The organism is Klebsiella sp. 2019SCSN059 (genome assembly GCF_021739525.1).
Classification (GTDB): domain Bacteria; phylum Pseudomonadota; class Gammaproteobacteria; order Enterobacterales; family Enterobacteriaceae; genus Klebsiella; species Klebsiella quasipneumoniae.
This window is the reverse complement of the sequence record NZ_JAKKOM010000011.1, coordinates 1-57,236: the sequence shown is the minus strand read 5'-3', so window position 1 is coordinate 57,236 and position 57,236 is coordinate 1. Positions and strand designations below refer to the sequence as shown.

The following is a 57,236-nucleotide window of genomic DNA, read 5'->3' as shown; positions in this document are numbered from 1 at the left end:
GTCTTGGTGATTTTATAATCGCGTGTAAAGGCGGTCAGGTTAGCGACCATACCCGGCGCAATGCTGCCGAGCTGCTTGTCCACACCAATGGCGCGCGCGGGATAGAGCGTCGCCATCCGCAATACTTCGTCCAGCGCCACACCGCAATGCTCAACCAGATTACGCACCCCTTCAATCATGGTCAGGGAAGATCCGCTGAGGGTGCCGTTTTCATCTACGCACAGCCCGTTGCGGTAGTATATTGTTTTCCCGGCAAAAATGAACTGGTCAATATTCGCCCCCGCCGGCGCGGTGGCGTCGGTGACCAGGCACAGTTTGTCGCCTTTCAGGCGCTTGGCGTTGCGCACGTTGGCGTAATCGACGTGCATCCCGTCGACAATAATACCGCAGTAGACATCCGGCTCGTCAAAAATCGCCCCGGCCAGACCCGGTTCGCGGCCGGTAATGTACGGCATCGCATTATACAGGTGGGTGGCGAAGGTAATGCCCGCGCGGAAGCCCACTTTCGCCTCTTTCAGCGTGGCGTTGGAGTGGCCCGCGGAGACGACGATCCCGGCGGCGACCAGTTTGCGGATCACTTCCGGCTCGACGCGCTCAGGGGCGAGGGTCACTTTGGTGATCACATCGGCGTTGTCGCACAGGAAATCGACCAGCGCCGCGTCCGGTTTACGCACGTAGTCGGGATTGTGGGTGCCTTTCTTAACGATATTCAGCCACGGTCCTTCAAGATGCAGACCCAGCGCCTGGTTCGGGTGCTTTTGCAGGTATTCGCGCATCACGCGGACGCCTTGCTTCATCAGATCGTCGCTGGAGGTAATCAGCGTCGGCAGGAAGCTGGTGCAGCCTGAGCGTTCGTTGGCCTTCTGCATGATCTCCAGCGTTTCGACAGTGACCGCGTCAGGGCTGTCGTTAAACTGCACGCCGCCGCAGCCGTTGAGCTGGACGTCGATAAAACCGGGGGCGAGGATTGCGCCGTTGACTGAGCGCTGCTCGATGTCAGACGGCAAATCTGCCAGCGGACAAAGACGTTCGATAAGGCCATTAGCGATAACAACCGCATGGTCATCGAGAATTTCATGACCGGTATAAACCCGGCCCTGGGTTAATGCATACATTACGACCCCCGGTATATACGCCTCATCAGGCCCGGGAACGTTCATTTGCCGCCGGCCTGATGATGCATACAAAGAAAAAGATGGTCCCGCGCAAAGTCGCGGGACGCGACTACATTACAGACCTTTAATATTTTCAGCTTCTAATTCGTTGAAATATTTCAGCGTCTTCACTTTCAGCTCCATGGTGGACGGTTCGTCGCAGACGATCACCGCCTTCGGATGCAGCTGCAGACAGGTAATGGTCCACATGTGGTTGACGTTACCTTCAACTGCCGCCTGCAGCGCCAGCGCTTTCTGATGGCCCAGCACCAGAATCATGACTTCTTCTGCATCCAGCAGGGTGCCCACGCCGACGGTCAGCGCATATTTCGGCACCAGATCCACGTCGCCGTCAAAGAAGCGGGAGTTCGCCACACGGGTGTCATGGGTCAGGGTCTTAATACGGGTGCGGGACGCCAGAGAAGAGGCCGGTTCGTTGAACGCGATGTGGCCATCGTTGCCCACGCCGCCCATAAACAGGTGGATTTTACCGTAGGAACGAATTTTTTCTTCATAGCGACGGCATTCCGCATCGATGTCCGGCGCGTTACCATTCAGCAGGTTGATATTTTCTGCCGGAATATCAACGTGGTCAAAGAAATTACGGTGCATGAAGCTATGATAGCTTTCCGGATGCTCTTTTGGCAGGCCAACGTATTCATCCATGTTGAAGGTGACAACGTGTTTGAAGCTAACCTGGCCTGCTTTATGCATTTCAACCAGCGCCTTGTAGGCGGTGAGCGGGGTGCCGCCGGTCGGCAGACCCAGCACGAACGGACGGTCCGCGGTTGGTTTGAATGCATTAATGCGGTTCACGATATGGCGGGCAGCCCATTTACCGACCTGCTCAGCGGTTACCAGGGGGATCAGTCTCATTCTTCACCTCTATAGTTAAAAGTAGAATCTGGCGGATTGGCGCCAGCACTCTGAGGAGAGTATTGCAGCAACTGCGCCGACCGGGGTCAATCCGTGTTGATTTTTTGAATGATAAAATAAGTTTTCGATGTTAGCCAGTCTAAGGGAGGGGTGAATACGATATTTGGTGATAATTATCACAAAAAATACCCGTTTAATTTGCGATACGAATTAATTTTTCACACACTTTGCCGGTAAGTGATAAAACCGACCTTGTTACACAATAAAAAAGTGGCTTTGAAAATGAGCCTCATCGGGGTCTCATAGGGGGAATAAGATGAATATTTTAGGTTTCTTTCAGCGACTGGGTAGGGCGTTACAGCTCCCTATCGCAGTGCTGCCGGTCGCGGCATTGCTGCTGCGTTTCGGGCAACCAGACCTGTTGAATGTACCCTTCATCGCGCAAGCGGGTGGGGCTATCTTCGACAACCTGGCGCTGATCTTTGCTATCGGTGTGGCGTCAAGCTGGTCCAAGGATAACGCCGGTTCTGCGGCGCTGGCCGGGGCAGTAGGTTATTTCGTGATGACCAAAGCGATGGTCACCATCAATCCGGAAATCAACATGGGCGTACTGGCCGGTATCATTACCGGTCTGGTAGCAGGGGCGGTGTACAATCGCTGGGCCGGCATCAAGCTGCCGGACTTCCTGAGCTTCTTCGGCGGCAAACGCTTCGTACCGATCGCCACCGGCTTCTTCTGTTTGATCCTCGCGGCGCTCTTCGGCTACGTCTGGCCGCCGGTGCAGCACGCTATCCATGCGGGCGGCGAGTGGATCGTTTCCGCAGGGGCGCTGGGTTCCGGTATCTTCGGCTTTATCAACCGTCTGCTGATCCCGACCGGTCTGCATCAGGTGCTGAACACCATCGCCTGGTTCCAGATTGGTGAGTTCACGAACGCCGCAGGCGCCGTGTTCCACGGCGACATCAACCGCTTCTACGCCGGCGACGGCACCGCGGGGATGTTCATGTCCGGCTTCTTCCCGATCATGATGTTTGGTCTGCCGGGCGCGGCGCTGGCGATGTATCTGGCCGCTCCGAAAGCGCGTCGTCCGATGGTGGGCGGTATGCTGCTGTCCGTTGCCATCACCGCGTTCCTGACCGGGGTAACCGAGCCGCTGGAATTCCTGTTCATGTTCCTGGCTCCGCTGCTGTACCTCCTGCACGCGGTACTGACCGGTATCAGCCTGTTCATCGCAACGGCGCTGGGCATTCATGCGGGCTTCTCCTTCTCCGCAGGCGCTATTGACTACGTGCTGATGTACAGCCTGCCGGCCGCCAGCAAAAACGTCTGGATGCTGCTGGTGATGGGCGTGGTGTTCTTCTTCGTCTACTTCCTGCTGTTCAGCGCGGTGATCCGCATGTTCAACCTGAAAACGCCGGGTCGTGAAGACAAAGCCGCTGACGTGGTAACGGAAGAAGCGAACAGCAACACTGAAGAAGGCCTGACCCAGCTGGCGACCAGCTATATCGCCGCGGTGGGCGGAACGGACAACCTGAAAGCGATTGACGCCTGTATCACCCGTCTGCGCCTGACCGTGGGCGATTCGGCGAAAGTCAACGACGCCGCCTGTAAACGTCTCGGCGCGTCCGGGGTGGTGAAACTGAATAAGCAAACCATCCAGGTTATCGTCGGCGCGAAGGCAGAGTCTATCGGCGATGAGATGAAAAAAGTGGTGACCCGCGGCCCGGTAGCGGCAGCGGCAGCCGCGCCGGCTGGCAACGTCGCCACCGCAGCGCCCGCGGCTAAACCGCAGGCGGTAGCGAACGCGAAGACCGTTGAGTCGCTGGTTTCGCCGATTACCGGTGACGTGGTGGCCCTCGAACAGGTGCCGGACGAAGCCTTCGCCAGCAAAGCCGTCGGCGACGGTATCGCGGTGAAACCGACCAGCAACATCGTGGTGGCCCCGGCCGCCGGTACCGTGGTGAAAATTTTCAACACTAACCACGCGTTCTGCCTCGAAACCAACAACGGTGCGGAAATCGTTGTCCACATGGGTATCGACACCGTGGCGCTGGAAGGCAAGGGCTTCAAACGTCTGGTTGAAGAGGGCGCGGACGTGAAGGCGGGCGAGCCGATTCTGGAAATGGATCTGGACTTCCTCAACGCCAACGCGCGCTCGATGATTAGCCCGGTGGTCTGCAGCAACAGCGATGACTACAGCGCGCTGGTGATACTGGCGAGCGGTAAGGTCGTTGCCGGCCAGACGCCGCTGTATGAGATTAAAGGCAAGTAAGGCTCCTGAGTCGAGTTTATGCCTCAGCGGCGAAGGGAAACCTTCGCCGCTTTTTTTTGCAGCAATCGGCCCCATAATCCTCTTCTGATACCTATTTTACGTAACTAATAGTTGTCACTACGCCCTGCTTGTAAGATCATGTGCCGTTATACGTTGTTTACGCTTTGAGGAACCCGTGATGAGTGAGGCAGAAGCCCGCCCGACTAACTTTATCCGTCAGATCATTGATGAAGATCTGGCTACCGGTAAGCACACCACCGTTCACACCCGCTTCCCGCCGGAGCCGAACGGTTATCTGCACATTGGCCATGCGAAATCCATCTGCCTGAACTTCGGCATCGCCCAGGATTATCAGGGCCAATGCAACCTGCGTTTCGATGACACCAACCCGGTGAAAGAAGATATCGAATACGTGGAGTCGATTAAAAACGACGTGCAGTGGTTAGGTTTCCACTGGTCCGGGGACGTTTGCTACTCGTCTGACTACTTTGATCAGCTGCATCAGTATGCGGTTGAGCTGATCAACAAAGGCCTGGCCTATGTTGATGAACTCTCTCCTGATGAGATTCGTGAATATCGCGGCACCCTGAAAGCGCCGGGTAAGAACAGCCCGTATCGCGACCGCAGCGTGGAAGAAAATCTGGCGTTGTTCGAAAAAATGCGCAGCGGCGGCTTCGAAGAGGGCAAGGCCTGCCTGCGCGCGAAGATCGATATGGCGTCGCCGTTCATCGTGATGCGCGATCCGGTGCTGTACCGCATTAAATTCGCTGAGCATCATCAGACCGGCAACAAGTGGTGCATCTACCCGATGTACGACTTCACCCACTGCATCAGCGATGCGCTGGAAGGCATTACCCACTCGCTGTGTACCCTGGAGTTCCAGGACAACCGTCGTCTGTACGACTGGGTGCTGGACAACATCAGCATCCCGGTTCACCCGCGCCAGTACGAATTCTCGCGCCTGAATCTTGAATACACCGTGATGTCCAAGCGTAAGCTGAACCAGCTGGTGACCGAGAAGCACGTGGAAGGTTGGGACGATCCGCGTATGCCGACCATCTCCGGTCTGCGTCGTCGCGGCTACACCGCCGAATCCATCCGCGAATTCTGCAAGCGCATCGGCGTGACCAAGCAGGACAACACTATTGAGATGGCGTCGCTGGAGTCCTGCATTCGCGAAGATCTCAACGAAAACGCGCCGCGCGCGATGGCGGTGATCGATCCGGTGAAACTGGTTATCGAGAACTACCCGCAGGGCGAAAGCGAAATGGTGGCGATGCCGAACCATCCGAACAAGCCGGAGATGGGCAGCCGCGAAGTGCCGTTCAGCGCGGAAATCTGGATCGACCGCGCGGACTTCCGTGAAGAAGCCAACAAGCAGTACAAGCGTCTGGTGCTGGGCAAAGAAGTGCGTCTGCGCAATGCCTACGTCATCAAAGCGGAACGCGTGGAGAAAGATGCCGAAGGCAATATCACCACTATCTTCTGCACCTACGATGCCGACACCCTGAGCAAAGATCCGGCTGACGGCCGCAAGGTCAAAGGCGTGATCCACTGGGTGAGCGCGGCGCATGCGCTGCCGGTAGAGATCCGTCTCTACGATCGCCTGTTCAGCGTACCAAACCCGGGCGCAGCGGAGGATTTCCTCGCGGTGATCAATCCGCAATCGCTGGTGATCAAACAGGGTTACGCGGAGCCGAGCCTGGAGCAGGCGGAAGCCGGTAAAGCTTACCAGTTTGAGCGTGAAGGTTACTTCTGCCTCGACAGCCGCTATGCAACCGCAACCAGTCTGGTGTTTAACCGCACCGTCGGTCTGCGCGATACCTGGGCGAAAGCGGGCGAATAACCGTTTCCCTACCTTCAAAGCGCCGCACTCTGCGGCGCTTTTTTTGTTTCAGAATCAGCCAATTACTCTTTTTATTTTCGCGAAGCGAATTAATTCTGTTTCAAATCGGAAATAAATAACGCTTCTGATATTTCCGGTCTCATACAAAAAAACAATGTAATCGCTTTCAGGTTTTGCATTTTTCCCTGATTTTGCAATGACTTCCATGACAAAATCATCAGAGATAAGACTGTAACAAAACGACATAAATTATGTGCGCTTTGTCATAATCTTAAGCTTTGCCTCACGAAAAACATTGATAATTCGCGTCACGAAAAATAGTCTATCTACAGTGGTTTCGCGGCCTTTTTCACCGCCCCACATTTTGCAGTGTTATTTATTTTTTTTAGCGAATGACCCCCTGGTCTTCGCCTTTTAAAACGTCAAAGAGGATATGCACATGCGTACGTTTAGTGGCAAACGTAGTACGCTGGCGCTGGCTATTGCCGCCGTCACCGCGATGTCGGGCTGGGTTGTGATTCCGCAGGCCAGCGCAGCAGGCTTTATCGATGATTCTACTTTAACCGGCGGTATCTATTACTGGCAGCGTGAGCGTGACCGTAAAGATGTGACCGACGGCGACAAATACAAAACCAACCTTTCCCACTCCACCTGGAACGCCAACCTGGACTTCCAGTCCGGCTATGCCGCCGATATGTTTGGCCTTGATATTGCGGCGTTTACCGCGATTGAAATGGCGGAGAACGGCGACAGCGGCCACCCGAACGAAATCGCCTTCTCGTCGCGTAACAAAGCCTATGACGAAGACTACTCCGGCGATAAGAGCGGCATCAGCCTGTATAAAGCCGCTGCGAAATTTAAATACGGTCCGGCGTGGGCGCGCGCGGGCTACATCCAGCCAACCGGTCAGACCCTGCTGGCGCCGCACTGGAGCTTTATGCCGGGTACCTATCAGGGGGCGGAAGCCGGGGCCAACTTCGACTATGGCACCGCGGGCGCGTTAAGTTTCTCCTACATGTGGACGAACGAGTATAAAGCGCCATGGCATATCGAGATGGATGATTTCTACCAGAACGATAAGAAGACCAAAGTCGATTATCTCCACTCCGTCGGCGCCAAATATGATTTCAAAAACGACCTGGTGCTGGAGGCGGCATTTGGTCAGGCTCAGGGCTATATCGATCAGTACTTTGCTAAAGCCAGCTACAAGTTTGACGTCGCCGGCGCGCCATTGAGCACCAGCTACCAGTTCTACGGCACTCGCGATAAGGTCAGCAACGGCGGGGTCAACGACATCTATGACGGCACCGCATGGCTGCAGGCGTTAACCTTTGGCTATAAAGTGGCGGATGTGCTGGATCTGCGTCTGGAAGGGACCTGGGTGAAGGCCGATGGCCAGCAGGGCTACTTCCTGCAGCGTATGACCCCGACCTACGCCTCCTCCAACGGTCGTCTCGATATCTGGTGGGATAACCGTTCCGACTTCAACGCCAACGGCGAAAAAGCGGTCTTCTTCGGCGCGATGTATGACATGAAAAACTGGGATATGCCGGGCTGGGCGTTTGGCGCGTCTTATGTGTACGCCTGGGATGCGAAGCCGGGCAAAATGTCCTCCCCGGACGCCTACTATGACGCTGATTACCGTCTGAAAGAGTCGGCCTACAGCCTGGATGCGCTGTATACGGTGCAGGAAGGCCGGGCGAAGGGCACGCTGTTTAAACTGCACTTTACCCAGTACGACAACCATTCCGATATTCCGAGCTGGAGCGGCGGCTACGGCAACATCTTCCAGGATGAGCGCGACGTGAAGTTCATGGTTATCGCCCCGTTCACAATTTTCTGATGCCTGCGCGGCGGGCGTGAGCCTGCCGCACCTCTGGGAGAACGACAATGAAAAAAATGCTGCTTATTGCCATGATGGCATCGGCTCTGGTGGCCTGCACCACGTCGCCGGCACCGAAAGAAGACACCAAACTGAAAGATGCCTATAGCGCCTGTATTAATACGGCGGAAGGCAATCCGGACAAAATTGAAGCCTGCCAGAGCGTACTGAATGTCCTGAAAGAGGATAAACAGCACCAGCAGTTTGCTCACCAGGAGAGCGTCCGGGTACTGGATTATCAGCAGTGTATCCAGGCTACCCGTACCGGTAACGATCAGGCGGTGAAAGCGCGCTGCGACCAGATCTGGAAAGAGATCCGCAGCAATAACATCACCCATTAAGCCAGACGGCAGCGGCAAACGGGCGGAGTCTATCTCCGCCCGTTTGTTTTTTTAGCGCTGACTCTCCGCCGGCTGATAGCCGCGACTCAGGCGCACGAACAGCAGCGCGGTGGCGATGAACCCGCACAGCGCAGCGCACATCAGCCACCATCCCGGCGCGCTTTTATCGCCGGTAAGCTCGACCAGGGCAGTGGAGATAGCCGGCGTCAGGCCGCCGAAGATGGCGGTGGCGAGGCTGAAGGCCAGCGAAAAGCCCACGGTGCGGACATAAACCGGCATCACTTCGGTGAGCGCCGCCACCATCGCGCCGTTATACATGCCAAAGAAGAAGGAAAACCACAACAGGACCAGCGTCATACGGGTGAAATCCGGCGCGGCGGTGAGCCAGTGCATCACCGGCCAGGTGGTGAGCAGCGCCAGCACGGTAATCCCCATCAGCACCGGGCGACGACCGATCCGGTCAGAGATCGCGCCGCCAATCGGTAACCAGATAAAATTGGAGATGCCCACCAGCATGGTGACCAGCAGGCTGTCGCGGGCGCTGAGGTGCAGCACTGCTCTGCCGTAGGTTGGCGTATAGACGGTAATAAAGTAGAAAGTGGTGGTGGTCATCGCTACCAGCAGCGTCCCCGCGGTAATAATGCGCCAGTTTCTGGCGATGGTGGTCAGGATCTCTTTGGTATCCGGGCGATGTTTACGCTGCAGGAATTCCTCGGTCTCCTGCAGCGAGCGGCGCAGCACGAAAATCAGCGGAATGATCATACAGCCAATAAAAAAGGGGATGCGCCAGCCCCAGGCGGCAATCTCCTCATGTTCCAGCGTGGCGTTCAGCGCATAGCCGATCAGCGCCGCCATGATGATAGCCACCTGCTGGCTGGCGGACTGCCAGCTGGTATAGAAGCCTTTATTGCCCGGCGTAGCGATTTCAGAGAGATAGACCGACACTCCGCCAAGCTCGACGCCCGCCGAAAACCCCTGCAGCAGACGGCCCACTAACACGAGGATCGGCGCCAGCACGCCGATAGTCTGATAGCCAGGGACCAGGGCGATGAGTAGCGTCCCGCAGCCCATGATCGCCAGGGTGACCATCAGCCCTTTGCGGCGACCGATTCTGTCGATATAAGCGCCGAGCACCACCGCGCCGATAGGACGCATCAGGAAGCCCGAGCCAAATACCGCAAAGGTGAGCATCAGCGCCGCGAACTCGCTCTCCGCCGGAAAGAAGGTGCGGGCGATATAGGTGGCGTAAAAGCCAAACAGGAAGAAGTCGAACTGTTCGAGAAAATTCCCGCTGGTCACGCGGAGGATAGCGCCGACGGTGCCGGCGCGGGTGGGTTGTTGGGTCATAGGGGGTGCTCTCCATTGTCTTTATCTTGTTGTTATCGGGTGCAGAGGGGCAGGTCAGTCGCCGGCGACGCCCACCTGTTTTCCGCGACGTTTCTCAATCGCCCACTTGAGTAACGCCGCACAGCGATAAAATCCGTGGGCAAATTTTCCATACGGCAGGGTTAAGAACAGGGCCATCACCACCCCGAGGTGGATGGCGAGCAGGACGCCCATCCACGAAGTATCCCGCCCCGCCAGCAGCGCCAGGCCGGTGAAGCTGGTCAGCAGCAGCAGCAGAATAAATCCGCGATCCATCGGTTTCTGCCGCGCGTCGCCGTGCAGCGGCGAGCGGCGCAGGTTCAGCCACAGCAGGCCCGCCGGACCGACCAGCAGGCCGATGCCGCCGAGGGTGCCGAGCAGCACCGGCAGGCTGAAGAACGTGTAGGGGGCTTCCTGGCCGGCGATATAGTGATAGCCCGTGGCCACCACGGTGGCGGCGAAGCAGAGCATAAAGCCGTAGAAGGTGCAGTGGTGGAAACGGCGGCGCAGCAGGGTGAAGGCGTCATCGGCTTCGTTGCAGCCTTTCCCGTGGCCGCCGTCGAGATATTTCAGCGTCAGCGCATCATGAGATGCCTTCGCAATATCAATCGGTTGCGGCTGGCCCGGGGAGATCTCGCGCCAGAAGCGGATCACCCCGCTCATCAGTAAGCCAATCGCCAGCACAAAGACCGAACCAAACATCCACGCCAGCAGGTTATGGGGGAATATCTGGTAGAAGTCGCCCGCCAGCGGCGGATGGCGCAGCGAGCCTTTGAGCCCCATCGCCAGCAGCAGAAAGACAATCAGGCCGCCGACCAGCGCCAGCACGGTGGTCATGCCGGCCCGACGGTACAGGCTGCCAAAGGCGGCGGGCTGGGCGTAGTGTTGATAGGTCTCGAGCCGGACTTCGGCCATCGCCTTCGGCACGTTAATGGCGAACTCGTGCGGCGGCGCATACTGGCAGGCATGCAGGCAAGCGCCGCAGTTATGGCACAGGTTAGCCAGATAGTTGATATCCGCCTTGCCAAAGGCCAGGCGCTGGGTCATCGCCGGGAACACGGCGCAAAACCCTTCGCAGTAGCGGCAGGCGTTACACACCTGCATCACCCGTTCGACTTCCGCCTCCGGTTCGGTGATGATCTGCGCGTCAATGATCAGCTTTTCAAGCGACTTCATGGTGTTTCTCCTGCTGCGCCGCCCGGGCGGCTTGCTGGCCGGCGATGCGGCCGAAGGTGGTGCCTATCGACATCCCGACGCCGGCGGTGTAGCCCTTGCCCAGGACGTTGCCGGCCATCATTTCCCCGGCGACGAACAGATTACGACTGGGTTGACCGGCGAAATGGACGGCGGCGGTGTCGTCGACGTAGAGCCCGAGGTAGGTGAAGGTGATCCCCGGACGCAGGGCGTAGCCGTAGTAAGGCGGCGTATCGATGGGGCGCGCCCAGTGGGTTTTCGCCGGTGTGAGGCCAGAGGTCGCGCAGTTATCCAGGCGGGTGTGATCGAACTGGCCCGGCGCGCAGGCGGCATTATAGTCGGCGATGGTTTGCGCTAAGCGTTCGCCGTCCAGCCCCAGCTGGCGGGCCAGTTCCTCGATGGTATTGGCCTGAGCGCCGGGAAAGACGGGGGGCATAAAGTGGCCGATGGCTTTGCTGTCGATGATCGAGTAGCCGATCTGTCCAGGCTGGTGGGCGACCAGTCGGCCCCAGATGGCGTAGCGTTTAGGCCAGAAATCTTCCCCCTCATCATAAAAGCGCACGGCATCGCGGTTGACCACCACCCCCAGCGAAACGCAGTCGACGCGGGTGCAGATCCCGCCGTCATAGAGCGGCGCCCGGGCGTCAATAGCGACGCAGTGGGACTGGGACGGATCGCCGATGATATCGGCCCCGGCGTCGATCATAAACTTGAGCAGCACCCCCTGGTTGAAGCGCGTGCCGCGGATGAGAAAGTTATCGGCGGGCCATTCGCCGCGGTCATTTTGCCCCCAGGCCTCGCGCAGCCACTCGCGGTTGGATTCAAATCCGCCGGCGGCGAGGACGCAGCTTCTCGCGACAATCCGTTCCTCGCCCGCCAGCGCGGCGACAAATTCACCGTTGCGCAGTTCCAGAGCCTGCACCGGCGTGTTGTAGCGGATCTGCACCCCCATCCTCTCTGCGCTGCGGTAATAGGCATTGACCAGCGCTTTGCCGCCGCCCATAAAAAAGGCGTTGGTGCGGGCCACGTGCAGGGCGCCGGAGAGCGGCGGCTGAAAGTTAACCCCGTGCTGACGCATCCAGTCCCGGCACTGTGACGAGGTGCGGATCACCAGCCGGGCCAGCGCTTCGTTGGTGTTCCCTTCGGTGACGCGCAGCAGATCCTGCCAGTACTCCTCTTCCGGATAGCTGTCGACCAGCACGTCCTGCGGCGCATCGTGCATACAGCGCAGGTTACGCGTGTGCTGCGAATTGCCGCCTCGCCACTCCCGCGGCGCCGCCTCCAGCAGCAGCACCGAGGCGCCGGCTTCCCGGGCGGTTAAGGCGGCGCATAGCGCGGCATTGCCGCCGCCAATGACCAGTACATCCACCATTATCGGCTCCCTTACAATTTAATGGATTGTTAAATTTGTAATGGGAATGTAGGCGGTAACGGCGACGGGGCGCTATGGCGTAACGCTAAAGAGGGGTTTAGTTAACGTAAAGGGTGGCGCCTGGCCAGCGATCGGACTCCACCAGCTGGCGCATGACTTTGCTTAGTATTACCCGTGCCGCAAGGCCTGCCGGGGTGAGCTCATCATCCGACAGGCTGACCAGAAAGTTGGGGCGGCTGAGGACCGGATTAGCGATGCCGATCACCCTCAGCGCCTGATGGTCGAGATGGGAAATAGCGGCCCCGGGCTGCAGAGTGGCGCCCAGTCCGCTGCGCACGGCCTGCATCAGCAGGGCCAGACCGTCAATGTCCGCCACCACCTCAACGCTGAGGCTGTGCTGCTGGCAAACCGCCTCCAGCCTGCCGCGCAGGCCGTGGCCCTGGCTTGGCATAATCAGCGGCAGGGTGGTGAGCTGGTCAGGGGAAACAGGGTCATCCGGCAGCGAGGCCAACAGCGCATGGGTGCCAATCAGGAACAGGCGCTCTTCGAGCACCGGTCTGGCGCTCCAGCGCAGGATCTTCTCCTGCTGGAAGACGATGGCTAAATCCAGCTGGCGGGTGTTGATCATCCGCTCCAGATTCCCGGAGAGGCTTTCCACCAGGTGCAGGCGGACGTCGGGGTAGCTCTCGCGCATCGCGTTGATGAACGGTACGCCAAGAACGGAGGCGGTGCTGGGGGCCATGCCGACGCTGACGTGGCCCGACAGCCGCGCCTCGCGGGCGGCGAGGATGGCATCATCGGCATGACGCAGCGCCAGCTGCGCCTGTGAGTAGAAAGCGAGGCCCGCGCTGGTGGGCGTCACGCCGCGAGAGGTTCGCTGCAGGAGGCGAATGGCCAGCTCATTTTCCAGACGCGCGATCTGCTGGCTGAGCGCCGAGACGCCGATATTCAGATCGAGCGCGGCGCGGCCCATGCTGCCGGTTTCAACAATGCGCGTAAAATAGCGTAGCTGGCGAAGTTCCATATCAACTCTCCGGACAAAGCGGGGACTCGCGAGGGTCGCCGCCGGGACGTGAGCGGGAAGCGCGGCAGAAGCGCCCATAAAAAAGCCAACCGGCTGGTTGGCTTTTCAGAGCAGGCGAAGCAGGGAGTTACTTTTCCACTGCGTCGTGGGCGTGTTCGTCCTCGCGGCAATCACCTTCCGCACAGTGACCGTACAGATACAGACTGTGGTTGGTCAGGCGGATGCCGTGACGGGAAGCGATTTCACGCTGGCGCGCTTCGATAGAGTCATCACTGAATTCGATCACTTTGCCGCAGTCGAGGCAGATCAGGTGATCGTGGTGATGCTGCTGGGTCAGTTCGAAAACGGATTTACCGCCTTCAAAATTATGACGAGTCACGATACCGGCGTCATCAAACTGGTTGAGGACGCGGTAAACGGTCGCCAGACCAATCTCTTCGCCCATGTCGATCAGGCGTTTATATAAGTCTTCCGCACTGACATGATGGTTATCCGGTTCCTGCAGCACTTCAAGGATTTTCAGTCGAGGAAGTGTGACTTTCAGGCCAGCCTTCTTTAATGCGGTATTGTTGTCAGTCATGCGGAATCTGTCCTGTTGCTAAACGATCTACTTCCTTCAACGGAAGTCATACAGAAATTAACCCGACGTAATGCGTCTCATTATAGAACTGCCACTGGTAAATGAAAACTGCAAGCATCGGGCCTGGTTTGCTGTCAAAAACGAGGCACCAGCTACAAACTGCGTCACGTGCCTCGTAGAATCAGAGGACATTGTACAGATATGTGATTAAAAGTTAAAAACTTGTAGCTATTAGTTTGATTGCTTTTGTCTATTAATACGACGCAACTCAATGATTGCGCCGCTTAATTATCAGGCGTTTTTGATTTCTTCGAGGTGCAGCTCTTCAGCCACCTGCTTCACCCACTTCTCAACGCGCTCGTTGGTCAGTTCCGGCTGACGGTCTTCATCAATGGCGAGGCCGACGAAGTGGTCGTCATCCGCCAGGCCTTTGGAGGCCTCGAAGTGATAGCCGGCAGTCGGCCAGTGGCCAACGATGGTCGCGCCGCGCGGCTCAATGATGTCGCGGATGGTGCCCAGCGCATCGCAGAAGTACTCTGCGTAGTCTTCCTGGTCGCCGCAGCCGAACAGCGCCACCAGCTTGCCGTTAAAGTCGATCTCTTCCAGCGTCGGGAAGAAGTCGTCCCAGTCACACTGGGCTTCACCGTAGTACCAGGTCGGGATGCCGAGCAGCAGGATGTCGTGGGCTTCCAGATCTTCTTTGCTGCTTTTGGCAATGTCGTGAACATCAGCAACATCTTTACCAAGCTGCTTTTGAATCATTTTTGCAATATTTTCGGTGTTGCCGGTGTCGCTGCCAAAAAAGATGCCGATGATTGCCATGAGTAAAATAACCTCTTGAAACTTAAATGATGTGGTAGGGACGCGATGCCCACAGATAACGGCAATCATAGCAGAACAGGCAAGGACGCGGAAACAGCAATCACGCCCGACTGCACACTCTGCTACATGAATGCGGATTTTTCGCGGAAAGTTAGACTTTTCCCTGGCTGCGCAGGGCGGTTAATTGCGTCATCAGCATCTCTTCGATGAGATCGCTGCGGCTCATATTACGCGCTTCCGCCAGTTCGTTAAGCGCATCGACCGCGTCGGCGTTGAGCTTTAGCTCCACGCGCTTCAGCCCGCGCACTTTATCGCGTTTCAGCTGATTACGTTTGTTGATGCGCAGTTGTTCATCGCGCGACAGCGGATTGGTTTTTGGTCTTCCCGGGCGACGCTCGTTTGCGAACAAATCTAATGTCGTACGGTCCGTTTGTTCTTTTGCCATGATTCTGAGTGACTTCGGGGAAACAAGCTGCCGGGCTCTAGCCGGCGCAGATAGCGCGCCATCATACATCAGGCGAACGGCTGCGCCAACGACCGCGGGCATTCTGCGGCGCGGTCGGGCATATTTTAGCCAATCAGGCGCCAATGCTCGTGAGATAGCGGCGGATCGCGCGCAACACCGCTTCGGGTTTCTCGGCATGGACCCAGTGTCCGGCGCCGGCGATGACGTGGGCCCGGGCCTGCGGGAACTGGGCCAGCAGCGCGTCGCGGTAGGCGTCGGTCACGTAGGGTGAGTTGCCGCCGGGAATAAACTGCGTCGGGTGCGGCCAGGCCGGGATGGTTTCCCAGCCGACGATATGCGGGTACTGGTCCCACAGCACCGGGACGTTGAAGCGCCAGTCGCCGTCAACGAAAGATTTCAGCAAGAACTGAATCACCCCCTCTTCCTGCAGATGCTCGCGCATCACCTGCGCCGCCTGCTGGCGGGTGCTGGCGGCGGATTCGCTGACGGCGCGGATAGCGGCGAAGATCTCATCATGACGGCGAACATGATAATCCACCGGGGCGATATCGATCGCCACCAGACCGTTGATGCGCTCCGGCGCCAGGGCGGTCAGCGCCATCACCGCTTTGCCGCCCATCGAATGGCCGATAAAGGTGGCGCGCTCAATCTGGTGCGCGTCGAGCGTATCGAGCAGATCCTGCGCCATCGCGGGGTAGGTCATCTCTGGCGACCGCGGCGACAAACCGTGGTTGCGCATATCGACCTGCAGAATATCGTAGTCGGCGACCAGGTCACGGGCGAGGATGCCCAGGTTGTCCAGGCTGCCAAACAGACCGTGGACCAGCACGATCGGGGAGTGGTTGTGCGGATTCTGTGCAGATTGCGCTCGGCTATTTAATTTCATGGCAATGTTCTTTTTTTCGCTCCGTCGGGTTAGGGTATTATGTTGGACATTCTGCCATCCGGCTGCAAGACCCAGAAGTTTTCTGAGTTTTACCGCCATCCTGGTTTGACGCTATCCGCGGTTGGGATTTGTACTTATAATCCCAACGATTTGTATTCAGAAAAGATATCGCACTGGATTAAGATGAAAACAATTGAAGTTGATGATGAACTCTATCGCTATATTGCCAGCCACACTCTGCATATCGGCGAGAGCGCATCCGACATTTTACGGCGCATGCTGAAATTTTCCGCCGTTTCCCAACCGGCTACACAGGTCAGCAAAGCCGCGCCGGCGCTGGCGCCCGCGCCTGCCGTTGAGGTGAAACCCGCTAACCCGGCGAAAGATAAAGTCCGCGCCATGCGCGAGATGCTGTTATCTGATGAATACGCCGAGCAGAAGCGCGCGGTGAACCGTTTTATGCTGGTGTTGACGACCCTCTACTCCCTGGACAGTAAAGCATTTGCCGAGGCGACGGAGTCTCTGCATGGCCGCACGCGCGTCTACTTCGCGGAAGATGCGCGTACGCTGCTGAAAAGCGGTAATCAGACCAAACCGAAACAGGTTCCTGGTACACCGTGGTGGGTGATCACCAATACCAATACCGGCCGTAAATGCAGCATGATTGAGCACATCATGCAGTCGATGCAGTTCCCTGCGGAGCTGATTGAAAAGGTTTGCGGCACGATCTAGCTTTTTAACATTTGCACCAGAAGGATCAGGCAATGGCAATCGATAAACGTGCGGGGCAGCCTGCGCAACAGAGTGATTTGATTAACGTCGCCCAACTGACTGCTCAGTACTACGTGCTGAAGCCTGAAGTCGGTAATGCGGAGCATGCGGTCAAATTCGGCACCTCCGGCCATCGCGGCAGCGCGGCGCGTCACAACTTCAACGAACCGCATATCCTGGCCATCGCCCAGGCGATTGCGGAAGATCGTGCGAAGAACGGGATCACCGGTCCGTGCTATGTCGGTAAAGATACCCACGCCCTGTCCGAGCCGGCGTTTATTTCGGTGCTGGAAGTGTTAACCGCCAACGGCGTTGACGTGATCGTGCAGGAAAACAACGGCTTCACCCCGACGCCGGCGGTCTCCAACGCGATTCTGGTGCATAACAAAAAAGGCGGTCCGCTGGCGGACGGCATTGTGATCACCCCGTCACACAACCCGCCGGAAGATGGCGGTATCAAGTACAACCCGCCAAACGGCGGTCCGGCTGATACCAACGTCACCAAAGTGGTGGAAAACCGCGCCAACGAACTACTGGCCGCTGGCCTGCAGGGCGTGAAACGCCTTCCTCTGGACGCGGCGCTGGCTTCCGGCCACGTCAAAGAGCAGGATCTGGTGCAGCCGTTTATTGAAGGCCTGGCAGATATCGTCGACATGGCGGCGATCCAGAAAGCGGGCCTGACGCTGGGCGTCGATCCGCTGGGCGGTTCCGGTATCGAATACTGGAAACGCATTGGCGAGCACTACAAGCTCAATCTGACCATTGTGAACGACCAGGTAGACCAGACCTTCCGCTTTATGCACCTCGATAAAGACGGCGCCATCCGCATGGACTGCTCCTCGGAATGTGCGATGGCGGGCCTGCTGGCGCTGCGCGATAAGTTCGATCTGGCGTTTGCCAACGACCCGGATTACGACCGTCACGGGATTGTCACCCCAGCCGGGCTGATGAACCCGAACCACTATCTGGCGGTGGCGATTAACTACCTGTTCCAGCATCGTCCGCAGTGGGGCAAAGAGGTGGCGGTCGGTAAAACCCTCGTCTCCTCGGCGATGATTGACCGCGTGGTGAACGATCTGGGCCGCAAGCTGGTGGAAGTGCCGGTGGGCTTTAAGTGGTTCGTCGACGGCCTGTTCGACGGCAGCTTCGGTTTCGGCGGCGAAGAGAGCGCCGGGGCCTCCTTCCTGCGCTTCGACGGCACGCCGTGGTCCACCGATAAAGACGGCATTATCATGTGCCTGCTGGCGGCCGAAATCACCGCAGTGACCGGGAAAAACCCGCAGGAGCACTATAACGAGCTGGCGGAGCGCTTTGGCGCGCCGAGCTACAACCGTCTGCAGGCTTCCGCGACCTCCGCGCAGAAAGCGGCGCTGTCTAAGCTGTCGCCGGAAATGGTCAGCGCTGACACCCTGGCGGGGGATCCGATCACCGCCCGTCTGACCGCAGCGCCGGGCAACGGGGCGGCGATTGGCGGCCTGAAAGTGATGACCGACAACGGCTGGTTCGCGGCGCGTCCGTCAGGCACCGAAGACGCCTACAAGATCTACTGCGAAAGCTTCCTCGGCGAAGAACATCGCAAACTGATCGAAAAAGAAGCGGTAGAGATTGTCAGTGAAGTGCTGAAGAACGCCTAAAGGCGCACGATCATCAGGCCCCTCGCGGGCCTGATTTTTTTCGCAAGGATAGCGATGAAAATACAGCGGAAGTCCCTGTTTTTGTTCTGGGCGTGGATGGATCTCTTTTTCGTCCTGCAATTCTTATGGTGGAATATTGCCCACCGCCGACTCCCTTTTTACGACGACCTGCTGGCTTATCTCCAGCTGCTGCACGCCTGGGGCGCTGCGGCGGTCTGGCTCTATCCGCTGAATGTGCTGCTGATTATCAGCATCCCGCTGTCGATGATCCTCTTTTTCCGTCAGAGCCGCTATGGGCTGTGGCTGGCCTGGGGGCAGGCGCCGCTCAGGCTGGTGTTTATGCAGCCCTCGCTTTCTGTGGGTCTGTGGCTGATTCAGGCCGCCGGCGTCCGGCATTTCGCGATCCTGGCAGGCTTCCTGCTGCTCTCTGAAGGGCTGAAAATCGCCAGCCTCTGGTACTGCAGAGGCGGGGCTCAGGGCATAAAGCGATAGCCAATCCCGGTTTCGGTCAGCAGATGCTGCGGGCGCGCCGGATCGGCCTCCAGCTTTTGCCGCAGGTGACCCATATAGATCCGCAGATAATGGCTGTGCTCCACGGCGTTAGGGCCCCACACCTGATTCAGCAGCTGGCGCTGGGTAAGCACTTTACCGGGATTATTCAATAGCGCCGCCAGCAGGCGAAACTCGATGGGCGTCAGGTGGATCTCTTCGCTGCCGCGCAGGATGCGGCGGGCGGGGATATTGACCTCCAGGTCGGCGAAGCGCACCACCGGCTCGTCGGCCTGCGCCGAGCCGTGACGACGCAACGCGACGCGCAGGCGGGCCTGCAGCTCGCCGATGCCAAAGGGTTTACTTAAGTAGTCATCGGCGCCGGCATCCAGGGCGGCAATTTTGTCGTGCTCTTCGCTACGCGCTGACAGGACGATAATCGGCATCTGACTCCACTGGCGCAGGTCGCGAATAAAATCAATGCCGTCGCCATCCGGCAGGCCGAGATCGAGGATCGCGAGGTCGGGCTTACGGGTGGCGGCTTCGATCAGCCCGCGCTGCAGGGTTTCCGCTTCAAATACGCGCATGCCGTCGGCTTCCAGCGCGGTGCGCAGAAAGCGACGGATAGCGTGTTCGTCTTCGATAATCAGAACGTTAATCACAATTCCTCAGATAGCTCTTCCAGTTCAGGGGGCGTTTCTCCCGGCAGTGTAACACGGAATGAGGCGCCGCCTTCCGGCCGGTTGCTGGCGGAGATGGTCCCGCCGTGGACGTCGACGATGGCCTGACAGATGGCAAGGCCCAGCCCGACGCCGGGGATCGCCGACTCTTTGTTGCCGCGGGCGAATTTATCAAAGATAGCCTGTTCCTGACCCGCCGGGATCCCCGGACCATTATCCCATACCTCCAGCGACAGCTGCCGGGCGTCTGCTTCGGCGCGAATACCGATGTCCGCCCGGGCGCCGGCATACTTATGGGCATTCTCCAGCAGATTGATCAGCACCCGCTCGAACAGCGGCCCGTCGACATGCACCAGCTGCAGCGGGTCGGGTAAATCCAGTTGAACGTGCTGGCCGCCGAGGCTCGGCTCGAGCATACGCAGCGCGCTGCCGACCACTTCCTCCAGCGTCAGCCACTCTTTGTGCAGATTAAAGCCGCCGGACTGGATCCGCGCCATATCCAGCAGGTTGTTCACCAGCCGGGTGGTATTGAGCACATGCTGGCGGATTTCATTGGCCTGCGGGGCATGCTTCGAGCCCTCGCTGGCCAGATCGAGGGTCAGGATTTCCGCCTGGCCAAACAGCACGGTGAGCGGGGTACGCAGATCGTGGGACAGGGCGGCGAGCAGCGAGTTACGCAGGCTTTCGCGCTCGCTGGTCAACCGGGCCTGCTCTTCGCTGGCGGTCAGGGTGAGACGCTCCAGGGCGCTGGCCACCAGCAGGGTGAAGGTCTCCAGCAGACGCTGCTGCTCCGGGATCATCAGCTGGCGCAGATTCGCCGGCTCCACCACCAGCAGTCCCCAGGTGCGGGCGGCGCTCTTCAGGGGCAGGATCTGATACGGCACGCCGGGCAGGGTATCGGTGCCGGCGCCGGCGGGTTGCCCCTTATCAAAGCTCCAGCGGGCGATGGCGTCATCCCACGGCGTCAGCCCGGGCTGGTGGGTTAAGGGCAGCAGTTTCCCCTGGGCGTCCGGGAGCAGCAGCTGGCTGCGAGCCTGAAAGGTGGAGGCGATAAACCGCTCGCTGGTGGTGGCGATATCCTGCTGGCTACGACCCACCGCCAGCGCTTTGGACATTTCATACAGGTGGCGGGTACGCCGCTCGCGATAGCGCGCCACCCGCGCCTGGTAGCGCACGCCGGCGGTGAGGTTACCGATAAGCAGGCCAACGGTGAGCATCACGCCGAAGGTGAGCAGATACTGGACATCTGACACCGCCAGCGTGCCGCGCGGGGCGACAAAAAAGAGATCGAAGCTGATAACGTTGATCACCGTCGCCAGCACCGACGGCCAGCGGCCATAGAGCAGGGCGATGATCACCACCCCCAGCAGATAGAGCATGACCAGGTTGGCGGCTTCGAAGGCCATCAGCCACTGCATGGCCACCAGGGTAATGATGGCGCACAGGGCCACCGCCAACGCGCAGCCCTGCAGCTGCAGCCGCCATTTCTCCAGCGCCGGACGAGTGTCGCTGGCGCGCGCCGGAAGGGGGAAGGGCTTTTCATCCAGGGCGATGACCACCAGATCGAGGTCCGGCGCGTGACGAGCCAGACGGTCGGCGAAGCCGCTGCGATCCCACCAGCGGCGCTTGCTCTGGCGGCCGATGACAATTTTTCCGAGGTTATGTTCGCGCGCGTAATGGAGGACCGCTTTCTCTTCAGACGGGTCGGAGAGGGTGGCGGTTTCGGCGCCCAGCTCCTGGGCCAGACGCAGCGCGGCGAGGATGGCCCGCCGCCGGGATTCCGGCAGGCGGTGCAGGGAAGGCGTTTCGACATATACCGCATGCCAGACGCTGCCCAGACGGGCGGCGAGGCGGGCGGCGGTACGCACCAGCTTTTCGCTACCGGTGTTGTGCCCGATACAGAGCAGAATGGCGTCGCGGGTGTGCCAGACTTTCTCCTGGCCCTGGCGGTCGCGCCAGGCGCGCATCTGCTCATCGACGCGATCGGCGGTACGGCGCAGAGCCAGTTCGCGCAGCGCAATCAGGTTCCCTTTGCGGAAAAAGTTCTCGATAGCGCGCTCGGCCTGGCCGCCGATGTAGACTTTGCCCTCATTGAGCCGCTGGCGCAGATCGTCAGGGGGGAGGTCCACCAGCACCACGTCGTCCGCGGCGTCAAAAAAGGGATCGGGGACGGTCTCCCGCACCTGCACGCCGGTGATCCCGCTGACGACGTCGTTCAGGCTTTCCAGATGCTGAACGTTAACTGTGGTGAAGACGTCAATCCCGGCCTCCAGCAGTTCGTCCACATCCTGCCAGCGCTTCGGATGGCGGGAGCCGGGGGCATTACTGTGCGCCAGTTCATCCACCAGAATCAGCGCCGGGCGGCGGGCGAGGGCGGCGTCGAGGTCGAACTCATACACGTAGCGCCCGCGGTGAGCGAGCCGCCGCGGCGGCAGGGTGCTCAGGCCCTGCAGCATCGCGGCGGTCTCTTTCCGGCCGTGGGTCTCCGCCACGCCAATCAGAATATCCAGCCCCTGGGCCCGCAGCCGCTGCGCTTCCGCCAGCATCGCCCAGGTTTTCCCCACCCCGGCGCAGGCGCCGAAGAAGACTTTCAGTTTGCCGCGATGCGGGGCGGCGGTGTGCTGCAGCAGGCGGTCAGGGTCCGGACGCAGCGGCTCGTCACTCATTTACTTATCCTTCAGGGCATCCAGCGCCATATTGAGTTGCAGTATATTGACCACCGGCTGGCCAAGGAAGCTCAGCAGCGGCGTTTGTGTGGCCTGGTTAACCAGCGTGGTCACCTGGTCGACGCTCAGCTGGCGCGCTTTGGCCACCCGGGGCGCCTGCCACAGCGCGGCGGCCGGGGTCAGGTTGTTATCGAGACCGCTCGCCGAGGTGGTGACGAGTTCGACTGGCACCCGTGGGTCGGCATCCGGGTTCGCGGCGCGCAGGGCCTGCACCCGCTCGCTCACCGCCTTATCCAGCGCCGGGTTGCTGGCGGCGAGGTTGCTGCCGCCAGAGGCCATCGGGTTATCCGCTGTCTCCGCGGTGGCTGACGGGCGGCCCTGGAAATAGCCTGCGGCGGTAAAGTTCTGGCCAATCAGCGCCGAGCCGCGCACCTCGCCGTTCAGGCGGATCAGCGAGCCATTGGCCTGTGAGTTAAACCACCACTGTCCCAGGCTGGTGGTCAGCAGAGGATAAACGCCGCCGGTGAGCAGGGTTAACAGAATAAATAGCACAAGTGCTGGACGAATCAATGACATAGTTTGTTCCTCACACCAGACCGCTCAGGGTCAGCAGTAGGTCAATGGCTTTAATACCGATAAATGGCACCAGCAGACCGCCGAGGCCGTAGATCCACAGGTTGCGGCGCAGCATCGCCGAGGCGGAGAGCGGGCGATAGCTCACCCCTTTCAGGGCCAACGGGATCAGGAAGACGATGATCAGCGCGTTGAAGATAACCGCGCTGAGGATCGCCGACGATGGCGAATGCAGGCCCATCACGTTCAGCATCGCCAGCTGGGGATAGACCGCGGCAAACGCCGCCGGAATAATGGCGAAATATTTCGCCACGTCGTTGGCAATACTGAAGGTGGTCAGCGAGCCGCGCGTCATCAGCATCTGTTTGCCGATATGGACCACCTCAATCAGTTTGGTGGGGTTGGAATCCAGGTCGACCATGTTGCCCGCCTCTTTCGCCGCCTGGGTGCCTGAGTTCATGGCCACCGCCACGTCGGCCTGGGCCAGCGCGGGCGCGTCGTTGGTGCCGTCGCCGGTCATCGCCACCAGCCGACCTTCCGACTGATACTGGCGGATCAGCGCCAGCTTGGCTTCCGGCGTCGCTTCGGCGAGGAAATCGTCGACGCCGGCCTCGGCGGCGATCGCCGCGGCGGTGAGGCGATTATCGCCGGTGATCATCACCGTTTTAATGCCCATTTTGCGCAGCTGGGCGAAACGCTCTTTGATGCCGCCTTTGACGATATCTTTGAGCGAAATAATTCCCAGCACCTTTTCACCTTCGGCAACCACCAGCGGCGTGGCCCCCTGGCGGGCGACCTCTTCCACCTGCTTCTCGACATCGGCAGGGAAGTGGCCGCCGTTGGCCTCCACGTGACGGCGAATCGCGTCCACCGAGCCTTTACGGATCATGCGCTGATCGATATTGATGCCGCTCATCCGCGTTTGCGCGGTAAAGGGGACAAAGGTGGCGTGCAGCGACTGCAGATCGCGTTCGCGCAGGTTGAAGCGCTGCTTCGCCAGCACCACGATGCTGCGTCCCTCAGGGGTTTCGTCCGCCAGCGAGGAGAGCTGGGCGGCGTCGGCGAGGGTTCGCTCTTCCACACCGCGCGCCGGCAGGAAAGCGGAGGCCTGGCGGTTGCCGAGCGTAATGGTCCCGGTTTTATCCAGCAGCAGGACATCGACATCGCCAGCGGCCTCCACCGCGCGGCCGCTGGTGGCGATCACGTTGGCGCCCAGCATACGGCTCATCCCGGCGACGCCGATCGCCGACAGCAGACCGCCGATGGTGGTCGGGATCAGGCACACCAGCAAAGCGACCAGCACGGTGACGCTCACCGCATTGCCGCTCCAGGCCGAGAATGGCCAGATGGTGGCGGTGGCCAGCAGGAACACCAGCGTCAGGGCGATCAGCAGGATCGTCAGGGCGATTTCGTTCGGCGTTTTACGGCGCTGGGCGCCTTCCACCATGGCGATCATCCGGTCGAGGAAGGTTTCTCCCGGGTTGACGCTGCAGCGGATCACCAGCCAGTCGGAGAGGATGCGCGTCCCGCCGGTCACCGAGGCGAAATCGCCGCCGGATTCGCGGATCACCGGCGCGGACTCGCCGGTAATGGCGCTTTCGTCCACCGAGGCGCCGCCTTCGATGACTTCGCCATCGCAGGGGATAATATCCCCGGCTTCCACCAGCACCACGTCGCCTTTGCGCAGGTCTTCCGCCGGCACATGGTCGACCGTCGCGTCATGCTGCGGGGCGCGCAGCTTACGGGCGAAGGCCGTTTTTTTCACCCCTTTCAGGCTATTGGCCTGGGCTTTGCTGCGGCCTTCCGCCATCGCTTCGGCAAAGTTGGCGAATAGCACGGTAAACCATAACCAGATACTGATGGTAGCGGTAAACGTGGCGCTGCCGGTCAGGGCGCCGCCAGCCATGGCGATGGCCAGCAGGGTGGTTAACAGGCTGCCCACCCAGACGATAAACATCACCGGATTGCGCCACTGCACCATCGGGCTGAGTTTTTTCACGGCATCCAGCAGCGCCTGGCGCACCAGCGTCGGCTCCAGCAGGGCTAATTGTTTGCGACTCATAACAGGGGGCTCCGCATCGCTCAAAGTAAGGAAAAGTGTTCGGCCAGCGGGCCAAGCGCCAGCGCAGGAATAAAGGTCAGGGCGCCCACCAGCAGCACGGTGCCGATCAGCAGACCGATAAACAGGGCGTCGTGGGTGGCCAGGGTACCGGGGCTGGCCGGTTGAATTTTCTTCGTCACCAGCGAGCCGGCGATAGCCATCACCGGAATGATGACGGCGAAGCGTCCAGCCAGCATGCAGAACGCCAGCAGCAGGTTCCAGAAGGGCGTCGCCGCGCCCAGGCCGGCGAAGGCGCTGCCGTTGTTATTGGCCGCCGAGGTGACGGCGTACAGCACTTCGCTAAAGCCGTGCGCGCCGGGGTTGAACATCCCGGCGCGGCCGGCCTCGGTCATCATCGCCAGCGCCGTGCCGAGCAGTACCAGCGTCGGGGTGACCAGAATGGCCAGGGCGATCATTTTCATTTCCCGGACATCGATTTTCTTCCCGAGGTACTCCGGGGTGCGGCCGACCATCAGCCCGGCGATAAACACCGCCAGCATAACGAACAGCAGCATGCCATAGAGACCCGAGCCGACGCCGCCGAACACCACTTCGCCAATCTGCATCAGCCACATCGGCACCATCCCGCCCAGCGCGGTGAAGGAGTCATGCATGGCGTTGACCGCGCCGCAGGAGGCGGCGGTGGTGATCACCGCGAACAGACTGCTGGCGAGAATACCGAAGCGGCTCTCTTTACCTTCCATATTCAGGCTGCTGTCGGCGCCCAGCGTCAGCAGGTGCGGGTTGCCGCGGGTTTCCGCCCACATCACCACGGCGACGCAGAGGATAAAGATCAGCGTCATCGCCCACAGAATAGCGCGCCCCTGGCGGCGATCGCTCACCACCTCGCCGAAGGCGAAGCACAGCGCCGCCGGGATCAGGAAGATGGCCAGCATCTGCACGAGATTGGTCAGCGCCGTCGGGTTTTCAAACGGATGGGCGGAGTTAGCGTTAAAGAAACCGCCGCCGTTGGTGCCCAGCAGCTTAATCGCTTCCTGTGAGGCGACAGGCCCCATCGGCAGCAGCTGGTGCGCCCCTTCGAGGGTGGTAAAGGGCTGGTAAGCCTGCAGGTTCTGCGGCACGCCTTGCTGAATAAAGAACAGGGCCACCAGCAGAGAGAGCGGCAGCAGCAGCCACAGGATAATGCGCGTCAGGTCGACCCAGGCATTGCCGAGGGTGGACATTTTCTGTCGGGCGAAGGCGCGGGTCAGGGCGAAGACCACGGCGATGCCGGTGGCGGCGGAGAGGAAATTCTGCACCGTCAGCCCCACCATCTGGCTGAGATAGCTCATGGTGCTTTCGCCGGCGTAAGCCTGCCAGTTGGTATTACTGACAAAGCTGACCGCGGTGTTGAGCGCCAGATCCCACGGCAGCCCCGGTAGGTGCTGCGGGTTAAACGGCAGCACGCCCTGGAGCATCAGCAGGGCAAACAGCGCCAGGCCGCCGAGGGCGTTAAACAGCAGGATCGCCAGCAAATACTGCAGCCAGCCCATCTCTTCGGCGCGGATCCCGGCCACGCGCCACAGAACGCGCTCGACGCCGGCCAGGCCGGGAAGCGGGATGTCGTTCACCATTCTCGCCAGACACATCCCCAGCGGGCGCGCCAGCGCCAGCAATACCAGCAGGTAGCTGGCTAATAATAAAAATCCCTGGGCAGCCATCAGAATGCCTCCGCATGTATCAAGGCATAAACCAGATAAGCCAGTAACAGGAACACCAGCCCAACGCCAGTGAGTACGCCTGCAGTCACAATCCACCTCCGGGTGTGTTTTTGATTTACCAGGAGAATAGAAATTACGGCGCAAAGATTTCGCAAAAATCCGCGGGCGCGGTGTAAAAAAAGTATAAAAATGGCAAAGGCACAATTTAACTGATGGTTAGTATTAATTTAACTTTTTCGTAACTAATTTACGGGGTGAATGTAAATTAAGTATAAATACGTGCTTTTTAGTGGTCGGATGAGTAGTAAAATTACAACCAACGCGGTACTATTTTGCTCAAACAAACATGGTAATTTTTTACCGGCGCGACTTGCCGGCCTGACAAAGGGGAGAGAAATGATGGCGTTGTACAAAGCTTATCCTGCTCATATTATTTTGCTGCGTCGGGCTTTCGCCGTCGTGGCTGGCGTCGCGGCGCTGCCGGCGATGCTGTTCTGGAAAGATCGCGCCCGCTATTACAGCTGGCTGCACCGGGTGTGGTCGAAAACCAGCGAGCAGCCGGTGTGGATGGCGCAGGCGGAAAAAGCCGCTCACGACTTCTACTGATTCGCCCTGCTGCAATGAAAGCCAATAACCGCCGGTTGCCCCCGGCGGTTTTTTTTCGTCGCTTGTCTACACTCGTTGCAAGCGCCGCAGCGGAATTGGCAGGTGCTTATTTTGCCGGAGCGCGCTATTTTTTCCGGCTTAGATCATGAGATGAGTTTTGCTGACGGATAATGAGGAGTGATATGGCCACCCATCTGGTCTGGTTACGCACGGATTTACGCATTCACGATAACCTGGCGCTGGCCGCCGCCTGCCGCGATCCGCAGGCGCAGGTGCTGGCGCTCTATATTGCCACCCCAGGGCAGTGGCGCGAGCATCATATGGCGCCGCGGCAGGCCGCTTTTATCGCCAGCCATTTGCACAGTCTGCACGCCGCGCTGGCGGAGCGTGGCATACCGTTGTGGGTAGAAGAGGCGGACGATTTTAGCGCCAGCGTCGAGCGACTGGCCCATTTTTGCCAGCAGCACCAGGTCAGTCACCTGTTCTACAACTATCAGTACGAATTCAATGAACGCCAGCGCGATGCCGCCGTTGAGAACACCTTGAGCGAAGTGATTTGCCAGGGATTTGACGACAGCGTCCTGTTGCCGCCCGGCAGCGTACTGACCGGCGGCGGCGAAATGTATAAAGTCTTCACTCCGTTTAAGAATGCGTTTATTCGCCGGCTGCGGGAAGGGCTGCCGGCGTGCGTGGCCGCGCCAAAGCCGCGCCAGACACCCGCCCGCCAGGCGCCGCCGCCGCCGGAGCTCAACTATCCGCAAACGCCCTTCGATGGGCTGCTGTTTGCCGCGGATGAAAAAACGGCGCTGGCGCGGCTGCGCGCGTTTTGTCAGCAACCGGCGGCGGATTATGAGGGGCAGCGCGACTTCCCGGCCGTGGAAGGGACCAGTCGCCTGTCGCCCTGCCTGGCCACCGGGGTGCTGTCGCCGCGCCAGTGCCTGCATCGGCTGCTGACGGAACACCCCGCCGCGCTGGACGGCGGGGCAGGCGCCACCTGGCTTAATGAGCTGATTTGGCGCGAGTTTTACCGCCATCTGATGGTCTACTATCCGAAACTCTGTAAAGGACGGCCGTTTGTCGCCTGGACCGATAAGGTCGCCTGGCGCGAAGAGGATGGCGCCCTGCAGGCCTGGCAGCGCGGGGAGACCGGCTATCCGATTGTCGATGCCGCCATGCGCCAGCTTAACGCCACCGGCTGGATGCATAACCGGTTGCGCATGATCGTCGCCAGCTTCCTGACTAAAGATCTGCGCCTCGACTGGCGGGCAGGGGAGCGCTATTTCATGAGCCAGCTGATTGATGGCGACCTGGCGGCGAACAACGGCGGCTGGCAGTGGGCGGCTTCGACGGGCACCGACGCCGCGCCCTATTTCCGCATATTTAATCCCACCACCCAGGGCGAGAAGTTTGATAAGCAGGGGGTGTTTATGCGTCGCTGGCTGCCGGAGCTGGCAAAGGTGCCGGAGAAGGCGCTGCATCAGCCGTGGGCGTGGGCGGATAAACAGGGGGTTACGCTGGATTATCCGCGCCCGATAGTCGATCACAAGCAGGCGCGGCAGGAGACGCTGGCGGCCTGGGAGGCCGCCAGAAAGGGGATTACTCCACCGCCAGACGGCGGGTCCTGACCTTCAGCGAGTGATACAGCCAGATGACCAGCACCACGCCGACGCAGGCCAGCGCGCCCCAGGTGATCTGGCTGAAGACGTTGATGTAGGCGTCAATGGAGTAGTTCACCGCCCCGGCGGCGTCGAATGACGCCTGCGAGGTCTGGTCGGCGATAACGCCGGCCAGATAGTTGGCGATGGCCCCGGAGAGCAGCATATAGATGCCGGTCAATACCCCGGTGACCCCCGGGATCTCAATGCGGGTGATTTGCGACATCGCGACCGGGTCGATAAACAGTTCGGCAAAACCCATCACCGCCAGCCCCAGCACCATCAGCGGCATGGACGACTGACCATAGGCCGCCGACCAGCGGGCGCTGAGGGTTAGGATGCAGAACCCGGCGCTCATCAGGCCCAGACCGAGGGCAAATTTTCCCCAGATGCGCACGGTGCGATTACCGCCGACGCTCTCTTTCACCAGCCACGCCAGCACCATGCCGCAGAGCATCACCGCGAAGGCATTGATCGACTGGAACATAGCGGTAGGGACTTCGTAGCTCATGATATGGCGGTTAACGAAGCGGTCAATATACAGGCTGATGGAGCTGCCGCCCTGTTGGGCGAAGGCCCAGAACAGCAGGCTGAAAGCGGTCAGGACGACGATCAGGCGCAGATCCTTGCGCTGTTTATCGGTCTCGGCGCGCAGGTAGATCCGCGCCAGTACCGCGAGGCCAATGGCCGTGGCCACGATCAGGGCATATACCGACCACTCCTGCCAGAACAGCACGGCAATCAGCAGCGGAGCAGTGACCAGCAGCACCAGCAGCCAGCCCCAGTTCGGCAGCAGGAAGCGACGGGCGCACAGCGCCTGGCGGTTCACGCCGGCGGTATGCTGGAAGTGACGGTTGCCGCAGAGGAAAATCACCAGTCCCGCCACCATGCCGATGGCCGCCAGGGCAAAGCCCATCGCCCAGCTATACTCCTCCTGGACGTAGCCGCAGGCGATCGGCGCGATGATCGAGCCGATATTGCCCGCGGCATACATCAGCGAGAAACCGCCATCGCGACGCGGATCGGCGGGTTCGTACAGCTCGCCCAGCAGACAGCTGACGTTGGATTTAAACAACCCGTAGCCGCAGACGATGATCGCCAGCGACAGGTAGAGGAAGACCGGGGCGGTTTCGCTGGCCCCGAGCACCAGATGGCCAATGGCCATCAGCAGCGCGCCGAGCATGACCGCCATCCGGTTGCCTAACAGCTTATCGGCCAGATAGCCGCCGAGGATCGGCGTCACATAGACCAGCGAACAGTAGGCGCTGAACAGGGCGTAAGCGTGGTTATCGTCATATTTAAGCTGATTGGTGAGATAGAGGATCAGCAGGGCGCGCATGCCGTAGAAGCTAAAGTATTCCCAGATTTGCAGCGCCACGACGTAGTAAATCGCCCGCGGTTGCGATGATGTTGTCTTCATGAGAAGTGTGTTTCCTGGCGTAAAGCGAAAGTCGATCGTTCTGCATGAATAGCGTTTAATTAGTCATATTCATGGCTTGAGGGGCTTTCTGATTATTTAATATGCTTTATTAGTGCATAAATATACACGAATGCGCGGCGGGATGAATAGACAAATTGCGCTATTCGGTAAAAAGTCATCGTCAGTGTCGGAGGCGGACTATCGACGACCCGAAAGGATCTGGTTATGTTATGCCTTTGTATACCCTGATTATCTGCTGGAGTGGCGATGAAAAATAGCGAACTGGAACAACTGATAAACGACAAGCTCAATAGCGCAGCCATCAGTGACTTCGCCCCTAACGGTCTGCAGGTGGAAGGGCGCGATACGGTGCACAAGATCGTCACCGGAGTCACGGCCAGCCAGGCGCTGCTGGATGAGGCCGTCCGCCTGCAGGCGGATGCGGTAATCGTCCATCACGGCTATTTCTGGAAAAACGAATCGCCAGTGATCCGCGGCATGAAGCGCCGGCGCCTGAAAACCCTGCTGGCCAACGATATCAATCTCTACGGCTGGCACCTGCCGCTGGATGCCCATCCCGAGCTGGGCAATAACGCGCAGCTGGCGCATCTGCTGGGGATTAACGTGCTGGGCGAAATCGAACCGCTGGTGCCCTGGGGCGAACTGTCGATGCCGGTGTCCGGCCTCGAGCTGGCCTCGTGGATTGAAGCGCGGCTGGGACGCAAGCCGCTGTGGTGCGGCGATACCGGGCCGGAGACCGTCAGCCGCGTCGCCTGGTGTACCGGGGGCGGCCAGAGCTTTATCGACGCCGCGGCGCGCTTTGGCGTGGACGCGTTTATCACCGGCGAGGTGTCGGAACAAACCATCCACTCTGCCCGCGAGCAGGGCCTGCATTTTTATGCCGCCGGCCACCACGCCACCGAGCGGGGCGGCATTCGCGCCCTCAGCGAATGGCTGACGGAAACCACCGACCTGGATGTCACCTTTATTGATATTCCTAACCCTGCCTGACGGGAGAGAGAAAAGTGCAGCGAGCGCGTTGTTATCTGTTAGGAGAAACGGCTGTCGTGCTGGAGCTGGAGCCGCCGGTTACCCTTGAAAGCCAGCAACGGATCTGGGGATTAGCCCAGCGTCTGGCGAACCATGAAGAGGTGATTGACGCCATTCCCGGCATGAACAATATCACTGTGGTGCTCCGCCGCCCGCAGGAGGTGGCGTGGGAGGCGATAGACCGTCTGCAGCGCTGGTGGGAGGAGAGCCTCGCGATCGAGCCTGAGTCGCGCTCGCTGTCTGTTCCGGTCGTCTACGGCGGCGAGGCCGGACCGGACCTCGGAGTGGTGGCGCAGCACAGCGGCCTGAGTGAAAAACAGGTCGTGGAGCTGCACGCCTCGGTGGAATATCTGGTCTGGTTTATTGGTTTTCAGCCGGGATTTCCCTACCTGGGCGGGCTGCCTGCGGCGCTGGCGACGCCGCGTCGCGCCGAACCGCGCGTGCTCGTCCCGGCCGGGTCGGTGGGTATCGGCGGCGCGCAAACTGGTATCTATCCGCTGGCGACGCCCGGCGGCTGGCAGCTGCTGGGGCGCACCGCGCTGACGCTGTTCGACCCGGCGCGGAAGGAGCCTGCGCTACTGCGCGTGGGCGATAAAATTCGCTTTGTGCCGCAAAAGGAGGGGGTATGTTGACCTTGATCCGCGCCGGCCTGTACACCTCGGTACAGGACGGTGGACGAGAAGGCCTGCGCCAGTCTGGCATCAGCCGCTGCGGCGCCCTGGATTATCCCTCGCTGGTGATTGCCAATCTGCTGGTTGGCAACGAGGCGAATGCCGCCGGGCTGGAGATTACCCTCGGCCAGGTGGAGATCGAATTTGCCCGCAGCGGCTGGTTTGCGCTGACCGGCGCCGCCTGCGAAGCGACGCTGGACGGTAAAGCGGTCTGGGTGGGCTGGCGCACCGCCTACCGGGCCGGGCAGCGGCTGGTGCTGAAAACGCCCCAGCATGGCATTCGTAGCTATCTGGCGGTGGCGGGCGGGATTGCGGTCCCCGAGGTCCTTGGCTCGCGCTGCACGGATCTCAAGGCGGGGATTGGCGGTCTGGAAGGACGCCGCCTGCAGGACGGCGACAAGCTGAAGCTCGGGAAAGCCGCCCGCCGCTTCACCACCCCGCGCGGCGTCAAGCAGCTGCCGCTGGGCAACCGCATTCGTGCGCTGCCCGGGCCGGAGTATCATGAATTTGATGAGGCCTCGCAGGCGTCATTCTGGCGCGCCCCCTGGAAGCTCAGTCCGCAGAGTAACCGCATGGGGTACCGCCTGCAGGGGCAGCCGCTGAAACGCACCACCGATCGTGAAATGCTGTCGCACGGCCTGCTGCCGGGCGTGGTGCAGGTGCCGCACAACGGCCAGCCCATTGTGCTGATGAACGACGCGCAAACCACCGGCGGCTATCCGCGGATCGCCTGCATTATCGATGCCGATATGTACCAGCTGGCGCAGATCCCGCTGGGGCAGCCGATCCATTTCGTGGCCTGCTCGCTGGAGGAGGCGCTGAAGGCGCGGGCCGATCGCCAGCGTTATCTGGAACAACTGGCCTGGAGACTCCACGATGATGATTGATCTTAATGCCGATCTCGGGGAAGGCGGGGCGAACGATAGCGCGCTGCTCCAGCTGGTGTCATCGGCGAATATCGCCTGTGGTTTTCACGCCGGCGACGCCGGGCTGATGGTGCAGAGCGTGCGCGAGGCGCTGAAGTACGGCGTGGCGGTGGGCGCCCATCCGGGATATCCCGACCGGGAAAATTTTGGCCGCACGGCGATGGATCTGCCGCCGGAAACGGTCTATGCCCAGACGCTGTATCAGATTGGCGCTCTGGCGGCGATCGTTCAGGCGCAGGGCGGCGAGATGCAGCACGTGAAGCCGCACGGCATGCTCTACAACCAGGCGGCCAAATCGCCGCCGCTGGCCGACGCGATCGCCCGCGCGGTCCGCGATGTTAACCCGCAGCTGGTGCTGGTGGGTCTGGCGGGCAGCGAATTGATCCGCGCCGGACAGCGCTATGGTCTGACGACGCGTCAGGAGGTGTTTGCCGATCGCGGTTATCTGGCCGACGGCAGCCTGGTGCCGCGCAGCCAGCCCGGGGCGCTGATTGACAGCGAAGAGCAGGCCCTGGCGCAAACCCTCGAGATGGTGCAACACCACCGGGTGCGCAGCGTCAGCGGCGAATGGGCGAACGTGGTGGCGCAGACGGTATGTCTGCACGGTGATGGTCCGCATGCCCTCGATTTTGCCCGCCGTTTGCGGGCGGCGTTCGCCGGGCGCCATATTCTGGTCAGCGCTCAGCCTGAGGCTGAGATATGACAATCGGCATGACCGCGAAGGAGGGGATGGTGGCGGGAGTATTACTCACCGGTTTCGAACCCTTTGACGGCGAGACGGTGAACCCTTCCTGGGAAGTGGTGCAGCAGCTTGACGGCACTATGATTGCTGGCCAGCCGGTGACCGCCCGGCAGCTTCCCTGCGTGTTTGGCGAGGCGCTGTCGGCGCTCGACGCGGCGATAGAAGACCTGCAGCCGAAGCTGGTTATCGCGGTGGGGCAGGCCGGCGGTCGGGTCGATATCAGCGTCGAACGTGTGGCGATCAACGTCGATGATGCGCGTATCCCCGATAACAAAGGCCAGCAACCCATCGACACGCCGATCGTCGACGGCGGGCCGGCGGCGTGGTTCAGCACCTTGCCGCTCAAAGCGATCGTCAGCGCGCTGCGCGATCGCGGGATCCCGGCCTCGGTGTCGCAGACTGCCGGCACCTTCGTCTGCAACCACGTCATGTACGGCCTGTTGCACAGGCTGCAGGGTCAGGCTGAGGTGAGAGGCGGTTTTATCCATATTCCATGGCTACCGGCGCAGGCGGCGGCCCATCCCGGCGAGCCGAGTATGGCGATCGCCACCGTGCGGGAGGCGCTGGAGACGGCCATTGCCGTGGCCCTGCGCCAGCCGGTGGACAGTAAACTGGGCGGCGGCGCCACCCACTGACAAAAGGATGACAGTATGCCGGAAGGTCCGGAGATCCGCCGCGTGGCGGATACACTGGAGGCGGCAATCAAAGACGAACCCTTAACCGACGTCTGGTTCGCCTTTCCCCGGTTGCAACCCTACCAAACCCCGCTGATTGGTCAGCGGGTTACCCATATCGACACCCGGGGCAAAGCCCTGCTGACCCGCTTCTCCGGCGGCCTGACCCTGTACAGCCATAATCAGCTGTACGGCGTCTGGCGCGTGGTTGACGCTGGCGAACAGCCCGCCTCTAACCGGGTGCTGCGCGTCAGGCTCCAGACCGCCAGCAAGGCGATTTTGCTCTACAGCGCGTCGGACATTGAGATGCTCACAGCGGAGCAGGTGGCCAACCATCCGTTCTTGCTGCGCATCGGTCCGGACGTACTGGATATGACGTTAACCGCGGAGCAGGTGAAAGCGCGGCTGCTGTCGGCCAAATTCCGCCATCGTCAGTTTTCCGGCCTGCTGTTGGATCAGGCTTTTCTTGCCGGGCTGGGAAACTATCTGCGGGTGGAAATCCTCTGGCAGGTGGGGCTGACCGGGCAGCATAAGGCCTCGGAGCTGAATGCAATACAACTGGATGCGCTGGCGCACGCGCTGCTCGATATCCCGCGGCTTTCCTATCGCACCCGCGGCCAGCCCGATGACAACAAGCACCACGGCGCGCTGTTCCGCTTTAAGGTGTTCCATCGCGATGGCGAACAGTGCGAGCGCTGCGGGGGCGTGATTGAGAAGACGATGCTCTCCTCGCGGCCGTTTTACTGGTGCCCGCACTGCCAGCATTAAGCCGGCGGCCAGGCAGCGCCAGACCTCATCGTCAGGCATAAAAAAACGCGCCATCAGACGCGTTTTTATCATCCGGACAGCGAGATTAACGCTTGATGTCGGACTGGAAATCGCGTTTTTCGTAGCCGGTATAGAGCTGACGCGGACGGGCGATTTTCATGCCATCGCTGTGCATTTCGTTCCAGTGCGCAATCCAGCCCACGGTACGCGCCATGGCGAAGATAACGGTAAACATGGAGGACGGAATACCCATCGCTTTCAGGATAATACCGGAGTAGAAGTCGACGTTCGGGTAGAGTTTCTTCTCGATGAAGTACGGGTCGTTCAGCGCGATATGCTCCAGCTCCATGGCCACCTGCAGCAGGTCGTCTTTGGTGCCCAGCTCTTTCAGCACTTCATGGCAGGTTTCACGCATCACGGTGGCGCGCGGGTCGTAGTTTTTGTACACACGATGGCCGAAGCCCATCAGGCGGAAAGAGTCATTCTTGTCTTTCGCACGACGAACAAATTCCGGAATGTGCTCAACGGAGCTGATCTCTTCCAGCATTTTCAGCGCCGCTTCGTTGGCGCCGCCGTGCGCCGGTCCCCACAGGGAGGCGATGCCGGCTGCGATACAGGCGAACGGGTTAGCGCCGGAAGAGCCCGCAGTACGTACCGTCGAGGTCGAGGCGTTCTGTTCGTGATCGGCGTGCAGGATCAGAATACGGTCCATTGCGCGCTCCAGCACCGGATTGACTTCGTACTCTTCGCACGGCGTGGCGAACATCATGCGCAGGAAGTTGCCGGCGTAGGAGAGGTCATTGCGCGGATAAACAAACGGCTGGCCGATAGAATACTTGTAACACATGGCTGCCATGGTCGGCATTTTGGACAGCAGGCGATAGGCGGCAATTTCACGGTGACGCGGGTTATTCACGTCGAGGGAGTCGTGATAGAACGCCGCCAGGGCGCCGGTGATCCCGCACATAACGGCCATCGGGTGAGAATCGCGACGGAACGCATGGAACAGACGAGTAATCTGCTCATGGATCATGGTGTGGCGGGTGACGGTGGTTTTGAATTCGTCATATTCGGCCTGGGTCGGTTTTTCACCGTTTAGCAGAATGTAACAAACTTCAAGATAGTTTGATTCGGTCGCTAACTGGTCGATCGGGAAGCCACGGTGCAGCAGGATCCCCTCGTCACCATCGATAAACGTAATTTTAGATTCACAGGAAGCGGTAGATGTGAAACCTGGGTCAAAGGTAAATACGCCTTTTGAACCAAGACTACGAATATCAATAACATCCTGACCGAGCGTGCCTTTTAGCACATCCAGTTCAATAGCAGTGTCACCACCCAGGGTGATTTTTGCTTTAGCATCAGACATTTATGGTCTCCTTAGCGCCTTTATTGCTTAAGACTGCCGGGTGGTGGATTTGCTTTCGGCCCGCGCCCGTATACGTTACCAGTTTGTTATGTTGCACACAGCTCTGCGTCAGCGAAAAGGGCAGGGTACAGAGCAACGGCGCTTGATGGCACGTTCTTCAGGGCTGCGGTGAAACAACAGCAAATCAGCGTTTTAGCAGTCCGAATATTAAAACCTGTATACCACTAATAACTGTCCTGATTACATCGGTCAATACTGACACACTGTTACATAACTTATTCTCAGGTGAAAGCATGACCTCATAACTTTTGAGCATTATTGCATTTAACTGGTAATGGTTGTAACAAGAATGTTTAATATTTGTCAAATCAGGTGATTAAAAATTAAAAAAATGTTGTTATCGTGACCTTGATCACTGTTCCGGAGAAAACCCAACAAACTATATGTAGGTTAATTGTAATGATTTTGTGAACGGCCTATACTGCGGCCAGGTCTCCGGAACACCCTGCAATCCCGAGCCACCCAGCGTTGTTTAGTGATGTTTTAATGCCTGAAAAGACGTTTTAACATGACTTCTGGTTATAGAAAGGACGCTGTCTGACCCGCAAGCAGACCGGAGGAAGGAAACAATAAGAACAGCATGTGGGCGTTATTCATGGTAAGAAATGTGAAAAAACAAAGACCTGTCAATCTGGATCTACAAACGATACGGTTCCCAATCACGGCGATAGCGTCCATTCTCCATCGCGTTTCCGGTGTCATCACCTTCGTGGCGGTCGGAATTCTGCTTTGGCTGCTGGGCACCAGCCTCTCCTCCCCTGAAGGTTTTCTGACGGCGGCCTCGATCATGGATAGCTTCTTTGTGAAGTTCATCATGTGGGGCATTCTCACCGCGCTGGCCTATCACGTCGTTGTTGGTATCCGCCATCTGATGATGGACTTTGGCTACCTGGACGAAACCCTCGAAGCAGGGAAACGTTCCGCCAAGATTTCTTTTGTTATTACTGTCGTGCTTTCACTTCTCGCAGGAGTCCTCGTATGGTAAGCAACGCCTCAGCACTGGGACGCAACGGCGTACATGACTTTATTCTGGTCCGTGCTACCGCCATCGTTCTGACCCTCTACATCATCTACATGGTTGGCTTCTTCGCTACCACCGGTGAAATCTCATGGGAAGTGTGGACCGGATTCTTTGCCTCCGGCTTCACTAAAGTCTTCACTCTGCTGGCTCTCGTTTCCATTCTTATCCATGCCTGGATCGGGATGTGGCAGGTGTTAACGGACTACGTTAAACCACTGGCTCTGCGCCTGGTTCTGCAACTGGCTATCGTTGTGGCGCTGGTGGCTTACGTTCTTTATGGATTTGTTGTGGTGTGGGGTGTGTAATGAAATTGCCAGTCAGAGAGTTTGATGCTGTTGTCATCGGTGCCGGCGGCGCAGGTATGCGCGCGGCGCTGCAAATTTCCCAGAGCGGACAGACCTGTGCGCTGCTCTCCAAAGTTTTCCCGACCCGATCGCACACCGTATCCGCGCAGGGTGGTATCACCGTCGCGCTCGGTAACTCCCATGAAGATAACTGGGAATGGCATATGTACGACACCGTAAAAGGGTCGGACTATATCGGCGACCAGGACGCCATCGAATATATGTGTAAGACCGGCCCGGAAGCGATTCTCGAGCTGGAGCACATGGGCCTGCCGTTCTCCCGTCTTGACGACGGCCGTATTTATCAGCGCCCGTTCGGCGGCCAGTCGAAGAACTTCGGCGGCGAGCAGGCGGCGCGTACCGCGGCGGCGGCTGACCGTACCGGCCACGCCCTGCTGCACACCCTGTACCAGCAGAACCTCAAAAACCACACCACTATCTTCTCCGAATGGTATGCCCTCGATCTGGTGAAAAACCAGGACGGCGCGGTGGTGGGTTGTACCGCCCTGTGCATCGAGACCGGCGAAGTGGTCTACTTTAAAGCCCGCGCCACCGTGCTGGCGACCGGCGGCGCAGGCCGTATCTATCAGTCCACCACCAACGCCCACATCAACACCGGTGACGGCGTCGGGATGGCCATCCGCGCCGGCGTGCCGGTGCAGGATATGGAAATGTGGCAGTTCCACCCGACCGGTATCGCCGGGGCCGGGGTTCTGGTCACCGAAGGTTGCCGCGGCGAAGGCGGTTATCTGCTGAATAAACACGGCGAGCGCTTTATGGAGCGTTATGCGCCGAACGCGAAAGACCTGGCGGGTCGTGACGTGGTGGCGCGTTCCATCATGATCGAGATCCGCGAAGGCCGCGGCTGCGACGGTCCGTGGGGCCCGCACGCGAAACTGAAACTGGATCACCTGGGTAAAGAGGTTCTGGAATCTCGTCTGCCGGGTATCCTTGAGCTGTCCCGCACCTTTGCTCACGTCGATCCGGTGAAAGAGCCGATCCCGGTTATCCCAACCTGCCACTACATGATGGGCGGTATTCCGACCAAAGTGACCGGCCAGGCGCTGACCGTCAATGAGAAGGGCGAAGACGTGGTGATCCCGGGTCTGTTCGCGGTGGGCGAAATCGCCTGCGTATCGGTCCACGGCGCCAACCGTCTGGGCGGCAACTCGCTGCTCGATCTGGTGGTCTTCGGCCGCGCGGCGGGCCTGCATCTGCAGGAGTCTATCGCCGAGCAGGGCACGCTGCGCGACGCCAGCGAATCCGATATCGAAGGCTCGCTGGACCGCCTCAACCGCTGGAACAACACCCGTTCCGGTGAAGATCCGGTGGCGATCCGCAAAGCGCTGCAGGAATGTATGCAGCATAACTTCTCGGTGTTCCGCGAAGGCGATGCGATGCACAAAGGTCTGGAACAGCTTAAAGTGATCCGCGAGCGCCTGAAAAACGCCCGTCTCGACGATACCTCCAGCGAGTTTAACACCCAGCGCGTTGAGTGCCTGGAGCTGGATAACCTGATGGAAACCGCGTACGCGACCGCCGTATCCGCTAACTTCCGTACCGAGAGCCGTGGCGCCCACAGCCGCTTCGACTTCCCGGATCGTGATGATGAAAACTGGCTGTGCCATTCCCTGTATCTGCCAGAGTCGGAATCCATGACGCGTCGTAGCGTCAACATGGAACCGAAACTGCGTCCGGCATTCCCGCCGAAGATTCGTACTTATTAATGCGGAGACAGGAAAATGAAACTCGAGTTTTCAATTTATCGCTATAACCCGGATGTTGACGACGCTCCGCACATGCAGGATTACACCCTCGACGCGGAAGAAGGTCGTGACATGATGCTGCTGGATGCGCTGATCCAGCTGAAAGAAAAAGATCCGTCGCTGTCGTTCCGCCGCTCCTGCCGTGAAGGGGTCTGCGGTTCCGATGGCCTGAACATGAACGGGAAAAACGGTCTGGCGTGCATCACGCCGATCTCCGCGCTGAATCAGCCGGGCAAGAAGATTGTTATCCGCCCGCTGCCAGGATTACCGGTTATCCGTGATTTGGTGGTGGACATGGGGCAATTCTATGCACAATATGAGAAGATTAAGCCTTACTTGTTGAATAATGGGCAAAATCCTCCGGCTCGCGAGCATCTGCAGATGCCTGAGCAGCGTGAGAAGCTCGATGGCCTGTACGAGTGTATTCTGTGCGCATGTTGTTCGACCTCGTGCCCGTCGTTCTGGTGGAACCCGGACAAGTTCATCGGCCCGGCAGGCCTGCTGGCCGCGTATCGCTTCCTGATCGACAGTCGCGATACCGAAACCAGCGAGCGTCTGGACGGCCTGAGCGATGCTTTCAGCGTATTCCGCTGTCACAGCATTATGAACTGCGTCAGTGTGTGTCCTAAGGGGCTGAACCCGACGCGCGCCATCGGCCATATTAAGTCGATGCTGCTGCAGCGCAGCGCGTAAGTTGTTTTAGTTGCCGGATGGCGACGTAAACGTCTTATCCGGCCTACAGGAGCATATTTTGTAGGCCTGATAAGCGAAGCGCCATCAGGCAATAGATATAGCAGGAAATCTTTAAAAACCGCCAAATATGTACCAGTAATCAAGGCGTTCAGAGCGAGGTAAGGCGGCAACTGAACGCATCCCCGGGAGCATAGTGAACTATGTCACCGGGGTAAGTGAAGGCAGCTAACGCAACCGCAGCCTGAACGCCGAAGATTAATGGCAGTTTTTAAAGGTTCCTTAGCGGATAGAAACCACAACTCGTCCGCAACAAGTGAACCCCGGCACGTGCACTCGGTGTGCGTGGTAGTTTCTACGGCGAAATAAGCATATGAATGCTTAAGGGATCACGATGCAGAACGGCGCAATGAAAGCCTGGCTGGACTCTTCTTACCTCTCTGGTTCGAACCAGAGCTGGATAGAACAGCTCTATGAAGACTTCTTAACCGATCCTGACTCTGTTGACGCCAACTGGCGTTCAATGTTCCAGCAGTTACCTGGCACCGGAGTTAAACCGGATCAATTTCATTCCAAAACGCGTGATTATTTCCGTCGACTGGCGAAGGATGCCTCACGTTACACTTCTTCGATTTCCGACCCAGACACCAATGTGAAGCAGGTTAAAGTCCTGCAGCTCATCAACGCATACCGTTTCCGTGGCCACCAGCATGCGAATCTCGATCCGCTGGGGCTGTGGAAGCAAGAGAGAGTGGCGGATCTCGATCCGGCCTACCACGATCTGACCGAGGCCGATTTCCAGGAAAGCTATAACGTAGGTTCATTTGCCATCGGTAAAGACACGATGAAGCTGGGCGAGCTGATTGCCGCCCTTAAGCAAACCTACTGCGGCTCCATCGGCGCGGAATACATGCATATCACCTCTACCGAAGAAAAACGCTGGATCCAGCAGCGCATTGAATCGGTAGCCGGCAAAGCGAGCTTTACCGCGGAAGAGAAAAAGCGTTTCCTCGGCGAACTGACTGCCGCGGAAGGGCTGGAGCGCTACCTCGGCGCCAAATTCCCGGGGGCGAAGCGCTTCTCGCTGGAGGGTGGCGACGCCCTGATCCCCATGCTCAAAGAGATGATCCGCCATGCGGGTAAGAGCGGCACCCGTGAAGTGGTGCTGGGCATGGCGCACCGTGGCCGTCTCAACGTGCTGGTCAACGTGCTGGGTAAAAAACCGCAGGACCTGTTCGACGAGTTTGCCGGCAAACATAAAGAACACCTCGGTACCGGCGATGTGAAGTACCACATGGGCTTCTCTTCCGATATAGAAACCGAAGGCGGTCTGGTGCACTTGGCGCTGGCGTTTAACCCGTCGCACCTCGAGATCGTCAGCCCGGTGGTGATCGGTTCCGTACGCGCCCGTCTGGATCGTCTGGACGAGCCGAGCAGCAACAAGGTTCTGCCGATCACTATCCACGGCGACGCCGCGGTGACCGGTCAGGGCGTGGTTCAGGAAACCCTGAACATGTCCAAAGCCCGCGGTTACGAAGTGGGCGGGACCGTGCGCATCGTTATCAACAACCAGGTGGGCTTCACGACCTCTAACCCGCTGGATGCGCGTTCGACCCCGTACTGCACCGACATCGGTAAAATGGTGCAGGCGCCGATTTTCCACGTCAACGCCGACGATCCGGAAGCGGTCGCTTTCGTCACCCGTCTGGCGCTGGATTTCCGCAATACCTTCAAACGCGATGTCTTCATCGACCTGGTGTGCTACCGCCGTCACGGCCATAACGAAGCCGATGAGCCGAGCGCAACCCAGCCGCTGATGTATCAGAAGATCAAAAAGCACCCGACTCCGCGCAAAATCTATGCTGACAAGCTGGAGCAGGACAAGGTCGCGACCCTGGAAGATGCTACCGAGCAGGTTAACCTCTACCGCGATGCGCTGGATGCCGGCGAATGCGTGGTGAAGGAATGGCGTCCGATGAACATGCACTCCTTTACCTGGTCGCCGTACCTCAACCATGAGTGGGACGAGAGCTATCCGGATAAAGTGGAGCCGAAGCGTCTGCAGGAGCTGGCCAAACGCATCAGCACGGTGCCGGAAGGTATCGAAATGCAGTCCCGCGTGGCGAAAATTTACGCCGACCGCCAGGCGATGGCGGCAGGTGAGAAGCTGTTCGATTGGGGCGGCGCTGAAAACCTGGCCTACGCCACGCTGGTTGACGAAGGTATTCCGGTGCGTCTGTCCGGGGAAGACTCCGGTCGCGGCACCTTCTTCCACCGTCATGCGGTGATCCATAACCAGACCAATGGTTCAACCTACACCCCGCTGCAGCATGTCCATAACGGTCAGGGCCAGTTCCGCGTTTGGGACTCCGTGCTGTCTGAAGAAGCGGTGCTGGCGTTTGAATATGGTTACGCCACTGCAGAGCCGCGCACCCTGACCATCTGGGAAGCGCAGTTTGGCGACTTCGCCAACGGCGCGCAGGTGGTGATCGACCAGTTCATCTCCTCCGGTGAGCAGAAGTGGGGCCGGATGTGCGGCCTGGTGATGCTCCTGCCGCACGGCTACGAAGGCCAGGGCCCGGAGCACTCCTCCGCCCGTCTGGAGCGTTATCTGCAGCTGTGCGCTGAGCAGAATATGCAGGTATGCGTGCCGTCCACGCCGGCGCAGGTGTACCACATGCTGCGTCGTCAGGCGCTGCGCGGTATGCGTCGTCCGCTGGTGGTGATGTCGCCGAAGTCGCTGCTGCGTCATCCGCTGGCGGTCTCCAGCATGGATGAGCTGGCAAACGGCACTTTCCTGCCGGCCATCGGTGAAATCGATCAATTTGATCCGCAGGCTGTGAAGCGCGTGGTGCTGTGCTCTGGTAAGGTTTACTACGACCTGCTGGAACAGCGCCGTAAAAACGAGCAAAAAGATGTCGCTATCGTTCGTATCGAGCAGCTCTATCCGTTCCCGCATCAGGCGGTGCAGGATGCGCTGAAAGCGTATGCGCACGTACATGATTTTGTCTGGTGCCAGGAAGAGCCGCTCAACCAGGGCGCATGGTACTGCAGCCAGCATCACTTCCGTGAAGTGATTCCGTTTGGGGCCTCTCTGCGTTATGCAGGCCGCCCGGCCTCCGCCTCTCCGGCGGTAGGGTATATGTCCGTTCACCAGAAACAGCAACAAGATCTGGTCAATGACGCGCTGAACGTCGATTAATTAAAGGATACACAATGAGTAGCGTAGATATTCTGGTTCCCGACCTGCCTGAGTCCGTAGCTGACGCAACCGTCGCCACCTGGCACAAAAAACCGGGCGACGCGGTCGTCCGTGACGAAGTCCTGGTCGAAATCGAAACTGACAAAGTGGTACTGGAAGTACCGGCATCAGCGGACGGCATTCTGGATGCAGTGCTGGAAGACGAGGGCGCTACCGTCCTGTCTCGCCAGATCCTTGGCCGCCTGCGCGAAGGTAACAGCGCAGGTAAAGAAAGCAGCGAAAAAGCCGATGCGAAAGCGTCCACGCCGGCGCAGCGTCAGCAGGCCTCTCTGGAAGAGCAGAACAACGATGCGCTGAGCCCGGCGATCCGTCGTCTGCTGGCTGAACACAACCTCGACGCGGCGGCCATCAAAGGCACCGGCGTCGGCGGCCGCCTGACCCGCGAAGATGTCGAGAAACATCTGGCGAAAGCCCCGGCGGCGGCAGAAGCCAAAGCGCCAGCCGCTGCCCCGGCAGCCGCGCCGGCGCCGCAGCTGGGCCACCGCTCTGAAAAACGCGTCCCGATGACCCGCCTGCGTAAACGCGTGGCCGAGCGTCTGCTGGAAGCGAAGAACTCCACCGCCATGCTGACCACGTTCAACGAAGTCAACATGAAGCCAATCATGGATCTGCGTAAGCAGTACGGCGACGCGTTCGAAAAACGTCACGGCATCCGTCTGGGCTTTATGTCCTTCTACGTGAAAGCGGTCGTGGAAGCGCTGAAACGCTATCCGGAAGTGAACGCCTCTATCGATGGCGACGACGTGGTGTACCACAACTACTTCGACGTCAGCATGGCCGTATCCACTCCACGCGGCCTGGTCACCCCGGTTCTGCGTGACGTTGACCTGCTGGGCATGGCGGATATCGAAAAGAATATTAAAGAGTTGGCGGTGAAAGGCCGTGACGGCAAGCTGACCGTAGACGACCTGACCGGCGGTAACTTCACCATTACCAACGGCGGCGTGTTCGGCTCCCTGATGTCCACGCCGATCATCAACCCACCGCAGAGCGCCATCCTGGGTATGCATGCCATTAAAGACCGTCCGATGGCGGTGAATGGCAAGGTAGAGATCCTGCCGATGATGTACCTGGCGCTCTCCTACGACCACCGTCTGATCGACGGACGTGAATCGGTAGGCTTCCTGGTGGCGATTAAAGAGCTGCTGGAAGATCCGACCCGTCTGCTGCTGGACGTGTAGTCAGCAAGCGTATTACCTACCGTAGGCCGGATAACACGCGTTAACGCCGTTATCAGGCCTACAGGTTTAAAGATAATTACACCCTGAAGGATGGACTGAACACATGAACTTACATGAATATCAGGCAAAACAACTTTTTGCCCGCTATGGCTTACCGGCGCCGGTGGGTTATGCCTGTACTACTCCGCGTGAAGCAGAAGAAGCCGCTTCAAAAATCGGCGCGGGTCCGTGGGTAGTGAAATGTCAGGTTCACGCTGGTGGCCGCGGCAAAGCGGGCGGTGTGAAAGTGGTGAAGAGCAAAGAAGAGATCCGCGCATTTGCCGAGCACTGGCTGGGCAAACGTCTGGTGACCTATCAAACAGATGCGAACGGCCAGCCGGTTAACCAGATCCTGGTTGAAGCGGCGACCGATATTGACAAAGAGCTGTACCTGGGCGCGGTCGTTGACCGTAGCTCCCGTCGCGTAGTGTTCATGGCCTCTACCGAAGGCGGCGTGGAAATCGAAAAAGTGGCGGAAGAGACCCCGCACCTGATCCACAAGATCGCCATCGATCCGCTGGCGGGCCCGATGCCTTATCAAGGTCGTGAACTGGCGTTCAAACTGGGTCTGGAAGGTAAACAGGTTCAGCAGTTCACCAAGATCTTCATGGGTCTGGCGACCATTTTCCTGGAGCGCGACCTGGCGCTGATCGAAATCAACCCGCTGGTTATCACTAAGCAGGGCGACCTGATCTGCCTCGACGGCAAACTGGGCGCTGACGGCAACGCGCTGTTCCGCCAGCCGGATCTGCGCGAAATGCGCGACCAGTCGCAGGAAGATCCGCGTGAAGCGCAGGCGGCGCAGTGGGAACTGAACTACGTCGCGCTGGACGGCAACATCGGCTGCATGGTTAACGGCGCGGGCCTGGCGATGGGTACCATGGACATCGTTAAACTGCACGGCGGCGAACCGGCTAACTTCCTCGACGTGGGCGGCGGTGCGACCAAAGAGCGCGTCACCGAAGCGTTCAAAATCATCCTCTCTGATGACAACGTGAAAGCGGTGCTGGTGAACATCTTCGGCGGTATCGTACGTTGCGACCTGATCGCTGACGGCATCATCGGTGCGGTAGCGGAAGTTGGAGTTAACGTTCCGGTCGTGGTTCGTCTGGAAGGTAACAACGCCGAACTGGGCGCGAAAAAACTGGCTGACAGCGGCCTGAATATTATTGCAGCGAAAAGTCTGACGGACGCAGCACAGCAGGTTGTTGCCGCAGTGGAGGGGAAATAATGTCAGTTTTAATTAATAAAGATACCAAGGTTATCTGCCAGGGCTTCACCGGTAGCCAGGGGACCTTCCACTCTGAACAAGCGATCGCTTACGGTACGCAAATGGTTGGCGGCGTGACGCCAGGCAAAGGCGGCACCACTCACCTGGGCCTGCCGGTGTTCAACACCGTGCGCGAAGCCGTTGAAGCGACCGGCGCCACCGCGACCGTGATCTACGTTCCGGCGCCGTTCTGCAAAGATTCCATTCTGGAAGCGATTGACGCGGGCATTAAGCTGATTATCACCATCACCGAAGGTATCCCGACGCTGGATATGCTGACCGTGAAAGTGAAACTGGACGAAGCGGGCGTGCGCATGATCGGCCCGAACTGCCCAGGCGTGATCACGCCGGGCGAATGCAAAATCGGCATCATGCCGGGTCACATTCACAAGCCGGGTAAAGTGGGCATCGTTTCCCGTTCCGGTACACTGACCTATGAAGCAGTTAAGCAGACCACCGACTACGGCTTCGGTCAGTCTACCTGCGTCGGTATCGGCGGCGACCCGATCCCGGGCTCTAACTTCATCGATATCCTGAAGCTGTTCCAGGAAGACCCGCAGACCGAAGCGATTGTGATGATCGGTGAGATCGGCGGTAGCGCGGAAGAAGAAGCGGCTGCCTACATCAAAGAGCACGTGACCAAGCCGGTTGTCGGTTACATCGCCGGCGTGACCGCGCCGAAGGGCAAGCGTATGGGCCATGCTGGCGCCATCATCGCTGGCGGTAAAGGTACTGCCGATGAAAAATTCGCAGCCCTGGAAGCAGCCGGTGTGAAAACCGTTCGCAGTCTGGCCGATATCGGCGAAGCGCTGAAAGCTATCATCAAGTAAACCCTCTCTGCTTATCCGCAAGCAGAAATCTGTCCGATTTCGACATGGTTGGCCACCGTCAGGTGGCCTTTTTTTTGGCCGTTGTCCGCTTCTTCCGAAAGCCGCTGCGTCAGCAAACCCTGCGTTTGGCAAAAACCTTATCTATCATATTGATTTTATGAATTATTTCATAAATATTATCGACGCGCGGTTGTCGGAAATGAAAATTTGCCCTGGTCGTACCGCAGGGTAACGAAACAGACAGTAAAAAAAAGTGGGGGAGGGGAGAAGAAAGCAGGAAAAAATACTGTGAGCGGTCTAGCATTAATCGGATCGGCTCTTTTTTTTATTTTTTTCCTGTGGCGTTAAATAATATTACCTATGATTCTCATCTTTCCCTTTTTAGTAACCAATCAAGGCATACTTTAAACACAGCATTAACATTAGGTTTACCAATATTCTTTATTGAGCTACATAATTAACACGTAGAGTAAAAATTGATTTATATCAATACTTAATGCTTGGAAAAATCCTTCAAAAAACGTTAAATTGTCTCAAGTCAAATTGGCCTAAACCGGCCATCTTCGCTATATATTGATCACCGTCGAAAAATGTAAAACTGGAACAATAAAAACATATTTATTGTAAGGTTATTGCGGCGTAATATATTGGGGAATCAATTGGGTTTTTCGTTAACGTATTTGTAACCTTGTCCTGGCGTGGTTTCACTTTCGGTTGAAACCCGCTCCGGGCGGGCGACAAATAAAAATTTGTATTGGGGCATGCGTATGAGCCAGAGCTTCTCGGTTCATTTTCGGAGTCTTCATGCGATGAGCAAGGAGTCATGATGTTAGATATAGTCGAACTGTCGCGCTTACAGTTTGCCTTGACCGCGATGTACCACTTCCTGTTTGTGCCACTGACGCTCGGTATGGCGTTCCTGCTGGCCATCATGGAAACGGTCTACGTCCTTTCCGGCAAACAGATTTATAAAGATATGACCAAATTCTGGGGCAAGTTGTTTGGTATCAACTTCGCGCTGGGTGTGGCGACCGGTCTGACCATGGAGTTCCAGTTCGGGACTAACTGGTCGTATTACTCACACTACGTGGGCGATATCTTCGGCGCGCCGCTGGCCATTGAAGGTCTGATGGCCTTCTTCCTCGAATCCACCTTTGTAGGTCTGTTCTTCTTCGGTTGGGATCGTCTGGGTAAAGTTCAGCATATGGCCGTCACCTGGCTGGTCGCTCTGGGCTCCAACCTCTCCGCGCTGTGGATCCTCGTCGCTAACGGCTGGATGCAGAACCCTATCGCATCGGACTTCAACTTTGAAACCATGCGTATGGAGATGGTCAGCTTCTCCGAACTGGTGCTCAACCCGGTTGCTCAGGTGAAATTCGTTCACACTGTGGCGTCTGGCTATGTCACCGGTGCGATGTTTATCCTGGCTATCAGCTCCTGGTACATGCTGAAAGGTCGTGACTTTGCCTTTGCTAAGCGCTCCTTCGCCATCGCAGCCAGCTTCGGTATGGCGGCGATCCTCTCCGTTATTGTGCTGGGTGACGAATCCGGTTACGAAATGGGTGACGTGCAGAAAACCAAACTGGCGGCTATCGAAGCAGAGTGGGAAACCCAGCCTGCGCCGGCGGCCTTTACCCTGTTTGGTATTCCCGATCAGAATGCGCAAACCAACCACTTCGCCATCCAGATCCCCTACGCGCTGGGCATCATTGCCACCCGCTCGGTGGATAAGCCGGTTATCGGTCTGAAGGATCTGATGGTTCAGCACGAAGAGCGTATCCGTAACGGCATGAAAGCCTACGCGCTGCTGGAGCAACTGCGCGCCGGTTCCACCGACCAGGCCGTTCGCGACCAGTTCAATAACGTGAAGAAAGATCTCGGCTATGGTCTGCTGCTGAAACGCTATACCCCGAACGTCGCTGACGCCACGGAAGAGCAGATCGCCAAAGCCACCAAAGACTCTATTCCAAGCGTCGCACCGCTGTACTTCGCCTTCCGTATCATGGTGGCGTGCGGCATCCTGATGCTGTTGATTATCGGCGCCTCCTTCTGGAGCGTGATTCGTAACCGTATCGGCGAGAAAAAATGGCTGCTGCGCGCCGCGTTCTATGGCCTGCCGCTGCCGTGGATTGCCGTGGAGTCGGGCTGGTTTGTTGCCGAATACGGCCGTCAGCCGTGGGCGATTGGTGAAGTCCTGCCGACGGCGGTGGCCAACTCGTCGCTGACCGCGGGCGATCTGATCTTCTCTATGTTGCTGATCTGCGGTCTGTACACGCTGTTCCTGGTGGCTGAACTGTTCCTGATGTTCAAGTTTGCCCGCAAAGGACCTAGCAGCCTGAAAACCGGCCGCTATCACTTTGAACAGTCCTCTGCGGCTATTCAGTCGGCACGCTAAGACAGGAGTCGTCAAATGATCGATTATGAAGTATTGCGTTTTATCTGGTGGCTGCTGATTGGCATCCTGCTGATTGGCTTCGCCGTCGCCGACGGGTTCGACATGGGGGTGGGCATGCTCACCCGCTTCCTCGGCCGTAACGACACCGAGCGTCGGATTATGATCAACGCCATCGCCCCGCACTGGGACGGTAACCAGGTGTGGCTGATCACCGCCGGCGGCGCGCTGTTCGCTGCCTGGCCGATGGTCTACGCCGCGGCGTTCTCCGGTTTCTATGTGGCGATGATTCTGGTGCTGGCCTCGTTGTTCTTCCGTCCGGTCGGTTTCGACTACCGTTCCAAGATCGAGGACACCCGCTGGCGCAATATGTGGGACTGGGGCATCTTCATCGGCAGCTTCGTGCCGCCGCTGGTGATTGGCGTGGCCTTCGGCAACCTGCTGCAGGGCGTGCCGTTCCATGTCGACGAATACCTGCGTCTGTTCTATACCGGTAACTTCTTCCAGCTGCTGAACCCGTTTGGTCTGCTGGCCGGTATCGTCAGCGTGGCGATGATCCTCACCCAGGGCGCGACCTACCTGCAGATGCGTACCGTAGGCGAACTGCATCTGCGCACCCGCACCGTCTCCACGGTGGCGGCGCTGGTGACGCTGGTCTGCTTCGCGCTGGCGGGCGTGTGGGTCTACTACGGCATCGACGGCTATGTGGTGAAATCGGTGATTGACCATACCGGCCCGTCTAACCCGCTGACCAAAGAAGTGGTGCGTGAAGCGGGCGCGTGGATGGTGAACTTTAACAATATGCCAGCGCTGTGGGCGATCCCTGCCCTGGGCGTGGTGCTGCCGCTGCTGACCGTCGTTTCGACCAAAGCGGATAAAGGCGCCTGGGCATTCCTGTTCTCCTCGCTGACCCTGGCCTGCATCATTCTGACTGCCGGTATCGCGATGTTCCCGTTCATCATGCCGTCCAGCACCATGCTGAACGCCAGCCTGACGATGTGGGACGCGACCTCCAGCCAGCGGACGCTGAACCTGATGACCTACGTGGCGATTGTCTTCGTGCCGATCATTCTGGGCTACACCAGCTGGTGTTACTGGAAGATGTTTGGCCGCATCACCCGTGAAGACATCGAAAAGAACACCCACTCGCTGTACTAAGGTAAGGAGCTATATATGTGGTACTTCGCATGGATTTTGGGAACGCTTCTTGCCTGTGCCTTTGGGGTGATTACCGCGCTGGCGCTTGAGCACGTGGAAGCCACCAAAGCAGGTAAAGAAGAACACTGATGAGTATTATCGTGATGCGATATACGAAATCATTCGGGTTGCATCGAGGCGGCAAGTCTGTGAATCCCCAGGAGCTTACACCAGTAAGTGACTGGGGTAAGCAGACGTAGCCAACAAAGAGGCGACGTGAATGATAAAGTATATGTATGCGATAATGGACAAGCGCCCGTTAAGGGCGCTTTCCTTGTTGATGGCGCTGCTGCTGGCAGGCTGCATTTTCTGGGATCCTTCGCGCTTTGCCGCGAAGACCAGCGAGCTGGAAATCTGGCACGGTTTCTTGCTGATGTGGGCGGTTTGCAGCGGCGTAATTCACGGCGTGGGCTTCCGCCCGCGTGCCGTTCACTGGCAGGGGATTTTTTGTCCGCTTATCGCTGATATCGTGCTCGCTTTAGGTCTCTTCTTTTTCTTCTTTTGAATAAGAGATCTCTGTTAATGCTATGGGCTTGCATAAGCCCATAAAAATTTACGCCCCGTTTACTTTCCCCCATTCCAAACCACCTTTCCCGCGCGTATAGTAGCGAAGTTTGAAAGCTCTAACCTTTTTTTGCATTACCGGGATGTAAAGTGAATACAACGCTGTTTCGATGGCCGGTTCGGGTCTACTACGAAGATACCGACGCCGGTGGTGTGGTTTACCACGCCAGTTACGTCGCTTTTTATGAAAGAGCACGCACAGAGATGCTGCGCCACCATCACTTTAGTCAACAGGTTCTGTTGGCTGAACGCGTTGCCTTCGTGGTTCGCAAAATGACGCTGGAGTATTTTGCCCCCGCCAGACTCGACGACATGCTCGAAGTTCAGACGGAAATTACCTCGATGCGCGGCACCTCTTTGGTTTTCACGCAGCGAATCGTCAACGCCGAGAATACAGTGTTAAACGAAGCTGAGGTTCTCATTGTGTGCGTTGATCCACTCTTAATGAAGCCACGTGCGCTTCCCAAGTCTATTGTCGCGGAGTTTAAGCAGTGACTGACATGAATATCCTTGATTTGTTCCTGAAGGCGAGCCTTCTGGTTAAACTTATCATGTTGATTTTGATTGGTTTTTCTATCGCTTCCTGGGCTATCATTATTCAGAGAACGCGTATCCTTAACTCGGCCGCGCGCGAAGCTGAAGCGTTCGAGGACAAATTCTGGTCCGGGATTGAACTGTCCCGTTTGTATCAGGAGAGCCAGGGGCGTCGCGATAATCTGACCGGTTCGGAGCAGATCTTCTACAGCGGCTTCAAAGAGTTTGCGCGCTTGCATCGGGCCAACAGCCATGCGCCGGAGGCGATCGTCGAAGGGGCATCGCGCGCGATGCGTATTTCGATGAACCGCGAGCTGGAAACGCTGGAGACCCATATTCCGTTCCTCGGCACCGTAGGCTCCATCAGCCCGTATATCGGTCTGTTCGGCACCGTCTGGGGGATCATGCACGCCTTTATCGCCCTTGGCGCGGTGAAGCAGGCCACCCTGCAGATGGTGGCGCCGGGTATCGCCGAAGCGCTGATCGCCACCGCGATCGGTCTGTTCGCCGCTATCCCGGCGGTGATGGCGTACAACCGCCTGAACCAGCGGGTGAACAAGCTTGAACTGAATTACGACAACTTTATGGAAGAGTTCACCGCTATTCTGCACCGTCAGGCCTTTACCACCAGCGAAAGCAATAAGGGGTAAGCCATGGCCAGAGCACGTGGACGCGGACGTCGCGAACTGAAGTCCGAGATCAACATCGTTCCGCTGCTGGATGTCCTGCTGGTGCTGTTGCTGATCTTTATGGCAACGGCGCCGATCATTACGCAGAGCGTGGAAGTCGATCTGCCGGACGCCACGGAATCGCAAGCGGTGAAAAGCAATGACGATCCGCCGGTGATTGTTGAAGTCTCCGGGGTAGGGCAGTACAGCGTGAAAGTGGGGCAGGAGACGCTGTCCCAGCTGCCGCCGGAGCAGGTGATTGCCGAAGCGAAGCGTCGTCTTGAAGCCAATGAGAAAACGGTATTCCTGATCGGCGGTGCGAAAGACGTCCCTTACGATGAAATTATTAAAGCGCTGAACCTGTTGCATAGCGCAGGGGTTAAATCGGTCGGCTTGATGACCAAACCTATTTAATCGCTTCAGGTAGGTGCGTCCGCACGGCGTTCGGCGGCGAGTATCGCTCGCCGTCGGTGCGCATCGCGGGTACAGGCGAACAGTTTTTGGGAACCGATAGTGTCAAAGGCAACCGAACAAAACGACAAGCTTAAACGAGCGATCATCATTTCAGTCGCGCTGCACATCATACTGATCGCGCTGCTGATATGGAGTTCGTTTGACGAGCATCTGGATGCCTCTGCCGGCGGCGGCGGGGGATCGTCGATTGATGCCGTCATGGTCGATCCGGGGGCGGTGGTAAACAATTATAACCGTCAGCAACAGCAGCAGGCCAGCGCACGTCGCGCCGCTGAACAGCGTGAAAAACAGGCGCAGCAGCAGGCGGAAGAGTTACGTGAGAAGCAGGCGGCGGAACAGGAACGGCTGAAACAGCTCGAACAGGAGCGGCTGCAGGCGCAGGAAGCGGCGAAAGAAGCGAAGGAACAACAGAAGCAGGCTGAGGAAGCCGCTGCCAAGGCTGCCGCGGCGGCGAAAGCTAAAGCGGATGCGCAGGCCAAAGAAGCGCAGGAAGCGGCGGCCAAAGCGGCCGCCGAGGCGAAAGCGAAGGCGGATGCCCAGGCGAAAGCGGCTGAACTGGCGGCAGCGAAAGCGGCGGCTGACGCGAAGAAACAGGCCGAAGCCGCCGCCGCGAAAGCGGCTGCCGATGCGAAGAAACAGGCGGAAGCCGAAGCGGCGAAAGCCGCGGCAGAGGCACAGAAGAAAGCGGAAGCGGCAGCGGCGAAGAAAGCGCAACAGGAAGCGGAGAAGAAGGCTCAGCAGGAAGCGGCTAAGCAGGCAGCGGCTGAAAAAGCGGCAGCAGAAAAAGCCGCCGAAAAAGCCGCTGAGAAGGCCGCCGCGCAAAAAGCGGCCGCGGAGAAGGCCGCCGCCGAGAAAGCCGCCGCAGCTGAAAAAGCCGCGGCAGCCAAAGCGGCTGCTGCTGAGAAGGCGGCGGCCGATAAAGCGGCCAAAGCGGCAGCAGCAAAAGCCGCGGCAGCGAAGAAAGCGGCTGCCGCGAAAGAAGCGGACGGCGTGGACGACCTGCTCGGCGATCTGAGCTCAGGTAAGAATGCGCCGAAAGGTAGCACCAGCGGTAGCACAGGTGGCTCTTCACCTGCTAAAGGAAGTAAACCGGGGCAGGGCGGCGCGTCTCAGGCGGAGATTGCCAGCTATATTTCGCAGGTGCAGGCCGCGATTAAAGGACATCTCTATGACTGGGATACGTACAAGGGTAAAGTATGTACGTTGCGCGTAAACCTGGCTCAGGATGGAACGTTGTTGAGTGTGAAATCGGAAGGCGGCGATCCGGCGTTCTGCCAGCAAATGCTGGCGGCCACCAGTCGGATGAGCAAATTCCCTAAACCGCCGTCGCAGGCTGTTTATGAAACGTTCAAAAATGCGCCACTGGACTTCAAACCTTAAGCGCTTTTCCCCCCGCGTCAGCGGGGGGAAAGAAAATAGGGCGGTCATGGGTTTTGGTAGTTTTGTGTATTTGAGTTTGTTAACATTCTGCTAAATTATCGTGGGCTTTTCGCCCGGATAAGGGAGATATGATGAAGCAGGCATTACGAGTAGCATTTGGTTTTTTAATGCTGTGGGCGGCGGTGCTGCACGCAGAAGTACGTATCGAGATCACCCAGGGGGTGGACTCGGCGCGCCCCATCGGCGTGGTACCGTTCCAGTGGGCCGGCCAGGGCGCTGCGCCGGAAGATGTTGGCGGTATCGTGGCGGCTGACCTGCGCAACAGCGGTAAATTTAACCCGCTGGATCGCTCGCGTCTGCCACAGCAGCCGACCAGTGCCCAGGAAGTGCAGCCTGCTGCCTGGTCTGCGCTGGGCATTGACGCCGTGGTCGTCGGCCAGGTGACGTCAAACCCGGATGGTTCTTACCAGGTAGCGTATCAGCTGGTGGATACCGGCGGTGCGCCGGGCACAACGCTGGCGCAAGGCTCTTTCAAAGTCACTAAACAGTACCTGCGCTATGCCGCGCACACTGCCAGCGACGCGGTATTTGAAAAGCTGACCGGTATTAAAGGCGCCTTCCGGACTCGTATCGCCTACGTGGTGCAGACCAATGGCGGTCAGTTCCCGTATGAGCTGCGCGTTTCCGATTATGATGGCTACAACCAGTTTGTGGTTCACCGCTCCTCCCAGCCGCTGATGTCCCCGGCCTGGTCACCGGACGGTTCAAAACTGGCTTACGTCACCTTCGAAAGCGGTCGCTCTGCGCTGGTGGTGCAGACCCTGGCGAACGGCGCTGTGCGTCAGATTGCCTCCTTCCCGCAGCACAACGGCGCGCCGGCGTTCTCGCCGGATGGTTCTAAACTGGCCTTCGCGCTGTCGAAAACCGGTAGCCTGAACCTGTACGTGATGGATCTGGGCTCGGGTCAGATTCGTCAGGTGACCAACGGTCGCAGCAACAACACCGAACCAAGCTGGTTCCCGGACAGCCAGAACCTGGCCTTTACCTCTGACCAGGCCGGTCGTCCGCAGGTGTATAAAGTCAATATTAATGGCGGCACGCCGCAGCGTATCACCTGGGAAGGTTCGCAGAACCAGGACGCTGACGTGAGCGCGGATGGTAAAACGATGGTAATGGTCAGCTCGGCCGGCGGCCAGCAGCACATTGCCAAACAAGATCTGGAAGCGGGTGGTGTACAGGTTCTGTCATCAACGTTTTTAGACGAAACGCCAAGTCTGGCACCTAACGGCACTATGGTAATCTACAGCTCTTCTCAGGGGATGGGATCCGTGCTGAATCTGGTTTCTACAGATGGGCGTTTCAAAGCGCGTCTTCCGGCAACTGATGGACAGGTAAAATCGCCTGCCTGGTCGCCGTATCTGTGATAATAAATAATTGATTATTAAAGGAATCAAAGAAATGCAACTGAACAAAGTGCTGAAAGGGCTGATGATCGCTCTGCCGGTTATGGCAATCGCGGCATGTTCTTCTAACAAGAACGCCAGCAACGACCAGAGCGGTGAAGGCATGCTGGGTGCCGGCACTGGTATGGACGCTAACGGCAACGGCGGCAACATGTCTTCTGAAGAGCAAGCTCGTCTGCAGATGCAGCAGCTGCAGCAGAACAACATCGTTTACTTCGATCTGGACAAGTACGATATCCGTTCTGACTTCGCTGCAATGCTGGACGCGCACGCTAACTTCCTGCGCAGCAACCCATCCTACAAAGTGACTGTAGAAGGTCACGCGGATGAGCGCGGTACCCCGGAATACAACATCGCGCTGGGTGAGCGTCGTGCTAACGCCGTTAAGATGTATCTGCAGGGCAAAGGTGTTTCTGCCGATCAGATCTCCATCGTTTCTTACGGTAAAGAAAAACCAGCAGTACTGGGTCATGACGAAGCGGCATATGCCAAAAACCGTCGCGCCGTACTGGTTTACTAAGAGAATTGCATGAGCAGTAACTTCAGACATCATTTATTGAGTCTGTCGTTACTGGTTGGCATAGCGGCCCCCTGGGCCGCTTTTGCTCAGGCGCCAATCAGTAGTGTCGGCTCAGGCTCGGTCGAAGACCGTGTCACTCAACTCGAGCGTATTTCCAATGCTCACAGCCAGCTTTTAACCCAACTCCAGCAACAACTCTCTGATAACCAGACTGACATTGATTCTCTCCGTGGTCAGATCCAGGAGAACCAGTATCAGCTGAATCAGATCGTTGAGCGTCAGAAGCAGATTCTGCTGCAGATTGACGGGCTGACGAGCGGAGGTGGCGCAGCGGCGGCTGGCGCCCAGGCGTCGTCGTCTTCCGGCGATCAGAGCGCGGCTACCGCCAGCGCAGCGCCAGCGGCCTCGTCAGGCGCTCCGGCGATGACCGGCGATGCGAACACCGATTACAATGCGGCCATTGCCCTGGTGAAGGATGCTTCACGCCAGGATGACGCCATGGTGGCGTTTCAGAACTTCGTTAAAAAGTACCCGGATTCAACTTATCAGCCGAACGCCAACTATTGGCTCGGACAGTTGAACTACAATAAGGGGAAAAAAGACGATGCGGCGTTTTACTTCGCCTCGGTGGTGAAGAACTACCCGAAATCGCCAAAAGCGCCGGACGCCATGTTTAAGGTCGGCGTGATCATGCAGGACAAAGGTGATACCGCGAAAGCGAAAGCGGTTTACCAGCAGGTGATCAGCAAATTCCCCGGCACCGACGGTGCGAAACAAGCGCAAAAACGACTTAATGCTCTTGGTTGATTACGGCATGACCAGAAATCGCGTTATTTCTGGTCTTGTCGCCTGAATCGCCAGCAGTTAAGTGATCTTTATCGAAATTTTAGTTGCGCTGAATTCTGAAATCAGTAATATATGCCGCCGTTGCCAAGGGATATCAAACAAGCCCAAAGCGACGCCAGAGTGGGTCGTTAGCTCAGTTGGTAGAGCAGTTGACTTTTAATCAATTGGTCGCAGGTTCGAATCCTGCACGACCCACCAA

General features: G+C 58.5%; 53 protein-coding genes and 1 tRNA gene (1 of these 54 running past the window's edge). 35 read left to right on the top strand and 19 right to left on the bottom strand.

The window, feature by feature from the left end; translation table 11 throughout:
- Both nagA and nagB read right to left on the bottom strand, forming a co-directional pair.
- Nucleotides 1–1,115 carry the 5' portion of an N-acetylglucosamine-6-phosphate deacetylase gene (gene nagA, locus L2I46_RS13700; protein ID WP_032455137.1) on the bottom strand. It extends 34 nt beyond the left edge of the window, so the window shows 1,115 of its 1,149 coding nt (coding positions 1–1,115); the start codon lies at nt 1,113–1,115; its stop codon lies beyond the left edge, outside the window.
- Between the two features lie 114 nt (nt 1,116–1,229).
- The gene (gene nagB, locus L2I46_RS13695) at nt 1,230–2,030 is read right to left on the bottom strand and encodes a glucosamine-6-phosphate deaminase (protein WP_012542446.1); all 801 of its coding nucleotides are present in this window, start codon (nt 2,028–2,030) and stop codon (nt 1,230–1,232) included.
- Nucleotides 2,031–2,346: 316 nt separating this feature from the next.
- Here nagB and nagE point away from each other — a divergent pair, with 316 nt between their 5' ends.
- From nagE to chiQ, 4 genes are all read left to right on the top strand, one after another.
- Nucleotides 2,347–4,302: a PTS N-acetyl glucosamine transporter subunit IIABC gene (gene nagE, locus L2I46_RS13690; RefSeq protein ID WP_023288849.1), complete on the top strand. Its 1,956-nt coding sequence runs from the start codon at nt 2,347–2,349 to the stop codon at nt 4,300–4,302.
- A 178-nt stretch (nt 4,303–4,480) separates the two neighbouring features.
- On the top strand, nt 4,481–6,148 hold the full coding sequence (glnS, locus tag L2I46_RS13685; RefSeq protein ID WP_236947945.1) for a glutamine--tRNA ligase: 1,668 nt from the start codon (nt 4,481–4,483) through the stop codon (nt 6,146–6,148).
- 439 nt (nt 6,149–6,587) lie between these two features.
- Complete coding sequence (gene chiP, locus L2I46_RS13675) at nt 6,588–7,991, top strand: chitoporin ChiP (protein WP_023288850.1); 1,404 nt, start codon at nt 6,588–6,590, stop codon at nt 7,989–7,991.
- A 47-nt stretch (nt 7,992–8,038) separates the two neighbouring features.
- Nucleotides 8,039–8,371 (top strand): ChiQ/YbfN family lipoprotein, encoded by a 333-nt coding sequence (gene chiQ, locus L2I46_RS13670; protein WP_236947944.1) that lies wholly within the window; start codon nt 8,039–8,041, stop codon nt 8,369–8,371.
- A gap of 51 nt (nt 8,372–8,422) precedes the next feature.
- On the opposite strand, the gene L2I46_RS13665 is transcribed toward chiQ, so the two are convergent.
- The 8 genes from L2I46_RS13665 to ybfF all read right to left on the bottom strand — a co-directional run bounded on the left by L2I46_RS13665 (nt 8,423) and on the right by ybfF (nt 16,080).
- A complete protein-coding gene (locus tag L2I46_RS13665) occupies nt 8,423–9,718 on the bottom strand; it encodes an MFS transporter (protein WP_023288852.1) in 1,296 nt (431 codons plus the stop codon).
- A gap of 54 nt (nt 9,719–9,772) precedes the next feature.
- On the bottom strand, nt 9,773–10,912 hold the full coding sequence (gene tcuB, locus L2I46_RS13660) for a tricarballylate utilization 4Fe-4S protein TcuB (protein WP_236947943.1): 1,140 nt from the start codon (nt 10,910–10,912) through the stop codon (nt 9,773–9,775).
- Nucleotides 10,899–12,302 carry an FAD-dependent tricarballylate dehydrogenase TcuA gene (gene tcuA / locus L2I46_RS13655; RefSeq protein ID WP_032455143.1) on the bottom strand — a complete coding sequence of 468 codons (1,404 nt, stop codon included), beginning with the start codon at nt 12,300–12,302 and terminating at the stop codon, nt 10,899–10,901. Before tcuA ends, tcuB begins: the two co-directional genes overlap by 14 nt.
- Nucleotides 12,303–12,399: 97 nt before the next feature.
- The gene (tcuR, locus tag L2I46_RS13650; protein WP_065804704.1) at nt 12,400–13,326 is read right to left on the bottom strand and encodes a tricarballylate utilization LysR family transcriptional regulator TcuR; all 927 of its coding nucleotides are present in this window, start codon (nt 13,324–13,326) and stop codon (nt 12,400–12,402) included.
- Nucleotides 13,327–13,453: 127 nt separating this feature from the next.
- A complete protein-coding gene (fur, locus tag L2I46_RS13645) occupies nt 13,454–13,906 on the bottom strand; it encodes a ferric iron uptake transcriptional regulator (RefSeq protein WP_004885952.1) in 453 nt (150 codons plus the stop codon).
- Between the two features lie 291 nt (nt 13,907–14,197).
- Nucleotides 14,198–14,728 (bottom strand): flavodoxin FldA, encoded by a 531-nt coding sequence (fldA, locus tag L2I46_RS13640; RefSeq protein WP_002894765.1) that lies wholly within the window; start codon nt 14,726–14,728, stop codon nt 14,198–14,200.
- A 151-nt stretch (nt 14,729–14,879) separates the two neighbouring features.
- Nucleotides 14,880–15,173 carry a LexA regulated protein gene (gene ybfE / locus L2I46_RS13635; protein WP_002894767.1) on the bottom strand — a complete coding sequence of 98 codons (294 nt, stop codon included), beginning with the start codon at nt 15,171–15,173 and terminating at the stop codon, nt 14,880–14,882.
- Nucleotides 15,174–15,306: 133 nt separating this feature from the next.
- Nucleotides 15,307–16,080 carry an esterase gene (gene ybfF, locus L2I46_RS13630; protein WP_102002183.1) on the bottom strand — a complete coding sequence of 258 codons (774 nt, stop codon included), beginning with the start codon at nt 16,078–16,080 and terminating at the stop codon, nt 15,307–15,309.
- A 183-nt stretch (nt 16,081–16,263) separates the two neighbouring features.
- Here ybfF and seqA point away from each other — a divergent pair, with 183 nt between their 5' ends.
- From seqA to L2I46_RS13615, 3 genes are read left to right on the top strand one after another with little or no spacing between them, the layout of a single operon-like run.
- Entirely contained in the window at nt 16,264–16,812 is a 549-nt protein-coding gene (gene seqA, locus L2I46_RS13625) for a replication initiation negative regulator SeqA (RefSeq protein WP_032428668.1), read from the top strand.
- A 32-nt stretch (nt 16,813–16,844) separates the two neighbouring features.
- Nucleotides 16,845–18,485: a phosphoglucomutase (alpha-D-glucose-1,6-bisphosphate-dependent) gene (gene pgm, locus L2I46_RS13620; RefSeq protein ID WP_023288859.1), complete on the top strand. Its 1,641-nt coding sequence runs from the start codon at nt 16,845–16,847 to the stop codon at nt 18,483–18,485.
- A 54-nt stretch (nt 18,486–18,539) separates the two neighbouring features.
- Nucleotides 18,540–18,977: a hypothetical protein gene (locus L2I46_RS13615; protein ID WP_048334415.1), complete on the top strand. Its 438-nt coding sequence runs from the start codon at nt 18,540–18,542 to the stop codon at nt 18,975–18,977.
- On the opposite strand, the gene kdpE is transcribed toward L2I46_RS13615, so the two are convergent.
- From kdpE to kdpF, 6 genes are read right to left on the bottom strand one after another with little or no spacing between them, the layout of a single operon-like run.
- Nucleotides 18,959–19,636, bottom strand: a complete 678-nt coding sequence (gene kdpE / locus L2I46_RS13610) for a two-component system response regulator KdpE (RefSeq protein WP_065804705.1) — start codon at nt 19,634–19,636, stop codon at nt 18,959–18,961. The two genes, L2I46_RS13615 and kdpE, sit on opposite strands and share 19 nt — an antisense overlap.
- Nucleotides 19,633–22,320, bottom strand: coding sequence for a two-component system sensor histidine kinase KdpD (gene kdpD / locus L2I46_RS13605; RefSeq protein WP_032455149.1), 2,688 nt, complete (start codon nt 22,318–22,320; stop codon nt 19,633–19,635). The genes kdpE and kdpD overlap by 4 nt, the downstream gene beginning before the upstream one ends.
- On the bottom strand, nt 22,321–22,896 hold the full coding sequence (gene kdpC / locus L2I46_RS13600) for a potassium-transporting ATPase subunit KdpC (RefSeq protein ID WP_050532980.1): 576 nt from the start codon (nt 22,894–22,896) through the stop codon (nt 22,321–22,323).
- Nucleotides 22,897–22,906: 10 nt separating this feature from the next.
- Nucleotides 22,907–24,955: a potassium-transporting ATPase subunit KdpB gene (gene kdpB / locus L2I46_RS13595; protein ID WP_236947942.1), complete on the bottom strand. Its 2,049-nt coding sequence runs from the start codon at nt 24,953–24,955 to the stop codon at nt 22,907–22,909.
- Between the two features lie 20 nt (nt 24,956–24,975).
- Nucleotides 24,976–26,655, bottom strand: coding sequence for a potassium-transporting ATPase subunit KdpA (gene kdpA, locus L2I46_RS13590; protein ID WP_236947941.1), 1,680 nt, complete (start codon nt 26,653–26,655; stop codon nt 24,976–24,978).
- Nucleotides 26,655–26,744, bottom strand: coding sequence for a K(+)-transporting ATPase subunit F (gene kdpF, locus L2I46_RS29640; RefSeq protein ID WP_020323459.1), 90 nt, complete (start codon nt 26,742–26,744; stop codon nt 26,655–26,657). The genes kdpA and kdpF overlap by 1 nt, the downstream gene beginning before the upstream one ends.
- 307 nt (nt 26,745–27,051) lie before the next feature.
- Between kdpF and L2I46_RS13580 the strand changes: the two genes are divergently transcribed.
- Both L2I46_RS13580 and phrB read left to right on the top strand, forming a co-directional pair.
- Entirely contained in the window at nt 27,052–27,261 is a 210-nt protein-coding gene (locus tag L2I46_RS13580; RefSeq protein WP_072421298.1) for a DUF2517 family protein, read from the top strand.
- Between the two features lie 182 nt (nt 27,262–27,443).
- Nucleotides 27,444–28,886: a deoxyribodipyrimidine photo-lyase gene (phrB, locus tag L2I46_RS13575; protein WP_105490811.1), complete on the top strand. Its 1,443-nt coding sequence runs from the start codon at nt 27,444–27,446 to the stop codon at nt 28,884–28,886.
- On the opposite strand, the gene L2I46_RS13570 is transcribed toward phrB, so the two are convergent.
- Complete coding sequence (locus L2I46_RS13570; protein ID WP_032455154.1) at nt 28,858–30,336, bottom strand: MFS transporter; 1,479 nt, start codon at nt 30,334–30,336, stop codon at nt 28,858–28,860. The two genes, phrB and L2I46_RS13570, sit on opposite strands and share 29 nt — an antisense overlap.
- A gap of 267 nt (nt 30,337–30,603) precedes the next feature.
- Between L2I46_RS13570 and L2I46_RS13565 the strand changes: the two genes are divergently transcribed.
- The 6 genes from L2I46_RS13565 to nei are packed head-to-tail and all read left to right on the top strand — an operon-like array spanning nt 30,604 to nt 35,167.
- On the top strand, nt 30,604–31,347 hold the full coding sequence (locus tag L2I46_RS13565; RefSeq protein WP_023288867.1) for a type 2 GTP cyclohydrolase I: 744 nt from the start codon (nt 30,604–30,606) through the stop codon (nt 31,345–31,347).
- Between the two features lie 14 nt (nt 31,348–31,361).
- Entirely contained in the window at nt 31,362–32,018 is a 657-nt protein-coding gene (pxpB, locus tag L2I46_RS13560) for a 5-oxoprolinase subunit PxpB (RefSeq protein ID WP_044521671.1), read from the top strand.
- Entirely contained in the window at nt 32,012–32,944 is a 933-nt protein-coding gene (gene pxpC / locus L2I46_RS13555; RefSeq protein WP_023288869.1) for a 5-oxoprolinase subunit PxpC, read from the top strand. The genes pxpB and pxpC overlap by 7 nt, the downstream gene beginning before the upstream one ends.
- Nucleotides 32,934–33,686 carry a 5-oxoprolinase subunit PxpA gene (pxpA, locus tag L2I46_RS13550; RefSeq protein ID WP_023288870.1) on the top strand — a complete coding sequence of 251 codons (753 nt, stop codon included), beginning with the start codon at nt 32,934–32,936 and terminating at the stop codon, nt 33,684–33,686. Before pxpC ends, pxpA begins: the two co-directional genes overlap by 11 nt.
- A 29-nt stretch (nt 33,687–33,715) precedes the next feature.
- Nucleotides 33,716–34,360 (top strand): pyroglutamyl-peptidase I, encoded by a 645-nt coding sequence (gene pcp, locus L2I46_RS13545; protein WP_085551240.1) that lies wholly within the window; start codon nt 33,716–33,718, stop codon nt 34,358–34,360.
- Nucleotides 34,361–34,375: 15 nt separating this feature from the next.
- Entirely contained in the window at nt 34,376–35,167 is a 792-nt protein-coding gene (gene nei / locus L2I46_RS13540) for an endonuclease VIII (RefSeq protein ID WP_236947940.1), read from the top strand.
- A gap of 85 nt (nt 35,168–35,252) precedes the next feature.
- Here the strand turns inward: nei and gltA are convergent, their stop codons facing one another.
- Both gltA and L2I46_RS29730 read right to left on the bottom strand, forming a co-directional pair.
- Nucleotides 35,253–36,536, bottom strand: a complete 1,284-nt coding sequence (gene gltA, locus L2I46_RS13535; RefSeq protein WP_023288873.1) for a citrate synthase — start codon at nt 36,534–36,536, stop codon at nt 35,253–35,255.
- Between the two features lie 184 nt (nt 36,537–36,720).
- Nucleotides 36,721–36,852, bottom strand: coding sequence for a hypothetical protein (locus tag L2I46_RS29730; RefSeq protein WP_418272143.1), 132 nt, complete (start codon nt 36,850–36,852; stop codon nt 36,721–36,723).
- Nucleotides 36,853–37,176: 324 nt separating this feature from the next.
- Between L2I46_RS29730 and sdhC the strand changes: the two genes are divergently transcribed.
- The 20 genes from sdhC to L2I46_RS13435 all read left to right on the top strand — a co-directional run bounded on the left by sdhC (nt 37,177) and on the right by L2I46_RS13435 (nt 57,235).
- The gene (gene sdhC / locus L2I46_RS13530) at nt 37,177–37,581 is read left to right on the top strand and encodes a succinate dehydrogenase cytochrome b556 subunit (RefSeq protein WP_004142216.1); all 405 of its coding nucleotides are present in this window, start codon (nt 37,177–37,179) and stop codon (nt 37,579–37,581) included.
- Nucleotides 37,575–37,922, top strand: coding sequence for a succinate dehydrogenase membrane anchor subunit (sdhD, locus tag L2I46_RS13525; RefSeq protein WP_002894949.1), 348 nt, complete (start codon nt 37,575–37,577; stop codon nt 37,920–37,922). Before sdhC ends, sdhD begins: the two co-directional genes overlap by 7 nt.
- Nucleotides 37,922–39,688, top strand: coding sequence for a succinate dehydrogenase flavoprotein subunit (gene sdhA / locus L2I46_RS13520; protein ID WP_004179067.1), 1,767 nt, complete (start codon nt 37,922–37,924; stop codon nt 39,686–39,688). Before sdhD ends, sdhA begins: the two co-directional genes overlap by 1 nt.
- Nucleotides 39,689–39,703: 15 nt before the next feature.
- Nucleotides 39,704–40,420: a succinate dehydrogenase iron-sulfur subunit SdhB gene (gene sdhB / locus L2I46_RS13515; RefSeq protein WP_023288874.1), complete on the top strand. Its 717-nt coding sequence runs from the start codon at nt 39,704–39,706 to the stop codon at nt 40,418–40,420.
- 391 nt (nt 40,421–40,811) lie between these two features.
- Nucleotides 40,812–43,619: a 2-oxoglutarate dehydrogenase E1 component gene (gene sucA / locus L2I46_RS13510; RefSeq protein ID WP_236947939.1), complete on the top strand. Its 2,808-nt coding sequence runs from the start codon at nt 40,812–40,814 to the stop codon at nt 43,617–43,619.
- Nucleotides 43,620–43,633: 14 nt separating this feature from the next.
- The gene (gene odhB, locus L2I46_RS13505; protein WP_023288876.1) at nt 43,634–44,860 is read left to right on the top strand and encodes a 2-oxoglutarate dehydrogenase complex dihydrolipoyllysine-residue succinyltransferase; all 1,227 of its coding nucleotides are present in this window, start codon (nt 43,634–43,636) and stop codon (nt 44,858–44,860) included.
- A gap of 103 nt (nt 44,861–44,963) precedes the next feature.
- Nucleotides 44,964–46,130: an ADP-forming succinate--CoA ligase subunit beta gene (sucC, locus tag L2I46_RS13500; protein ID WP_002895039.1), complete on the top strand. Its 1,167-nt coding sequence runs from the start codon at nt 44,964–44,966 to the stop codon at nt 46,128–46,130.
- On the top strand, nt 46,130–46,999 hold the full coding sequence (sucD, locus tag L2I46_RS13495) for a succinate--CoA ligase subunit alpha (RefSeq protein ID WP_004885990.1): 870 nt from the start codon (nt 46,130–46,132) through the stop codon (nt 46,997–46,999). The genes sucC and sucD overlap by 1 nt, the downstream gene beginning before the upstream one ends.
- Nucleotides 47,000–47,825: 826 nt before the next feature.
- Nucleotides 47,826–49,394, top strand: a complete 1,569-nt coding sequence (cydA, locus tag L2I46_RS13490; RefSeq protein ID WP_002895047.1) for a cytochrome ubiquinol oxidase subunit I — start codon at nt 47,826–47,828, stop codon at nt 49,392–49,394.
- Between the two features lie 15 nt (nt 49,395–49,409).
- Nucleotides 49,410–50,549: a cytochrome d ubiquinol oxidase subunit II gene (gene cydB, locus L2I46_RS13485; protein ID WP_004885993.1), complete on the top strand. Its 1,140-nt coding sequence runs from the start codon at nt 49,410–49,412 to the stop codon at nt 50,547–50,549.
- A gap of 15 nt (nt 50,550–50,564) precedes the next feature.
- On the top strand, nt 50,565–50,678 hold the full coding sequence (cydX, locus tag L2I46_RS13480; protein ID WP_004100325.1) for a cytochrome bd-I oxidase subunit CydX: 114 nt from the start codon (nt 50,565–50,567) through the stop codon (nt 50,676–50,678).
- A 130-nt stretch (nt 50,679–50,808) separates the two neighbouring features.
- Nucleotides 50,809–51,093, top strand: coding sequence for a cyd operon protein YbgE (gene ybgE / locus L2I46_RS13475; protein ID WP_008805691.1), 285 nt, complete (start codon nt 50,809–50,811; stop codon nt 51,091–51,093).
- Between the two features lie 149 nt (nt 51,094–51,242).
- Nucleotides 51,243–51,647, top strand: coding sequence for a tol-pal system-associated acyl-CoA thioesterase (gene ybgC / locus L2I46_RS13470; protein ID WP_002895056.1), 405 nt, complete (start codon nt 51,243–51,245; stop codon nt 51,645–51,647).
- Nucleotides 51,644–52,336 carry a Tol-Pal system protein TolQ gene (gene tolQ, locus L2I46_RS13465; RefSeq protein WP_004152221.1) on the top strand — a complete coding sequence of 231 codons (693 nt, stop codon included), beginning with the start codon at nt 51,644–51,646 and terminating at the stop codon, nt 52,334–52,336. The genes ybgC and tolQ overlap by 4 nt, the downstream gene beginning before the upstream one ends.
- Before the next feature lie 3 nt (nt 52,337–52,339).
- The gene (gene tolR / locus L2I46_RS13460) at nt 52,340–52,768 is read left to right on the top strand and encodes a colicin uptake protein TolR (RefSeq protein ID WP_002895061.1); all 429 of its coding nucleotides are present in this window, start codon (nt 52,340–52,342) and stop codon (nt 52,766–52,768) included.
- A 99-nt stretch (nt 52,769–52,867) separates the two neighbouring features.
- Nucleotides 52,868–54,208: a cell envelope integrity protein TolA gene (tolA, locus tag L2I46_RS13455; RefSeq protein ID WP_004885996.1), complete on the top strand. Its 1,341-nt coding sequence runs from the start codon at nt 52,868–52,870 to the stop codon at nt 54,206–54,208.
- Between the two features lie 131 nt (nt 54,209–54,339).
- Nucleotides 54,340–55,632, top strand: coding sequence for a Tol-Pal system beta propeller repeat protein TolB (tolB, locus tag L2I46_RS13450; protein WP_023288877.1), 1,293 nt, complete (start codon nt 54,340–54,342; stop codon nt 55,630–55,632).
- Nucleotides 55,633–55,666: 34 nt separating this feature from the next.
- The gene (gene pal, locus L2I46_RS13445) at nt 55,667–56,191 is read left to right on the top strand and encodes a peptidoglycan-associated lipoprotein Pal (RefSeq protein ID WP_002895068.1); all 525 of its coding nucleotides are present in this window, start codon (nt 55,667–55,669) and stop codon (nt 56,189–56,191) included.
- Between the two features lie 9 nt (nt 56,192–56,200).
- Nucleotides 56,201–56,998, top strand: coding sequence for a cell division protein CpoB (gene cpoB / locus L2I46_RS13440; protein WP_065804712.1), 798 nt, complete (start codon nt 56,201–56,203; stop codon nt 56,996–56,998).
- A 161-nt stretch (nt 56,999–57,159) separates the two neighbouring features.
- Nucleotides 57,160–57,235: transfer RNA gene (locus tag L2I46_RS13435), tRNA-Lys, on the top strand.
- Nucleotide 57,236 lies beyond the last annotated feature (1 nt).

Excerpts from the sequence above, each read along its gene's own strand:
- nagB (WP_012542446.1), bottom strand. The coding sequence starts at position 2,030 with ATGAGACTGATCCCCCTGGTAACCGCTGAGCAGGTCGGTAAATGGGCT.
- nagE (WP_023288849.1), top strand. The coding sequence starts at position 2,347 with ATGAATATTTTAGGTTTCTTTCAGCGACTGGGTAGGGCGTTACAGCTC.
- glnS (WP_236947945.1), top strand. The coding sequence starts at position 4,481 with ATGAGTGAGGCAGAAGCCCGCCCGACTAACTTTATCCGTCAGATCATT.
- chiP (WP_023288850.1), top strand. The coding sequence starts at position 6,588 with ATGCGTACGTTTAGTGGCAAACGTAGTACGCTGGCGCTGGCTATTGCC.
- chiQ (WP_236947944.1), top strand. The coding sequence starts at position 8,039 with ATGAAAAAAATGCTGCTTATTGCCATGATGGCATCGGCTCTGGTGGCC.
- L2I46_RS13665 (WP_023288852.1), bottom strand. The coding sequence starts at position 9,718 with ATGACCCAACAACCCACCCGCGCCGGCACCGTCGGCGCTATCCTCCGC.
- tcuB (WP_236947943.1), bottom strand. The coding sequence starts at position 10,912 with ATGAAGTCGCTTGAAAAGCTGATCATTGACGCGCAGATCATCACCGAA.
- tcuA (WP_032455143.1), bottom strand. The coding sequence starts at position 12,302 with ATGGTGGATGTACTGGTCATTGGCGGCGGCAATGCCGCGCTATGCGCC.
- tcuR (WP_065804704.1), bottom strand. The coding sequence starts at position 13,326 with ATGGAACTTCGCCAGCTACGCTATTTTACGCGCATTGTTGAAACCGGC.
- fur (WP_004885952.1), bottom strand. The coding sequence starts at position 13,906 with ATGACTGACAACAATACCGCATTAAAGAAGGCTGGCCTGAAAGTCACA.
- fldA (WP_002894765.1), bottom strand. The coding sequence starts at position 14,728 with ATGGCAATCATCGGCATCTTTTTTGGCAGCGACACCGGCAACACCGAA.
- ybfE (WP_002894767.1), bottom strand. The coding sequence starts at position 15,173 with ATGGCAAAAGAACAAACGGACCGTACGACATTAGATTTGTTCGCAAAC.
- ybfF (WP_102002183.1), bottom strand. The coding sequence starts at position 16,080 with ATGAAATTAAATAGCCGAGCGCAATCTGCACAGAATCCGCACAACCAC.
- seqA (WP_032428668.1), top strand. The coding sequence starts at position 16,264 with ATGAAAACAATTGAAGTTGATGATGAACTCTATCGCTATATTGCCAGC.
- pgm (WP_023288859.1), top strand. The coding sequence starts at position 16,845 with ATGGCAATCGATAAACGTGCGGGGCAGCCTGCGCAACAGAGTGATTTG.
- L2I46_RS13615 (WP_048334415.1), top strand. The coding sequence starts at position 18,540 with ATGAAAATACAGCGGAAGTCCCTGTTTTTGTTCTGGGCGTGGATGGAT.
- kdpD (WP_032455149.1), bottom strand. The coding sequence starts at position 22,320 with ATGAGTGACGAGCCGCTGCGTCCGGACCCTGACCGCCTGCTGCAGCAC.
- kdpC (WP_050532980.1), bottom strand. The coding sequence starts at position 22,896 with ATGTCATTGATTCGTCCAGCACTTGTGCTATTTATTCTGTTAACCCTG.
- kdpB (WP_236947942.1), bottom strand. The coding sequence starts at position 24,955 with ATGAGTCGCAAACAATTAGCCCTGCTGGAGCCGACGCTGGTGCGCCAG.
- kdpA (WP_236947941.1), bottom strand. The coding sequence starts at position 26,655 with ATGGCTGCCCAGGGATTTTTATTATTAGCCAGCTACCTGCTGGTATTG.
- L2I46_RS13580 (WP_072421298.1), top strand. The coding sequence starts at position 27,052 with ATGATGGCGTTGTACAAAGCTTATCCTGCTCATATTATTTTGCTGCGT.
- phrB (WP_105490811.1), top strand. The coding sequence starts at position 27,444 with ATGGCCACCCATCTGGTCTGGTTACGCACGGATTTACGCATTCACGAT.
- L2I46_RS13570 (WP_032455154.1), bottom strand. The coding sequence starts at position 30,336 with ATGAAGACAACATCATCGCAACCGCGGGCGATTTACTACGTCGTGGCG.
- L2I46_RS13565 (WP_023288867.1), top strand. The coding sequence starts at position 30,604 with ATGAAAAATAGCGAACTGGAACAACTGATAAACGACAAGCTCAATAGC.
- pxpC (WP_023288869.1), top strand. The coding sequence starts at position 32,012 with ATGTTGACCTTGATCCGCGCCGGCCTGTACACCTCGGTACAGGACGGT.
- pxpA (WP_023288870.1), top strand. The coding sequence starts at position 32,934 with ATGATGATTGATCTTAATGCCGATCTCGGGGAAGGCGGGGCGAACGAT.
- nei (WP_236947940.1), top strand. The coding sequence starts at position 34,376 with ATGCCGGAAGGTCCGGAGATCCGCCGCGTGGCGGATACACTGGAGGCG.
- gltA (WP_023288873.1), bottom strand. The coding sequence starts at position 36,536 with ATGTCTGATGCTAAAGCAAAAATCACCCTGGGTGGTGACACTGCTATT.
- L2I46_RS29730 (WP_418272143.1), bottom strand. The coding sequence starts at position 36,852 with ATGCTCAAAAGTTATGAGGTCATGCTTTCACCTGAGAATAAGTTATGT.
- sdhC (WP_004142216.1), top strand. The coding sequence starts at position 37,177 with ATGTGGGCGTTATTCATGGTAAGAAATGTGAAAAAACAAAGACCTGTC.
- sdhD (WP_002894949.1), top strand. The coding sequence starts at position 37,575 with ATGGTAAGCAACGCCTCAGCACTGGGACGCAACGGCGTACATGACTTT.
- sdhA (WP_004179067.1), top strand. The coding sequence starts at position 37,922 with ATGAAATTGCCAGTCAGAGAGTTTGATGCTGTTGTCATCGGTGCCGGC.
- sdhB (WP_023288874.1), top strand. The coding sequence starts at position 39,704 with ATGAAACTCGAGTTTTCAATTTATCGCTATAACCCGGATGTTGACGAC.
- sucA (WP_236947939.1), top strand. The coding sequence starts at position 40,812 with ATGCAGAACGGCGCAATGAAAGCCTGGCTGGACTCTTCTTACCTCTCT.
- odhB (WP_023288876.1), top strand. The coding sequence starts at position 43,634 with ATGAGTAGCGTAGATATTCTGGTTCCCGACCTGCCTGAGTCCGTAGCT.
- sucC (WP_002895039.1), top strand. The coding sequence starts at position 44,964 with ATGAACTTACATGAATATCAGGCAAAACAACTTTTTGCCCGCTATGGC.
- sucD (WP_004885990.1), top strand. The coding sequence starts at position 46,130 with ATGTCAGTTTTAATTAATAAAGATACCAAGGTTATCTGCCAGGGCTTC.
- cydA (WP_002895047.1), top strand. The coding sequence starts at position 47,826 with ATGTTAGATATAGTCGAACTGTCGCGCTTACAGTTTGCCTTGACCGCG.
- cydB (WP_004885993.1), top strand. The coding sequence starts at position 49,410 with ATGATCGATTATGAAGTATTGCGTTTTATCTGGTGGCTGCTGATTGGC.
- cydX (WP_004100325.1), top strand. The coding sequence starts at position 50,565 with ATGTGGTACTTCGCATGGATTTTGGGAACGCTTCTTGCCTGTGCCTTT.
- ybgE (WP_008805691.1), top strand. The coding sequence starts at position 50,809 with ATGATAAAGTATATGTATGCGATAATGGACAAGCGCCCGTTAAGGGCG.
- tolR (WP_002895061.1), top strand. The coding sequence starts at position 52,340 with ATGGCCAGAGCACGTGGACGCGGACGTCGCGAACTGAAGTCCGAGATC.
- tolB (WP_023288877.1), top strand. The coding sequence starts at position 54,340 with ATGAAGCAGGCATTACGAGTAGCATTTGGTTTTTTAATGCTGTGGGCG.
- pal (WP_002895068.1), top strand. The coding sequence starts at position 55,667 with ATGCAACTGAACAAAGTGCTGAAAGGGCTGATGATCGCTCTGCCGGTT.
- cpoB (WP_065804712.1), top strand. The coding sequence starts at position 56,201 with ATGAGCAGTAACTTCAGACATCATTTATTGAGTCTGTCGTTACTGGTT.